This is a genomic window from Geobacillus sp. CAMR5420 (assembly GCF_000691465.1).
GTDB lineage: Bacteria > Bacillota > Bacilli > Bacillales > Anoxybacillaceae > Geobacillus > Geobacillus thermoleovorans.
The window spans coordinates 115222-157042 of sequence record NZ_JHUS01000064.1 but is presented as its reverse complement, the minus strand read 5'-3'; the positions used below and the strand labels follow the sequence as shown (position 1 = coordinate 157042).

The window sequence follows — 41821 nt, the reverse complement described above, 5'->3', positions numbered from 1 at the left end:
CAAAGTCTTGACTGACTCTTTTTTTTCAGGGCATATTTTCATTTTGCCTCTTTTCCAGTAAAATTGAAATACATGTTTTATATTTTTGTAGATAGCAGGTGAAAGTGTGAGGAGAAAACGGAGAAAAGCATTTTCCATCATCGGATGGCTGGCGGTGTTTTGGTTGTCGTTTTCGCTGTTGGCTGTTCAGACGGAAGCGGCCCCGTTCCCAAGTGTGGAGCGGCTTGAACAGCATGCCGCCCAGCTTGAGCGGGCGATGAAAGCGGATCAATGGTCCAAGCCGTACCGTCTCTTCAACCAAGTCAAACGCGATTATGAGGCGGCAAAAAAAGAAGTGGCGCGCGTGCGTCCACAAACGGCAAGGGCGCAGTTGGAAAAACGGATCGCGGCCGGAGAACAGACGATGAAAAAGGCTTCCGCCTATATCAGCGCGGTCGAAAGCGGGGAGCGATTGCGCGCCTTGACGGCCAACGTCGACCGGGCGCTGCGGACGGGGGATGTGGATGTTGTGTACGATTCCTACGGTCCGCTGGAATATCAAATTCGCAAAACAGCGATTCTCATCGGCCGCGTTCCGGGAGCGTCGCTGCGCGAAAAGATGGAAGGATGGTTTCAACGCCCGGCTTTGGCTGTCAAGCTGCGTGCCTATGATCCCATCAATATTATGAAAGCCATGGACAAGCTGCTTGATGCGTATGATGAAGGGGATATCGCGCGGGCGGAGCGGTTGCTGTCGCTTTGCGACCGGTGGCTGCCAAACGTGGTGGATGCGGCGACGCGCAAGCAGCTGGCGGTGTATATCGATGATTTTAAAGCGCCGGTTGTCTTAGATGTCGATATCGAATAAACTGGCGCATGTCGGGAGAGGAGAGACGGATATGAAGGTGATTCAGCGATGGGCGGCGGCTCTTCTATTGCTTGCGGCTTCATTTTCGGTTTGGAGTCCGCCGGCGGAGGCGGCGACGGCTCCGGCGTCAACGAAGGTGCTCGAAGAAGTGCGGGAAATTGTCCGCCAGTATTATGTGGAACCAGTGAGCGATCAAGTGCTGAAGGCGAGCACCCCGCAAGATATTGTCAAACAGCTTGACCCGTATTCTGCCTATATGACAAAGGAAGAATACGAGGAATTTTTGAAGTGGATTGATATGGAGTCTGTCGGCATCGGCGTGATGATTGAGGAAGATGAGGACGGCGTCCACATCATGTCTGTCTTGGACAATGGGCCAGCCGCCCGCGCCGGACTGCAGCCGGGCGATGTGATTCAGGCTGTTGACGGGCAGCCGGTAACGAATGAGACAATGGAAAAAGTATTGAGCTTGATCGCAGGGGAAGAAGGAACGACGGTGGCCGTAACCGTTTGGCGGCCGTCGACCGAGGAAACCGTCAGCGTCACCATCAAGCGGGAAAAAATCGACTGGCCGAACGTGGAGTTCAAACGGCTGGCAGGGAATATCGGCTATATTCAGCTATATAGTTTTGATGAGACAGCGCCTGGTGAGATCGAACGCGCCATTCGCTCGTTAAGCGGGGTGAAAGGGTGGATTTTTGACCTCCGCGACAATCCGGGGGGATATGTGGAAACGGCGCAGCAAATCGCCGGCTTTTTCCCGAATGTGAAACAGGCGTTTCAGTTGCGCGACCGTTCGAATCACCCAGAAGTGTATGCCGCTGTCAAACAGCCGGTGCAAATGGCGGGTCCGATCCGGCTGCTTGTCAACGCGTCGAGCGCGAGCGCGTCGGAAATGTTGGCGGCGGCGGTGAAGGAGCAAAAGGCGGCCGTTTTGTATGGGCAACGGACGTTTGGCAAAGGATCGATGCAGGAAATGTTTGAGCTGTCGGACGGCAGCATGTTGAAGTTGACCGTCGCCCACTTTTTCTCGCCAAAAGGGACGCCGATTCATCACGTTGGGGTGAAGCCGGATGTGCCGACGGTTGTCGGTAAAGAGCTGTATGCCGCTCACCGCGATTTGCTGATTGGCCAGCTGAAAGGGTATCAGTCGCTCGGCAAGCTGCGCAATGCGCCGGTCGATAAGACGTTTGTCGTCCGCTTCTCTCGTCCGCTCGCCAATACCGCGGTAAGCGGAGTAAAATTGTATCAATTAGGTGGACAGGAAGCGGCGGTGACGGCGCAAATCCGCCGGGGGACGGAGCTTTTGATCAAACCGGCAGCGAAGCTGGCCAAAGGGCAGAGCTATTTATTGGTCATTCCGCCGGTGTTAAAAAGCAAAGACGGCGTGGCGATGAAAAAAGGCGCTTACATGGAGATTCAAACCGCTGCTTCTACGAAATAAGGCCCTCCCGTCCAGATGCGTTGGATAGCCGTCTGCTCTTGATGGTGCAAAGTTCGGCTGCTTCGACTAAGGCTCGGCTGACAACGGGAGCGCGGTCGTTTTGAACGGAACGATGCAAAGAAAGCTGGCCTCCATCGGTCGTTTGGCGACCATGGGGGCCAGCTTTTTGCCGATTACGTTTCGCTTGATTGCGTTTCTTGCCTTTCGCTCTGTGCCGGGGAGGATGGGATTGTCACCTTCCAGGACGTCCAATCCGGTTCTGCTTTGTGCAGCAATTCCGGTGGGAAGAGGAACGTCCATGGTTTGCTGGTGTGGGCTTTCACTTCCAGATGGCACGGAAATAATCCGCGGGCGACCATGTCGCCAGCATGATCCCGCACTTCAAGCGGGATTTGTTCAAAATGGATATGTTTGTCGCTGCCGTTGCGAATGAGCAACGTGACGGCTAGTTCACCGGAAGGCAGCTGTTTCGCTTCAATGCCCATGAAGTTCACCTCCCCGGGAGCGGGAGGCGGAACCGAGTCAACGAGGGCTTGCAGCTGTTGGTGCTGCTTGGCCGACAGCGCCTGCTCCCAGCTTTCCTCTAGGTCGAGCCGATGCCGCGGTGTCAGTTCAAAGGCGATCTTCCATCCATCTTGAGGCAACTGATCGACGAGCTTGTCCTCGGCGGCGAACAAAAACCGCCACGGGCGGGCCGTCATCGGCGGCAGCTCGCCGAAAGCGCTCATATCAAACTCTTTGCGGGCGATCGCCGTGCCATCCTCGTCAAGCAGCAACAGGCGGATTCGTTCAAAGCGAACCGGCTTCGGCAGCGTGTTGCGCAAAATGGCGACAGCGACAAACCCATCGTTGTATTCGACCAGCTTGACGCCGGAAATGGAAATTTGGTTTGGCTGAAGCGGCGGCAGCTGTTCGTGGTAAAAGCGATAGACGTACGTTTCCTCTGGAGACAGCTGCCAGTCCGGATGAAACGACAGCGTCGTTTTCGTTCCGCCCTCCGGCTGTTCGACATGCTGCGCCGGCAGCTCGGCCTCCGGTTGTGTGCGTTGTTTTCGTCGGAAAATCATAGGGAACCTCCTTTACGAGGCGGCGTGCTGCGCCGCGGTTATGGTTCGTTCGCGGCGACGGCCGCTTCGTCATCGATGACAAACTGGCTTTTCAAATAGTTCATGGCTGTGGTGCAAATGCCGGCGTCGATCGCTTGCTGCAGCGCGACGAATTCGCGGTAGGCGTCCATTTCAAAGGCACGGTACGGATCCTCTTGGCCGTAGCTGCGCAAATGAATCCCCTCTTTCAATACATTCAGTTGATTTAAGTGGCGAATCCAGTGGGCGTCGATGGTTTCGACCATCACATGCTTAAGCCGCATCGTTTGTTCTTCGTCGCACGGAAGATCGGCGAGCGCCGCTTCAAGCGATTTGTATTCGTCCCAAACAAGTTGGGCGATTTCTTCTTTTTGCTTATGGCGAAGATCCTCAATCGGATAGGCAAATTGGAAAAAGGCACGGCGCAGCTCGTTGTGCAGTCCTTCGATGTCCCACTCTTCAAACAAAACGTCTTCCGGACAATAACGGTCGATCGTTTGCGTGATATAACGCTGAATGTGCCGAAGGAGCTCGGACAGCACCTCTGCTTGCTTCAGCGCCAAGACGCGATCGCGCATATGGTAGATGACTTTGCTTTGTTGGTCAATCACAGTGTCCAGTTTCAATAAATGCAATCGCGCCGAATAATGGGCGTTTTCGATCGTTGTTTGCACTTTTTGGACGAACTTGATCGGGTCGGGCGACACGATGCGCCCGGTTTCATCCGTCTCGACTTTGCTTTTCCATTTTTTCAATTCATCTTGATCATACAAGCGGAATAAATCGTCGTCGAGCGAAATGATAAACTGGGAAGACCCCGGATCCCCTTGGCGTCCTGCCCGGCCGCGCAGCTGCATATCAATGCGATGGCTTTCATGGCGCTCTGTGCCAATGATGTGCAGCCCGCCAAGTTCCTTGACGCCTTCCCCAAGCAAAATATCGGTCCCGCGCCCGGCCATATTGGTGGCGATCATCACTTGCCCTTTTTGCCCGGCGGTCGCGATGATGCGCGCCTCTTCTTCCTCCGTTTTGGCATTGAGCAGGTGGTGAGGGATGCCTGCTTTCGAAAACGCTGCTGACAACCGTTCCGACTGAGCGACCGATGTCGTGCCGATGAGAACAGGGCGGCCGATGGCATTCATTTTTTTCACTTCGTCAATAATTTTCCGTACTTTCGCCTCGTACGTCTGGTAGACGAGGTCGTCCCAGTCGGTGCGTCGGGATGGCCGGTTTGTCGGAATCGTAATCACGCGCAGCCGGTACGTTTGCCAAAATTCTTCTTTCGACGGCGTAGCGCTGCCGGTCATCCCGGCCAGCTTCTCATACATGCGAAAATAGTTTTGGATCGTAATCGTTGCTTGGATGTCGTTTTCTTCGGTGATTTCCACACCTTCTTTCGCTTCAATCGCTTGATGCAGGCCGTCGCTGAACGAGCGTCCTTCCATCACCCGGCCGGTGAACGGGTCAACGATCATCACTTTGCCGTTTTTGACGATGTAATCGACATCCCGCCGCATGATAAACCAAGCGCGCAGCGACTGCATCGCATGATGGAGCAGCACGTGATGCTCCCAGTCGTATAGGTTATCGATGCCAAACGCCCGCTCGATTTTTTGCGCCCCTTCTTCGGTGAGGAAAATTTGTTTCGTCTCCGGAGACCGTTCATACTCTTTTCCTTCTTCGAAGGTGCGGACGATGCGTGCCATAATCGGGAACAATTCGGCTCCGATTCCCGATTTATTGGCGATGATGAGCGGGGTGCGCGCTTCGTCGATTAAAATGCTGTCAATTTCATCGATGATGGCGTAATACAGCGGGCGCTGCACTTTATCTTCGAGGCGGTACACCATGTTGTCGCGCAAATAATCAAAGCCGAACTCGGTGCCGGTGCCGTACGTGATATCGGCCGCGTACGCTTCTTTTTTCTCGCTGGCCGTCATTTGCGACACATTCAGGCCGACGGTTAAGCCGAGAAAGCGGAACACACGGCCCATTTGTTCGCAGTCCCGGCGCGCCAAATATTCGTTGGCTGTAATAATGTGGACGCCTTTTCCAAGGAGGGCGTGCAAGTAGCTTGGCAAAGTGGCTGCCAATGTCTTTCCTTCCCCGGTCTGCATTTCGGCGATGTTTCCTTCATGCATCGCCAATCCGCCCATCAGTTGCACGTCGTAATGGCGCAGCCCGAGCACGCGCCGCGCCGCCTCCCGGACGACGGCAAACGCCTCGGTTTTGATGTCATCGAGCGTCTCACCGCGTTCGAGCCGTTCTTTGAAGGCAACCGTTTTTTGGCGCAGTTGTTCATCGCTCAGCGAAGAAATGGTGGGTTCCCATTCATTGATTTGCGCCGCCAGCTTGGCAAGACGCTGCACGTCTCGCGCGCTTTCGTCAAATAGTTGCTTTACTTTTGTCAACATATTGTCCATTCCTCTCCTAGACAGGCATGATTCACACCAAGTGCTCTAAAACCTAATTATAGCACAAGATGTTTCCTGTGGAGGGAGGATGTAAAATGTGGAATCGTCCGCCGGATTGGCGCTCGGAGCTTCTCGCGGCAAGGGAAAAAGAAATTTTCCATCCTTGGGGACAAAAAAGGGGTGTAAAAAAAGATTGATTTACTCATCGTATATGGTAACATAAAGATGATGTGTGTTTCCGCGATTTTATAAGGCCAAGGTGATTGCATATGAATATGGAAGCATTTGCCGCATGTTTGGCTTCGTTTATCACAGTATTGGTCATCACCCCGTTCGTGATCAAGCTCGCGGTCAAAATTGGCGCGGTCGATCGGCCGAACGGGAGAAAAGTGCATACAAAAGTCATGCCAAGGCTTGGCGGATTGGCCATTTTTATCGGTGTCGCCGTCGGCTATTTTGTCGGCGGGGTGTATAAAGAGCAAGTGACGGGGATGACGGTCGGCGCCATCATCATCGTGCTCGTCGGGATGCTCGACGATTTGTACGAGCTGTCGCCAAAAGTGAAGATGGCCGGCCAGCTGCTGGCGGCGTTCGTCGTTGTTGCTTCCGGGCTGAAGGTCGATCTTTTGACCGTTCCGTTTGTCGGCACGTTTGAGGTGGGGCTGTGGAGCTACCCGATCACGATATTTTGGATTGTCGCGATTACGAACGCCATCAACTTGATCGATGGATTGGATGGATTGTCCGCGGGCATTTCCGCCATTGGGATTGCGGCCATTGCCGTTATGGCGGGCATGGCGGGCAAAATGCTCATTTTCACGCTCTGCTTGATCATCTTAGGCAGCGTCATCGCTTTCTTGTTTTACAATTTCCACCCGGCAAAAATTTTCATGGGGGATACCGGCGCGTTGTTTTTAGGATATGCGATTTCCGTCCTGTCGGTGCTAGGGCTTTACAAAAGCGTGACGCTCTTCAGCTTCGTCGTTCCGGTGATCATTTTGGGTGTGCCGATTTTCGATACGACATTTGCCATTATTCGCCGCATTGTGAATAAAAAGCCGATCTCGGCGCCGGATAAGTCGCATCTTCATCATCGGCTGCTGGCCCTTGGCTTTTCGCATCGCAACACGGTGCTGCTCATTTATGCGTTTGGCTTGATGTTTGCCATCAGCGCGATTTTGTTCTCCGCGTCGACGTTATGGCAGTCCATTCTCATCGTCTTTGCCTTGATCGTCTTCGGGGAACTGCTGGCTGAACTGATCGGCTTGGTCAATGATCAGTACAAGCCGTTTATGACCTTTATTCGCAAGCTGCTTCGGGGAAGCCGAAAAGTATACGGAAATGACCGATAAATAGCAAATGGGCCGTTTGTGTCATGAAAGGGACAAACGGCTTTTTTCAGGAATGGCCCGTCTTTGGAAAATTATACCCTTCTTTTTCGTTGTTTATGCAGCTTCTTCCGTTCCTTCGCTGATTTTTTTGCGGCAAGGCCAAGATTGCCACAAAACTGTCATTATATATTGACGCAAATGTGATAAACTAAACATGTTTATTCTATATATTTTTTGGATTTGGAGGAACTTGCGATGAATGTGCCAATGTTGGATTTAAGCGAACAGTATGAACAATTGAAGCCGGAGATCATGCGCGTATTGGATGAAGTGATGCGCTCCTCCCGCTTTATTTTAGGGGATTATGTCAAAAAGCTAGAAGCAGATATTGCCGCCTACAGCCGGGCTAGACATGGGATCGGCTGCGGCAACGGAAGCGATGCGATACATATTGCTTTGCAAGCGGCCGGCGTCGGGCCGGGCGATGAAGTCATCACGACGGCGTTCACCTTTTTCGCGACGGCAGGATCGATTGCGCGGGCCGGCGCCAAACCGGTGTTTGTCGATATCGATCCGGTGACGTTCAACATCGATCCAGCGAAAATTGAAGCGGCGGTGACGGAGAAGACGAAAGCCATCATCCCGGTGCATTTGTACGGGCAAATGGCGGATATGGAGGCGATTGCCGCGATTGCCAAGCGGCATGGATTGGTTGTCATCGAGGACGCCGCCCAGGCGATCGGCGCGAAATACAACGGGAAATGCGTTGGCGAGCTGGGGACGGCGGCGACGTACAGCTTCTTCCCGACGAAAAACTTGGGCGCCTACGGGGATGGCGGCATGATCATTACGAATGATGACGAACTGGCCGAAAAATGCCGGGTCATCCGCGTTCATGGCAGCAAGCCGAAATATTACCATCATGTACTTGGCTACAACAGCCGCCTCGATGAGATGCAAGCGGCGATTTTAAGCGTCAAATTCCCGCATCTGGATCGGTGGACGGAACAGCGGCGCAAGCATGCGGCGACGTATACGCGCCTGCTCGAGGAGGCGGTCGGCGACCTTGTTGTGACGCCGAAAGAAGTCGACGGGCGCTATCATGTGTTCCATCAATACACGATTCGAGCGCCGAAGCGCGACGAGCTGCAAGCGTTTTTGAAAGAACAGGGGATCGCGACGATGGTGTACTATCCGCTGCCGCTGCATTTGCAGCCGGTGTTTGCTTCGCTCGGATACAAGGAAGGGCAGCTGCCGGAGGCGGAAAAAGCGGCGAAAGAAGCGCTGTCGCTGCCGATGTTCCCAGAGCTGAAAGAGGAGCAGCAACAGTACGTCGTCGAGAAAATCGCAGAGTTTTACCGTCATTTCGCTTGATCGTCCAACCGGCCAAAGGAAACGTCACTTGCGCACAGCAATGGCGTTTTCTTTGGCGTTGGATCATTTGTTTTGTTCACAACACTTTGTTATTTTATGATAAGGGATGGTGGCCGGATTGACGGCGGAAAAACGACCGTTTGTGCTATACGAATATTTGCGCTTTTTTTGGCAGCGAAAATGGTGGTTTCTTGTCGTTCCGCTTGCGACGATCGTGTTGACCGTCATCGCAGGGCGGCTTTTGCTGCAGGGGGAGAAGTATACGGGGAAAGCTGTCATATTTACGGGATCAATTGACGTAAAAGAGTTGACGGATCCGAAAAATATAGAAGCGAAGTTTCCAGATGTGAAAAACTTGGATGTCGTCGTTCCTGAAGAACAGTACGTGCAAATCACGGTCAAAGGCGACGATGAACAAGACGTGAGTCGAGAATTGAAGCTTGTTGTGTCGGAATACAGCCAGGGGCTCAAGCGCCATTCGCAAGAGCGGATTGATGTCACCACGAAATACTTGCATGCGCTGGAAGAACGGGAGCGCGCCTTGCAGCAAAAAGTCGATTATTATAGCGAACAAATACAGTCGGGCCGCTTGAATCCGGAACAGCTCCATGACATCAGCGACTTGTTGGTTGAGTCGGAAAACAACTTGACTGAAGTGATGGAGCGTGTCAATCGCATCCGCGGCAATCTTGTCTTTTACGAAAAACCGGCCGTATTGTCGGAAACGGTGGCGAAATCGAAAACGTATACGGGGCAGCTGATGGCCGTCGGCCTTGTCCTCGGCCTGTTTTTGACGGTCGTTTGGCTCGTGCTTTGGAAGTATATATTGGACGCGAGGAGGTACTATTCTTCATGATCCGTTTTGCCATTGTCGGCATGGGGCATATCGCCAAAAAACATATCGATGCCATTGAAAAGGCGGACGGCGCCGAGCTGGCGGCAGTGTGCGACACGAACCCGGAACGGTTGCGCGACGTGTCGGACGTTCCTGTTTACACTGATATGGAGACGATGTTGAAGGAGAACGAACAGATCGATGTCGTCAACATTTGTGTTCCGTCTGGATTGCACGCGCGGCTGGCCAAGCTGGCGGCTCGCTATCGCCGTCATATCATTGTGGAAAAACCGATGGCGCTCCGTGTGAGCGACGCCGAAGAGATGATCCGCGCGGCGAAAGAAAGCGGCGTGAAGCTCGCGGTCGTTCATCCGAACCGCTTCCGTCCAGCGATTCGGAAGCTGAAAGAGGCGATGGAGCGCGGGATGTTCGGAAAACTGAGCCATGCGAACGCCACGGTGCGCTGGAATCGAAATCAAGCCTATTATGATCAGGCGGCGTGGCGGGGGACGAAAGAGTTTGACGGCGGCGTCTTGATGAATCAAGCCATTCACAATTTGGATTTGCTGCTTTGGCTGATGGGGCCGGTCAAGGCGGTGCAAGCGATGGCGGCGACAAGGCTGCGCAAGATTGAGACGGAAGACGTCGCGGCGGCGGTCGTCGAGTTTGAAAGCGGGGCGCTTGGCGTCATTGAGGCAGCGACGACGATTTATCCGCAAAACTTGGAGGAATCGATCGCCATTTTCGGTGAAACGGCATCGGTGAAAATCGGCGGCCGGACGGCCAACTTTATCGAAACGTGGGAAGCGGAAGGCGTCAGCGAGGAAGAACGGGCAAAGCTCATCGATGAGATCAACGCCGACCCGTTTGGCAAGCCGGGGCACCAATGGATCATTGAAGATATGGTGCAAGCGATTCGCGAAGACCGCGAGCCGATCGTCACGGGTTTGGACGGATTGGCTCCTGTTCGGCTGATCGAAGCGATTTTGCGTTCGGCGGAAACGGGGACAAGAGTGCAACTATCTGAGTAGAAAGGAATGAGAGGAATGAACTACGCGGAACGGCTGTTGCAAAAATTTGAGAAACGCGACGCGGTCATCGGCGTGGTCGGGCTTGGCTACGTCGGGTTGCCGCTGGCAGTCGAAAAAGCAAAAGCAGGGTTTCATGTCATTGGCTTTGACATCCAACAAAGCCGCGTCGATCAAGTGAACAATGGGATCAACTACATCGGCGATGTCGTCGATGAAGATTTGCATGAGATGGTCAAACAAGGGCGGCTTGTGGCGACGACCGATTACGCCCGGATCGCGGAAGTCGATGCCGTGGCGATCGCGGTGCCGACCCCGCTCGATGAGCATCATCAGCCGGATACGTCCTACGTCGAAAACTCGGCGAAGGAAATCGCTAAATACGCCCATGAAGGGATGCTTGTCGTTTTGGAATCGACCACCTATCCAGGCACGACGGAAGAAATCGTGAAACCGGCGCTGGAGAAAAAGGGGCTCGTCGTCGGGGAAACGGTGTTCGTTGCCTATTCGCCGGAGCGGGTTGACCCGGGCAACAAGCAGTTTAAGACGAAAAATACGCCGAAAGTCGTCGGCGGCGTGACAAAGACGTGCACGAAAGTGGCAGCGGCCATGTATCGAGCTGTGCTTGAAGGCGATGTGCACGAAGTGTCGAGTCCGGCGGTGGCGGAAATGGAGAAAATTTTTGAAAACACGTTTCGCCATATCAACATTGCGTTAGCGAACGAAATGGCCATTTTGTGCGAACGGATGGGCATTGATGTCTGGGAAGTCATCGATGCAGCGAAAACGAAGCCGTACGGATTTATGGCGTTTTATCCGGGGCCGGGGCTTGGCGGCCATTGCATTCCAATCGACCCGTTTTATTTGACATGGAAGGCGCGCGAATACAACTACCATACGCGCTTGATCGAGCTGGCCGGAGAAATCAACAACGCCATGCCGGAATATGTCGTCAACCGCGCGATGCTCATTTTGAACGAAGAAGGGAAGGCGCTGCGCGGTTCGAAAGTGACGGTACTCGGCGTCGCCTACAAAAAAGACATTGATGATGTGCGCGAATCGCCAGTGTTGAAAATCGTCGAGCTGCTCGAGCAATACGGAGCGGAATTTGCGGTCGTCGACCCGTATGTTCCGTCGTTCCGGGCGTGCAACCGGGTGATTGAGACGGTCGAGCTGACGCCGGAACTGCTTGCACAGTCAGATCTTGTCTTGATTACGACGGATCATTCCAACATCGACTATGAAATGGTCGCTCGTCACAGCCGGGTCGTGTTTGACACACGCAATGCTATGAAAGATGTGTCGAAACCGGCAAAATACGTCAAATTGTAAGCGAAGGAGACGAAACCATGAACGTTGTCGATCCCTCTGTTGTTTGCGGTGAACGTGTCGAAATGGGCCATTTCACGGTCATCGAGGCGAATGTAAAAATCGGAAACGACGTTAAAATCGGACATCGCGTCACGATTCACGAAGGAACCGTCATCGGCGACGGCGTGACGATCGCCGACGGAGCGGTGCTCGGCAAACCGCCGAAGCCGGCGAAAACGAGCACCGTCAAGCTGTCGGGCGAGCTGCCGCCGCTTGTCATCGGCGACCATTGCACGATCGGCGCCAACGCCGTCATCTATCGAGGCGCGACGATCGGCGCCTACACATTGATCGCTGATTTGGCGAGCGTGCGCGAAAACGTGCACATCGGCCAATATGTGATCGTCGGGCGCGGGGTGTGCGTCGAAAACCACGTCCAAATCGGCGATCGGACGAAAATCCAGTCGAACTCCTACATCACGGCCTACACGACGCTCGAAGACCATGTGTTCATCGCCCCGTGCGTCACGACGACCAATGACAACTACATGGGGCGGACGGAAGAACGGTTCGCCAAAATCAAAGGGGCGACCGTCAAGCGCGGGGCGCGCGTCGGAGGCGGAGCGATTTTGCTGCCGGGCGTGACGGTGGCGGAAGAGACGTTTGTCGCCGCTGGGGCGCTCGTCACAAAAGATACGGAACCGAGGACGGTCGTGAAAGGATTCCCGGCGCGCTTCAGCAAAATGGTCGACGAGCGGGAGTTGTTATAAATTGTTCTCGGCATTCAAGCGTTTAGGAGCGGATTCGCTCCTTTACGCGTTTATGAACGTCGGCACGAAGCTGATTGCCTTTTTGATGCTGCCGATTTATACAAGCTATTTGTCAAAGGCGCAGTACGGGGCGGTCTACTTGATCGACCAATGGACGTCGATGCTGACATTTCTCGTCATTTTCGGTACGGATTCGGCGCTCTCTTTTTACTATTACGACACGGACGACAAAGAGAAGCGCCTTTTGTATGTGCGCAACGTCATGTACTTCCGGCTGTTTGTCGTCGCCATCTTATTTTTGGCTGTCGTTTTGGCCGGTCCGTGGATCGCAGGCGCGCTGTTTCAAGAACCTCGCTATGTCGATTTGCTGTACATCAGTATCGCGACGTTGCTGCTCGATACGATTTTCGTCATGGCGACGACGGTGCTGCGGTTTGAATTTCAGACGAAAAAAGTCGTGATTTGGACGCTCGTGAAAATGCTGCTTGTCTCTGTGCTGTCGTATGCGGCGCTCCGGTGGTTCGCGGCGACGCCGGAAGGGCTGCTCATCGGCCGGCTCGTGAGCAGCGCGCTCGTGTTTTTGTTGATGCTGCATTTGACCGTCAAGTATATGGTGTGGCGCGTGCGCTTTGACGTGTTAAAGGAGCTGCTTGCCTACGCCGCCCCGCTCGTGCCGACTTCGCTCGCCTTTTGGGTGATCGCCAACGTCAGCACGTTTTTCATCCAACGGTTTGCGTCGTTGGAGGAAGTCGGGGTGTTTGGGGTTGCCTTGCGTCTCGCGACCGTGATCACGCTCATCACGAGCGGCGTGCAGATGGCGTGGCGTCCGTATTCGATGTCGATGAAAGACCGGCCGGAAAGCCGTGCGCTGTTTGCGAAAGTGTATATGGCGCTTTTGCTCATTGGAGCGTTTGGGCTGCTTTTGATCGCCACGGCGAGCCCGTGGCTTGTGGAAACCTTTTTCAAACAGGAATATCGCGATGCAGCGTCCTATATCCCGTTTTTATCGGCCGTCACGTTTTTGAACTTTTATTATCTAATTGTTTCCACCGGCTTGTTTTTGACAAAGGAAACCGGCTATATTTCACGGGTGTTCACGCTAGCGGCGCTTCTTCATCTTGCGTTGAACGCCGTTTTGGTGCCGCTTTGGCTCAGCTGGGGGGCGGTCGCGGCCAGCCTCATTACGTATATGGTCGCTGTGGCTTTCATTTTTCGCAAAAGCCAGCAAGTGTATCCTGTGCCAGTGTCATGGAAAAAGATGGCTTTGGTTTTGGTCGGCACATTGCTCGCCCTCATCGTCATCGTCTACGTTCAGCAGGCGCCGCTTGCTGACGGCTGGGTGCTCGCTGGTTGGGGCTTGTTTGCCGCCACGCTCTTTGCCAGCCGGGTTGATCGTGATTTGCGCCGTCCGGTGCGCACGATCGAGGATGAAAATGCGCAAAATACTTGATAACCGCTCATCTGATCTAGGAGGTGTTTCGGATGAAAATCGCCACCGTGTTAGGCGCCAGACCGCAGTTTATCAAGGCTGCCCCCGTCTCGCGCGTCTTGCGAAAACAATATACCGAAGTGCTGATCCATACCGGGCAGCACTATGACCCGAATATGTCGGCCATTTTTTTTGAGGAGTTGAATATTCCGACGCCTGACTACTATCTTGGGGTGGGTTCAGGCAGCCATGGAAAGCAAACGGGCGAAATGCTGATGAAAATTGAAGAAATTGTCATGCAAGAAAAACCGGATTATGTGCTCGTCTATGGCGATACGAACTCGACGCTCGCGGGCGCTCTTGTCGCAGCGAAGCTCCATATTCCCGTCATCCACGTCGAAGCCGGACTGCGCAGCTTCAACAAGCAGATGCCGGAAGAAATCAACCGCATCATGACCGATCATGTCTCCGAGCTCTTATTTTGTCCAACGGAGACGGCCGTGGAAAATTTACGAAAAGAAAATATTACGCGAAACGTCTGGAATGTCGGCGACGTCATGTATGACGCCATTTTGTACAACAAGGAGCTCGCACAGCGCCAATCGACGATTTTGGCTGATTTGTCGCTGGCGGAACAATCCTACTACTTGATTACCATTCACCGAGCGGAAAATACCGATGACCCCGACAAATTGAAAGCCATTTTGGCTGCTTTTGCGGACATCGACGGGACGAAAGTGTGGCCGATTCATCCGCGGACGCGGCATAAGCTTGAAGAGTACGGCTTGGACGCTTCGGCGATTCCAGGGCTTCGGCTGATCGATCCGGTCGGTTATTTGGACATGCTTCGGCTAGAGAGCGGCGCGAAAAAAATCATCACCGATTCAGGCGGCGTGCAAAAGGAGGCGTATTTCTTGCGCGTGCCTTGCGTGACGGTGCGCGAACAAACCGAATGGGTGGAAACGCTCAAAGGCGGGGCGAACATCTTAACCGGCACGGACCGCGAGAAGATCGTCGCGGCGGTCCACAAGGAAGTCGCCCCTGTTTATGCGGACGTCTTTGGCGATGGGCATGCGGCGGAGAAAATCGTGGCGGCGATCGGACAGCGATAAGGGTGCGTCGGCATGTTGGACGTGTTGATCTGGTTGATTGTTCTTGTCGCCTCCACCTTGATGTTTCGCTATGCAGCGGGGACGCTTTCATGGACGGCGCCGAATCTCGTGTCGATTGTGTACTATTACTCGTTCCTTCTGTCGAGCTTCATCGGCGCGCTGCTGATCGCCTTGGGGATGGACGATTACTACATGATTCGCAAGCTGTTTCGGCCTGAGGAATACCGGCAGATTGGATTTGCTGTCGTATGCTTTGTCATGATCGTGTTCCCGCTGTCGATGGTGGTCGTTTCAAGGCTGTGCGGATTTGAAGCGAGGCAGGAGTTTCGCGCCTATTTGCAAAAGCCGCTTTCTCCGTTGGCTGGAGCGACGGGCAGCCAAGTGTTTTATGCGTTTTTGGCGCTGTCGCTGCTCAGTTTTGTCGCCATTGCGTATATGATTTGGAAAACGCCGACGATTCCGGTGTTTGCGCTCTTGACAGGGACGGATGAGAGCTTGGCTGCGTTGCGTGTTGAGGCGTCGCGCCATTTTGCCGGAAACGTGCTCGTTCGCAATATTTTTGCCATTACGCTCACGCCGCTTTTGTCGTTTATCGCTTATTTGTTTGCCGAGCTGACGCACGAGTGGCGGTGGAAGCTGCTGTTTATCTGTCTGTTTGTCGGGGCGGTGTTCGTCAATGTGTATGATTTGGCCAAATCGCCGATTTTCTTTTACGTGATGATGTTTTTGCTGATTCGCATCTACATTGGAAAAACAAGGCTGTCGGCGGCGAAATTGGCGCTGTATGGGGGAGTGGGGGCGGCGGTGCTCGTCGGCATGTACATCGTCATTCAAGGGGTGCAAGATGCCACGACCTTTTTGTCTTACAACAAGGGCCCGATCGGCCGCATGATTTTGGCGCAAATCGCGCCGACGTTTCTTCATTTGAATTTGTTCGGCGAAGCGCTGCCATTTCTTTATGGAAAAAGCTTGCCCTCGATTTTAACAGGGTTGTTTGACGTCGAGAACGTCCGCTCCGCCCGCCTCGTGATGGCGCACGTGTTCCCGGAGCGGATCGAGGATGGAACGGGAGGGGTGCTCAATACGCTCTTTGTCGCTGAGGCGTATGCGAACTTTGGCTACGTTGGAATCGTCATCGGCACGCTGTATGTCGGTGTCGTGACGCAGCTGTTGTACATTGGGTTTCTACGGCTGCCAAAAAATCCTTTGTTTTTAAGTTTGTTCGTTTATTTTTCCATTAACATCCCCCGCACGCTCGTCGGTGGGTTCACCGATTTTTTGTTCAATCCGACCTGGGTGCTGCTCGTGGCGTTGTTTGGCGGAATGGCGTTATGGCTGCGGGTGCAGGGGGATTTACGGGCATGGTTTGCAACGAAAAGGCGAATCACTGATGAGGGATGAATGATGAAAACCGTATTGATTTATTACCCGTTTTCACTCGCCGCGGAACGAAACAGCGGGTCAAAGCTGCGGCCGTATGAAATGCATCAGGCGTTTTTGCGCTGGGGAGCGAAAGAGGGAGTGGACGTTCTTCTGATCGCCGGCACGTCAGCCGAGCGGGAGAAGCAATTTCAAGAGCTCCGCAGCCAAGGCAAGCTCGATGATGTCTGGTTTTGCTATATGGAAAACCAGACGATTCCGCTTTGGCTCACGGACCCAGGACACCGGCCGCAACGTCCGTTCGTCGACCGGGACGTTCTCCGCTACTTGAAAGCCCGCAACGTTCCGATCGGCGTCTTTTACCGCGACGTCTATTGGAAGTTTCCTGATTTGTATCCGCTCCGCGGTTGGAAAAAAGCGGCCATGCAAATGATGTACCGTTGGGAAGAACGGTTTTACGAGCGGTACTGCGATGTCATCTTTTTGCCGAGCCTCGAAATGGGAACATATGTCGCGATCCGCCGCCCGATGGTCGATTTGCCGCCGGGTGGGAAGCAAAAGCCGTTTCAGCGGTTCGGGACGGCGAAACAGCCGCTGAATGCCATTTATGTTGGCGGCATCAACAATGCCGACTATGGGCTTTTGCTCCTGCTTGAGGCGATTCGCTTGGCAAACCGCCGCAAGCCGCTTGTTTCGCTCACCGTCGTCTGCCGAAAAGACGAGTACGAGCGGCAGCCGCTTGCGGTGAAAGAAGAGCTTGCCGCCTTGCAAGTGCGCGTCGAGCACGTCAGCGGCGAAGCGCTCGACCGTTTGTATGCGGAGATGGATTTCGCCTTCATCCCGCGGCGGCGGAGCGAGTACAATGATTTTTCCGTTCCCGTCAAACTGGTCGACTATCTGTCGAGCGGCCTGCCGATTGTCGCCACCGCTTGCTCAGCGCAAAAGCGATTGATTGAAGCGGATGGGTATGGCGTCATTTGCGACGACAACCCGTCGTCGATGGCAGAAGCGATCGCCAAGATGGCGGACATGCTCGAGGAGTGCCGCTTGCGCATTGCGCGGACGTTTATGGCGAAACATTCATGGGAAGCGAGAGTGGAAAAGGTGAAAGAAACGTTGGTGGGGGGCCTCCGATGAAAGTCGCCTTATTGGCTCCAAGCAAATCGATCCATACGCATAAGTGGGCCCGCTTTTACCAAACGCAAGGCATCGATGTGAAAGTCGTGACGTTTAAAGACCATTACGGGCCGGAGCAAGCGAAAGAAGTCGAGACAGTCGTGCTGCCGAAATGGCTGCCGGGGAAGTTGTCGTATTTTTCCACTGTCTTTTCATTAAAGCGGCTGCTCGCTTCGTTTCGACCAGATATTTTGCACGCCCATTATGCCTCCAGCTACGGGTTGATCGGGGCGCTTGCGGGGTATCATCCGTTTTACGTCTCCGTCTGGGGACGCGACGTGTATCAGTTTCCGAATGCCAATCGTTGGAACCGACGGATGCTTGAATATACATTCCAGCGTGCGGATGTCATTTGTTCGACAAGCCATGTGATGGCGAAAGAAACCGGAAAGTATACGGACAAACCGATCGAAGTGACGCCGTTTGGTGTTGATGTCGCCCGCTTCAAACCGTTGCCGAAACAGCCGAAACGGACCGTGACGATCGGCACGGTGAAAGCTCTTTCCGACAAGTACGGGATCGCCGATTTGATTCGGGCGTTTGCCATTGTGCACGAGCGGCATCCGCAAACGGAGCTGTTGATCGTCGGCGACGGGCCGCAGCGGAGCGAATACGAGGAGCTGTGCGCCCGCCTCGGCATCCAATCCGTGACGACGTTTGCCGGCAAAGTTCCGAACGAACAAGTGCCGCTGTATATCAATCAAATGGATATTTTCGCCGTGCCTTCGACTGAAGACAGCGAAAGTTTTGGCGTTGCCGCCGTCGAGGCGATGGCGTGCGGCGTTCCCGTTGTCGTCTCCAACGTCGGCGGGCTGCCGGAAGTCGTTCGTGAGGGAACAACGGGGTTGATCGTGCCGAAAAACAGTCCGGAAAAGCTGGCGGAGGCGTTCGAACGGCTGCTGCTTGATGAGAGGCTGCGGCAACGAATGGGGGAAAACGGCGTCAACCATGTCCATGAACATTACGATTGGACGGAAAATGCGATGCGCATGATCCGATTGTATGAACAAACGTTGAAAGGCGGTGGAGGGAGTTGATGAGGAACAAAGCCGTCATGTCAGCCGCCGCGGTTGGTGCTCGTTTGTTGCCGAAAGCGGAGGCTAAGTCGCGAAGCCGGCGGCTTTCCGTTGGCAAGCTCATGATGACCGTCGGTTCGCGGCAACGATTATCCATCCAAGGACAGCGGGACGATGCCAGGGGGGCGTTTCCCCTTTTCCACGCCTCGTTTGCGCTCGCCTCTTGGCGCTCGAAATGGAACGTTCGTTTGCGATTTTTTGGGAAAGTGGTGTGGAGCGGGCCATGAGGATCATGTACCTATGCCAACACTTCCCGCCGGAAACAGGCGCACCGCAAATTCGTGTGTATGAGGTGAGCAAAGAGCTGATCAAACGGGGGCATCAAGTGGAAGTGCTCACGGCGTTCCCGCATCATCCGCACGGCGTCATCCCCAAGCCATACCGCGGCCTGTTTTATTTGTTCGAACAATGGGACGGCATTCCCGTTCATCGGACATGGATTTATCCGTCGCCAAAGGGGAGCTTTTGGAAACGGCTCGCTTCGTATTTTTCGTTTACGTTCAGCTCGTTTTATTCGCTGCTTGTGAAAGCGAAGCCGACGGATGTGATCATTTGCAATTCCCCGCCGTTGTTTTTAGGGATCACCGGGTACGTGGGTGCGAAGTTGAAACGGGCGAAGTTTGTTTTCAACGTCGCCGACATTTGGCCGGAATCGGCCGTTGAGCTCGGCATTTTGAAAAATCGGCTGTTCATTCGAATGGCGAGATGGCTCGAGCTGTTTTTATACCGGAAGGCGTGGAAAATCGCCGCCGCGACGGAAGGCATTCGCGATTATATGATTGAGCAAGGGAAAGCGCCCGAGGATGTCTTTTTATTGCCGAACGGCGTCAACACGGATGTGTTTCGCCCGTTGCCGAAAAACAAGAAGCTGCTCGCGGAATTAGGGCTCGAAGGAAAAGTGGTGTTTACGTACGCCGGAACGATGGGATACGCCCAAGGGCTCGATTCGGTGCTGCGGGCGGCGGCCATCGTCAAAGCGAAAGATGAACGGGCGCATTTCCTGTTTGTCGGCGACGGCCAAGAGCGGGAAAAGCTGATGGCGTTAAAAGAAGAGCTTGGCCTTGACAATGTGACGTTTTACGGATCCGTTCCGGTTGAGAAGATGCCGGAGATTTTCTCCATCACCGATTACAGCATCGTTTCGCTGCGCAACATCGACTTGTTTAAAGGAGCAAGGCCGTCGAAAATTTTCCCGGCGATCGCCACCGGAACCCCGGTGCTGTATTGCGGCGAAGGGGAGAGCGCAGAGATTTTAGAAACATACCATTGCGGAAAAATCGCTCCTCCAGAAAATCCCGAACAGATCGCCGCGGCGGTTCTCGAGCTGCTTTGCCTTCCGAGAGAGGAATACGAAAAGATGGCGGAAAATGGGCGCAAGTTGGCGGTGGAGCAATACTCATGGATTCGCATTGTCGACGATTTGCTTCACGCCCTTGGCGATGAAACAAAACGTGAATCCGTCAGATGGACAGAAAAATAGAAAAAGAAGAAAGGGCGTTCCGCTCACAAAGAAGGACGCCCTTTTTTGTTCCCGCGTGATGCCGAGGTGGAGAGCAAAATCCCGTATGACATCATGGACTCTGTCGCTAGAACGAGACTTCAGCACCGGGGAAGTAGTGTTCTAAAATTTGCTCCGCCGTCCATCCGCGCTCGGCGAATGCTTTTGCTCCGTATTGGCTCATGCCGACCCGGTGCCCCCAGCCTTTTCCCGTGACGGTGATCGAGCTGACCCCTGACGGCGAGGCGGAAAGCGGCATGATGCCATCCGTTGTTTGTACTTTGATTCCTTCGACGCCGGCGAGCGAAACCGTTCCGTTCTCTGTTTGGACAGAATAAGATGACAAGGAAGAGGCGGCGATGCTGCCGTTCGTCGTTTGAATCGACACGGATGGACCGCTTTTTTGCACTTGAATGTCGAACCAGTTGGACGGCAAGATGCCGTAAAATTGATTGCCGTCTAGCGGGAACAGTTTGCGGATGGTCGTTTCATTGCCTTTCACCGTTTTTTCGCCGGCCGAGGTTTCAATCGTGACGGCCCCCACTTCCCCGTTCGCGCCGGTTTTGGTGATCGAGACGTCGTATAAAACAACCGATGGATCGGTGAGCCCGAACGAACGCAGCAGCACAGACGGGGAGAAGGTGAACGACCAACGGCTGTACGGCGATGATTCATACGGGTCATCGACGCTCGCCAAATATGGGTAGGCGGTTTGCGACGAGTTCCAGACGTCGCTTACGTTGGCGGTTCTGCCGCCGCTTGTCGAGTGGTAATACGTTTCAATGACACTGCCATTATATTTAAGATACAATCCTCTTGTCGCATCCACTGCCTCGTTCGATCGGGGAGATTCTCCATCATATCCTTTATACGTCTGTGTGTTTGGATTGGTCGTCAAACTTGTTTTATGTTTATAGGCATAGTTTCGGGCTGCAATGGCTTGCGCCTTCAGCGCCTCAAGCGGCCAAGAGGCAGGCATCTCGCTCGGCACGACTCCTTTTAAATAATCTTCCATATCTAAAATATTGACAGCATACAAGGCGCTGTTTTGCAGGCGAATGTCGACGCTTCCCCGATACCGCGTTTGGTTCACCTTGACAAGGGACAACGGCGCCGCGCCGATTGTTTCTTGAATAGTAAATCCGGTGCTTGAAAAATCCGTCTTTCCATTGTACGTGACAAACACGGTCGAAGAGGAAGACCGAAATGTCAGATTTGTCCCGCTTGGCAACGGGGTGATCGTCAACGTCTCTTTATTGACGATTTGATAGTTTCCTTCGACGGCGGCTGTCACCGATGCCCCTTTATATAAAAGGACTTGCACGGGATTGTTGTACGTTTTCACCCCAGCGGCGTTCGAGGCGGAAGGAGAGGTGATGAGCCAAAACAGGACGACGGCCAACCACGCTAGTTTTTTCACCGTCTACTTCACCTCACCAAATTCAGCGGCCATCCAACCCCGCCGCCCGTCAGACAGCTGCACGTTGTACCATTTCTCTCCTTTGCTGTTGGTAAACGGCTGGATATAGACCATCTCTGTCCCTTTTGGAACGGTCGCAATAATCGGATAAGAAGTCGTCGCTCCTTTTCGAATATTGACCGCGGCCGTGGCGATGACGTGCTTGGTGCTGTCGCTGCTGACAGCGGATGTCGAGACATCGCCTGAATGGATCCATCCTTTCAGCGATGAAGATAGGACGACGTTGTACCAAAGTCCTTGGGAAGTAAGGTGCGCCCCGACGACTTGCAGTGAAGCCCCTGCCTGTTTATAAGTGATGACGCGGTAGCTCGTTGACGCTCCGCTGCGGACGGCCGCATTGTTTTTCGCTACATAGACGACAGAAGGCAAAGAAGGCGAAGCGGGTTTGCTGGCAAGTTGTTGTTGAAGCTGTTGAATTTGTTGTTGCTGGGCGGCCAGTTGTGCTTTCAGGTTGGCAATGTCGTTTTTCATCGGGTTGAGCTGGGACGTCACCCAGTCGACGCTCGCTAACACGACTTCTTCCGATGCTTTCATCGCCGATGGCGTAAACAAGAGGGCGCCTGCCGTCATTCCGACCGCCAGGCTGGCAGCAACGGCCCATTTGGCTTTTCGTTTCATCATGTTCATCTCCCCCGTTTTTGGATATGGAAAGAAAGGAGAATAATAGCTTTCCTAAAAGGCCGGTGAAACACAACGGATTCGCTTGGTTCATGAGGAATCGCAAGGAATGAAAACGCGATGTTGCCATGTTTCTCCAGCTTGAGAAACACCGTTGCCAAAGCTTTATATCCGTTGCATCATCGGCCTTCTCATGCTATTATTCTCCGAATGTGAACAAACTAGAATTGGCTGAAGTATTCTTCCAGTCCTTCGCGAATGCCGACGGCTGCTTTTTGGCGGAACGCTTTCGTTTTGAGCAGCGCCTCTTCATTCGGATTGGAGATGAAGGCGAGCTCAACAAGAATGCTCGGCAGCTCGTTTTTCCGGTTGACGTAAAAGTCTTGCGTTTTATGGCCGCGGTCATATGTTCCGAGCTGTTGGACAAGATGTTTTTGCACGATGGCGGCCAACTGCTCGCTTTTTGGCCCGTTGAAGTTGCTCGATACGTTGTAGTACGTTGTCGTTCCGCGAGATGTCCGCGAGTACGAGTCGGCGTGAATGCTGATAAAGGCGTCGTAGTCGGAACTGTTGGCGATCCATGTCCGTTCCGACAGCTCCAAAAAGATGTCGGTGCTTCGCGTCAAATTCACGATCGCTCCGGCCCGCTCCAATTCTTCTTTTAGCAATAAGGCGGTGTCCAGCGTAATATCTTTTTCCCGCGTGCCGCCAGGGCCGATCGCCCCGGTATCGTGCGCCCCGTGCCCTGCGTCAATAATGATTTTTTTGCCCTTGAGTCCGGTCTCGAGAATTTTCAGCGCCAATCGGTCGCTGTAATGGCGAAGGGTGAACGTGTACCCCGGTTCAAAGGTGATGAGCAGGCTGCTGCCCGTCCACTCCACCGTTTGGATGCCTGGAATGTCGGTCGACGGGACTTCAGCGTAGGAAAACGAGCCGGTGATTTTCAGGCGATTGCCAGGCAACAACGAATAGGAGACGCGGAAATTAGACGTTTTTTTCCACGTCAAATAGGCATTGTCGTTGATGGTCGAAAACGTCGGTTCCACGAGACTATTTAAGGCGACGGTAGAGGTGCTCGATTCTTCCACCCATCCGCGGACGCCATTGGATGTTTCGACATTCAGCCATCCATGATATTCGTAAAGGACAGCAAGCCGCTCATTCGCTGCCAGCGTCTTCAACGATTGATAGTTTGAAGAGGCGCCTCGGCGCAGCGGAGTGCCCGCCTGTTTGACGTATACGTAGGATGGGGCGTTGACTTCAAACGCCGGCATCCATCCCGTTTTCCCCGATGCAGAGGTGACTTGCACCCAGTCGAACGGAGATGCTTCTGTCGTCTTCAAAACCGTGACCGTTCGGTTTTTCGCAATCCGCTCGATGACGGCGGCGCTCAACGAAGGTTCGGCAAACAGCGCCGCATTAGCGGTTGTCACCTGCTTTTGCTTCCCCTGGCTGGCTGGTGGGGAAAGGTAGGATTTGGTTACGACCGTCTCGTGCACCCAGCCGAGCGTTTTTCCATTGAGGGACACTTTGTACCAAAGCGCTCCCGACGCATCTTTGGCGCTTGACAGGCTGTTCAGTTTGGTTCCTTTTTTCAGTTGGGTGACGACTTTTGCTTTTAAAGATGGAGCTTGCCGCACATTGGCGACCGACACGCTGACCGTCAGCGGCTGGCCTGAGATGCTGGACGTATCCGAGACACCGCTTGGAACCGAAATGGTTGATGACATCGTCAACACTTTTTCCGACACCCATCCCCGGACATGTCCGAGATCAACGCGGTACCAAAGTTCCTGACCATTTGTGACGAACAAATCGATCACTTTGACAGATTGACCGCGTGACACTGTGGCGACGGCGCGGTAATGGACGCTCGCCCCGCGGCGAACCGGGGAGGACTGCACAACGTTCATGAATGTCGGCAAAAGTGTCGGAAGCTGTTTGGGTATGTAGATCTGTTCCGTTTTCACCCATCCTTTGACTCCCGCCCACTCCACACGCACATACTGTTCCCCGAGCGAATTGGTGAACTCGGCCATGATGGAGACGACATCGCCGTTAGACAGTGTTTTTACGACCGGATAGTAAGGGGATGCCCCCTTGCGCATCGCGATGTCGTTGGCGGCGATGACCGCACGCTTTCCGACGAGCATGGAAGGTGGTTGGTTGGAAAAGCTGTCCGCACGCGCCCAGCCGGTGACGCCTCCGTACTCGATGCGGTACCACGTTTCACCATAGGCGTTTTGAAACTCGTCTATGACGTTCACTTGTTGGCCAGCGGGAATCGAACCAACGGCCCGATATGAATCGGTTGCCCCTCTTTTCAGCAACGAGTCTTGCTTGGCGAACATCACGTTAGGGAAGGCGGAAGAGACATGCGCTTCAGAAAAGTCATCTGCCCGCGCCCAGCCCGTGATGCCCTTGTATTCGATGCGATACCACGTTTCGCCAGTAGCATTTTGGAACTTGTCGATGACCTTTACTTGTTGGCCAGCGGAAATGGATTCGACGATTTGATAGGAATCCGTCGCTCCTCTCCTCAGCAAAGCGTTATGCTCCGCGACCATGAGTGTCGGTGAGGATGAGGAAGGACTTCCATCGGCGGCCAAGGCGGCTGACGGCCATAGCGGGCAAGTCGCCAACAAGACGGAAAGAAGCGTTTTTTTCAAGGATTCGATCCCCCCTTTTTCTCAAGTTTGTGTTTTCTATACTATCATAGCGAATTTTGCCGTTTTATCCAACCCGAATTCAGTCCTATTATGAGAAAAAATGAAAAGTTTTGTTGAAAAAGAGAGAAAAAAGCAGAGGACATGAAAGGTTGTGCTCTTTCATCATCATTGCGGCATGATACGCTGTAAATGGAAAAAGGCGCCCCATTGCGTTTGGGAGCACCTTCTTTGTGATCGTTAATTTTGGCTTTGTGTGGATGGTGAATCGCTGCGCGTGAGGGAGGCGTTGGACGTCTCGAGCGCTTGCCGCAGCGTTTCATTGATTGAGCTGACCGATTGCTCGTCCGGGATGTAGTAGTACACGCCGTTGATCGTTTCGTCGTATCCTTTCAAATGCAAATTTTCTACATCCGCGTTTTTCATTTTTTGATAGACGTAGATGAATGACAACAACTCGGACGGAGGGATGTTCGTCCGCACGTGATCCCCTAAATCGGCGATGACGTCATCCAGCTTCGGCAGCGAGGTGATGGACGTGCTTTTGTCAATAATGGCGCGAATGACTTGCTTTTGCCGCTCGTTTCGGCCAAAATCGCCGCGGGGGTCCGATTTTCTCATGCGCACATAGGCGAGCGCTTCATTGCCATTCAACTCTTGTTTGCCTTTATGGAACGTATGCCATTTGAGCGAACCTGTCAGCTGAGCTTTGAATGTGAACGGAACATCCACCGTGACGCCGCCTAGGGAATCGACAATTTTTTCGAACCCTTCAAAATCCGTCGTCACGTAATAGTCGATCGGAACATTGATCAGCTCATTGACGGCTGCAATGGTCGATTGAATGCCGCCATGACTGTAAGAATGGGTGATTTTGTCTTTCCGCCCTTCGCTCGGGATGTAAACGCGCGTATCGCGGGGAATGCTCAACAAATACACTTTGTTCGTCTTCGGATTGACGGTCAACAACATGACGACATCAGACCGCCCCTCCTCGTCGTGGTACTGGTTTTCCACTCCGACTAACAGAACGGTAAATGGGTCTTTGCGCATCTCAATGTTTCTTGCCGGCTTGCTTGATGGATCAAGCGCTTGATAAATTTTGCTTGACGCCTGTTTCGCCTCGGAGTAAATATTGTAGCCAAAGGCGCCGACACCCCCGAGCAACAGAAGAAACACGAGCAAAAAGAATCGGCGGAGCCGCTTTTTTTTCTTTCGCTTTTTCACCGTTTTTCTTGTATGATTCATCGTTTAACCCTTCTTTCCTTTACGGTGTCGTTTTAGGAAGACGAAAGCAGCCGCTCGGCATACTCCATTGCTCCCGCCTGAATGTCCGCCCTTCCGTTTGTCAGTTCGGTCATCCACTCGCCGAACGAAGACTGGCCGTCCTCGGGAACGAGAACGTCAAATGTGACGCGGTCGGCATATTGGATATTTTTAATAGTATATACGGAAGAGCGCAGCTCATTTTCCACCTTCCCAAGCCACGGGTAGTCGATCGTAACATGCATGACGCGCATGAGCCGACGCTCGACGATGCCGGCGGCGTTCAGCCCCTCGGAGACGGCGCGGCTGTAAGCGCGCACCAACCCGCCCGCGCCGAGCTTGATGCCGCCAAAGTAGCGGGTGACAACGGCGACGGTGTCTTTCACCCCTTTTTTCTTCAGCACCTCAAGCATCGGCACCCCTGCGGTGCCGCTCGGCTCGCCGTCATCGTTCGCTTTTTGGATTTGGTCATGCTCGCCGATCAAATAGGCGGAGCAGTTGTGGGTGGCATCCCAATGCTTCTTCTTGATTTGTTGAATAAAGGCGACGGCCTCTTCCTCGGTTTCAGCGCGATTGATATAGCAGATGAACCGTGATTTTTCGATCACGATCTCGCGTTCGCCGTATCCTTTGACCGTGTAATATGTTTGCAACAAAGCAAAACACCTCAACATACAAAAAACGCGAAAACGGTTTAATTTTGTTCATTTTTTTGCATGAATGGCTAGCGCTCTACTCTCATTATGGTAAACTGAAAATAAAAGAGCAATAGATAGGGCATGCTTTTATTATTATAAATCGACAACTTTTTTCCTTCAAACAAATTTTGCTGGCGCCCATGCGCACCGCTTGGCAGCGCTGTTGGAGGTTGGCAAATGGCTGAGGCAAAACAGTGGGACGTGAAGCAGTTGGATCGGATTGTCGAAAAAATGATCGACACCGTTCAACACAGCAAAGACGAAATTTTCCGCATCGGGGAGCAGTCGCGTCAAGAGCACGACCATTTGCTTCGCGAACTCGAGGAGGTGAAGCGGCTGACCGTGCAGGCGATCGAAGAAGCGGATCAGCTGGAAATGAAGGCGCGTCAGGCGCGCCGCCGCCTGTCGGAAGTGAGTCAAAACTTTTCCACCCACTCGGAGCAAGATATTCGCGAGGCGTATGAAGCGGCGCATGAGTTGCATATGAAGCTGACGATGGTGCGCGAGCGGGAGAAACAGCTGCGGTTGCGCCGCGACGAGCTCGAGCGGAGATTGGCGAGCCTTGCGCAAATTATCGAACGCACCGATTATTTAGTTGGACAAATTACGGTCGTGCTCCACTACTTAAACAGCGATTTCCGCCAGGTCGGCGAGCTTATTGAAGGAGCGAAGCAAAAGCAGGAATTTGGGCTGAAAATCATCGAAGCCCAGGAAGAAGAGCGGCGGCGGCTGTCTCGGGAAATCCATGACGGCCCGGCACAGCTGCTCGCTCACGTCCTTCTTCGGTCTGATTTGGTCGAAAAGGTGATCAAAGAGCGAGGGACAGAGGCGGCGATCGCCGAAATTCGCGATTTTCGCAAAATGGTGCGTTCGGCTTTGTCCGAAGTGCGCCGCATCATTTACGATTTGCGGCCGATGGCTCTTGATGATTTAGGATTGGTTCCGACGCTAAAAAAATATTTGCAAACGACCGAAGAATATAACAAGGGAGTCCACATTTCCTTTGTACATATCGGCGAAGAAATTCGGCTGCCGTCGCGGATGGAGGCGGCCGTGTTTCGGCTTGTCCAAGAATCGGTGCAAAACGCCTTGAAGCATGCCGAAGCGCGCCATATCGACGTCAAAATGGAAGTGACGTGCCACCATCTGCTTGTCAGTGTCAAAGACGATGGCAAAGGATTTGATCCGTCGGTCAAAAAAGAAAATGCGTTCGGCTTGATTGGAATGCGGGAGCGGGTGGAGCTGCTCGGCGGCACGCTCGACATCCGCTCAAAGATTGGCAGCGGAACGACCGTGTTCATTCGCGTTCCGCTCGACCGTTCGACTGACAAAACGAACAAGGAGGAAAGGAAACGATGAAAACACGCATCGCGATTATCGACGATCACCAGCTGTTTCGCGAGGGCATCAAGCGCATTTTGGAATTTGAGGGCGATTTTGAAGTCGTGGCGGAAGGAAGCGACGGAAGCGAAGCGCTTTCGATCGTCGAAACATACCGCCCCGATTTGGTGCTGATGGACATCAACATGCCGGACATCAACGGCGTTGAGGCGACGAAACAGCTGATTGAAGCTTACCCTGATACGAAAGTCGTCGTGCTGTCGATTCATGACGATGAAAACTATGTCATGCGCGCCCTGCAGACGGGAGCGACCGGGTATTTGTTAAAGGAGATGGATGCCGATACGCTCATTGAGGCGGTGAGAATCGTCGCCGAAGGCGGTTCGTACTTGCATCCGAAAGTGACGCACAACTTGATTCGCGAATACCGCCGCTTGACGACAGAAAAAGGCGGCGCAGTGGTTAAGCAGGAGGTGCGCCGTCCGCTTCATTTGCTGACGCGGCGCGAGTGCGAAGTGCTGCAGCTGTTGGCCGACGGCAAAAGCAACCGCGCCATCGGCGAAGCGCTTTACATTAGCGAAAAAACGGTGAAAAACCATGTCAGCAGCATCTTGCAAAAATTAAACGTCAATGACCGGACGCAAGCCGTTGTGGTCGCGATCAAAAACGGCTGGGTGGAAGTGCGCTAATGGCAATGCCCCCTTCGTTTCCGCCTATTGTCAGCGGATTGGATGGGCGTCTGGCGGCTGGTGTTGAGGGGATCGAGGCAGCGATGCTTCGTTGTTGGTGTGTCCGTGGTGAGGACAAGCTGTTTTGTAGTTGGCGGCAAGCGGCTTTGTTTAGGTCCTTGCGGTGCGCTATCCCCCATTTGGATTCGTAGTGGTGGGCGGTTTGTCTTTTTGGTATAATGGAAGAAAATTTGAAATCAGGAAGGAATGGCGTTCGTGAAAACGGCAATTGTCACCGACAGCACGGCCTACTTGCCGAAAGAGGTGCGCGAGAGGTTGGGCATTCGCCTGATTCCGCTCAGCGTCATTTTCGGGAATGAGACGTACCGCGAAGAGATTGATATGACGGCCGATGAATTTTTTGCCAAAATCAAGCAGAATCCTAAGCTGCCGACGACATCGCAGCCCTCAGTCAGCGAATTTGTCGACTTGTTCACTGCCATTCGTGAGGAAGGGTACGACGCTGCCATCAGCATCCACCTTTCAAGCGGCATCAGCGGCACGTACCAAGGGGCGGTCACGGCAGGGACGATGGTGGACGGATTGCGTGTTTACGCATACGACTCGGAAATCAGCTGCATGGCACAAGGGTTTTATGCGATCGAAGCGGCGGAAATGGCGCAGGCGGGGAGGTCTCCTGAGGATATCATCGCTCGCTTGGATGAAATGAAACAAACGCTGCGCGCCTACTTTATGGTCGATGACTTGGCCCATCTGCAGCGGGGCGGACGGCTGACCGGGGCGCAGGCGTTCATCGGCGGCCTCTTGCAAATCAAGCCGCTTCTTCGCTTTGAAAACAAAGTGATCGTGCCGTTTGAAAAAATCCGCACGCGCAAAAAAGCGATCCACCGCATCGAAGAGCTGTTCGCCGAAGATGCGGAAAAGGGTGTGCCGCTCAAAGCCGCCATCATCCACGCCAACCAGCCCGATGAAGCGCACCGCTGGCGCGATGAGCTGTCCGCCCGCTATCCGCACGTCGAATTTTCGATCAGCTATTTTGGCCCCGTCATCGCCACGCACGTCGGCGAAGGCGCGCTCGGGTTGACGTGGTATCAGCCTTAAGCCGAGGCCGCAAAGCGCCGTCTCGAGGCTCCACAGCCAAGCGCAAGGCGGAACGGTGCGCTCCGCCTTGCACGGCGGCGGATTCTCGTTTCCGCTGTATGGTCGATCAAGATGTTTCCGTCTTCCCGTTTGGCGTTCATGGGACGAAATGATCCGAATGAGTTTTGGGCCATGTTGATGCTATTCATAGTGGATGCTATTTCATATAATGTTTTTATCGATTTCCTCATCCAACTTCAATGCGCTTGCCATTCTCCTTCGGCGGTATTCTCTATAACTGCCCGCAGTTGACGAATTCATCCGTGACAAACATAAGAGCGAGAAAGCCTATTCCCTTTAGGTGTGGGGAATGTCAAATTCGTCAGCTGCATCGTCTTCCTCTCCTCTCTCCACTTTATGAAACGGGCGGAGATGTGGGGCTGGCCAAACTTGTCGAACCGTTTTCCTTTCCTGAAAAATTTGTCGCTATTTCCCTGGGAATGTTGTCGAAACACGTTATTGATCGGCTCCATGACTCTCCTGTGAATCTTCGCTGGCGTCATGTTTCGCCGCATCCATTTCTTTCGAAGGCCGATATGTCGTGAAAAAGACGGTCAAACCACATCCTTATTCCATTTGGAAAGGCCTTTTCATCTCCACTTTCTTTTCTAGCGGAATGTTGCTGTTTTGCGCATGACGCCCATTTTTCACCATCTTTCTAACTTTTTACGAAAAAGAACGCCGTCGATCGCTCTTCCTGTACCTTTATGCGCTTCAAGCCTCTCAACTTGGGGAGAGAGGGTTTTTGCCGCGTCATCTGCTCTTCTTGCCTCTCAGCTGGGGAACGTGCTTTTCATACGTTCAAAAGGAGTGATGCTTCTTGTGCATCCAACAACCATCTTGTGTTCCACACCTCGTTTCATGGTTGAACGGCCAGCGCCTCCCACGCGAACAACTGCCGTTTTCTGATGAAGAAATCAAAGCCGCGGTGCAAGCCGGTTGGGTTCACGAACATCCCGGCCTCATCAAAACATCAAGCGGCTGGCGCTGTGTGCGCTGCGGGAATGAAGACGCGCGTCTTTTTGCATCGTTTCCATGCGCCCGCTGCGGATCGGATTGCGCGTATTGCCGCAAGTGTCTTGTGATGGGGCGCATCAGCTCCTGCACTCACCTTGTGCACGTGACGATGCCGCTTCCGTCCGAGCGGCACGAGGCGCCGCTTGTTTGGGATGGGACGCTGTCCGCCGCTCAGGAGGATGCCGCTATGGCTGTCAAACAGGCCGTGCTCGATCGAAGCGAACTGCTCGTTTGGGCCGTATGCGGCGCAGGGAAAACCGAGATTTTGTTTCCCGCCATCGCCGCCGCGCTCGAGAAGGGCTGGCGCGTTGGCCTCGCCACGCCACGGACCGATGTCGTCCGCGAGCTTGCTCCCCGCTTTCGCCAAGCGTTCCCGCGCGTTCCGCTCGCTGTTTGGCACGGCGGAAGCGAAGAGCGCGGGCGGATCGCTTCCTTGGTCCTCTCAACCACCCACCAGTTGCTGCGGGCTTACCGCGTCTTTGACGTTATGATCGTGGATGAAGTCGATGCCTTTCCATATTCTGCTGAGCCGATGCTCCAATACGCCGTCAGTCAAGCGCGGAAAGAACAGTCGAGCCTCATTTATTTAACCGCCACCCCGTCCCGCGCTTGGCAGCTTGACATCACAAGAGGCAAACGGAAAGCTGTCGTCATCCCCGCCCGCTACCACGGCTTTCCTCTCCCTGTCCCGTCCTTCGAATGGTGCGGCAATTGGCGCAAACGGTTAGAGCGCGGCCGCTTGCCCGAAAACGTCCTTGCGTGGGTTCTCCATCGTTTGGCGCAGGGAAAACAAGCGTTTTTGTTCGTTCCCCATATCGATGAGCTTGAAGCTGTCACCCGCCTCTTGCAGCGCGTCGATCCCCGCATCGTCGGCGTTCATGCCGAAGCCCCAGACAGAGCCGAGCACGTTCAGGCATTTCGCGATGGGCGCGTGCCGCTGCTCGTCACAACGACGATCCTTGAACGGGGAGTGACGGTGCCGAACATCGATGTCGCCGTTCTCGGCGCCGAAGACCGCATCTTCACGGAAAGCGCTCTCGTGCAAATCGCCGGCCGTGTGGGCCGCCACGCCGTATTTCCGGATGGCGATGTCCGCTTTTTCCATCACGGGAAAACGAACGAGATGGTGCGGGCGCGCCGCCACATTGTACGCATGAATGAGACAGCAAAGAAAAGGGGGTTGCTGCATCGATGAACTGCCTCCTTTGCCATTCTCCGTACAACCCGATCGCGAGCTGGCGCCAGCTTCTTTTCCTCGAAGACCTTGACGTCCTTTGCCCACGCTGCCGCGGGTCGTTCAAACTCATTGACGGCCGCCTTTGCGAGATGTGCGGCCGCCCGCTCGAGGAGTCAGCGCCATCCGTGTGCGCCGACTGCCTTCGGTGGCAGGAAGATGAACAATGGGGGAGGGCGCTCGTGAAAAACCGATCCGTGTATATATACAACGACTGGATGAAAGACGTCGTCACCTTATGGAAATTCCGCGGCGACTATGTCATCGTCGAGGCATTCCGCCGTCCGTTTTCCCAAGCGTTTCGCCGACATTTCGGCCGCGATTGGCACATCGTCCCAATCCCGCTGAGCCCCGAACGGCTGTATGAGCGCGGCTTCAACCAAGCCGAAGCGCTCGCCCGCCTGCTTCCGTTTCCGTGTTTCCCTTGGCTTTCTCGCAAGCATTCCGAAAAACAATCGAAAAAATCGCGCCGTGAGCGGCTCGAGACCGACAACCCATTTTTCCTTGCCGATCATCCCCCGCTTGACGGAAAACGAATCGTTCTCATCGATGACATTTACACGACGGGCATCACCGTCCGCCACGCGGCCCTTGTTTTGCTTGAAGCGGGGGCGGCAGAGGTGGGTGCGTTGACGCTCATTCGCGCGTAACAGTGTAAACATTGGAAGCCTACGTGCCGATATAAACAGTAGCAACCCAATGGAGCGGAAGGTGAACGGGGATGGAAATTCGCAACATGTTGATCAGACAAACGACGGCAGGCGCAGATCAACCGTTGTTGCTTCAAAAAGGCCAAATATACGAGGTAACGGTCAAAGAAGTGAGAGACAATGAAGCGGTCGTGCATATCAAAGGCACAGACGTGAGGGTGCGGACGGAAGGAGAATGGCCGCAGGAAGGGCGAGTGGCCATCACGACCGTCGGGGAACAAGACGGCGTCCCGGTGGCGCGAATCGTTCCCCGTCCTCCTCAAGAGACGGACAAACAAGCGGTTCATTTTTCTGCTTCTGAACCGTTATTGTCTGAGCTGAGACAGGTCGGGGATTGGCTGCAAAAACATGGACAATCGCTCACAAAAGAGATCGTTTCCACCTTGCGGACGTTTTTCACCGAAGCCCCAGGCACCGTAGAGCAAAAACTCGATACCGTCCGCGCGGTCATCAATAAGCATTTAGAACTGACGAACGTTCATCTTGCGGCCGTCCATGAGGCGCTGCATGGGAAGCCGTTAGGGGAGCAGTTCGCGGAGATTGCCAACAAACTCGATCCAGCCTTTACACTGGCTCAACGAGAAGAACAAAGCGCGATGAAAGAAACGCCGCACAATTTGGCCGTTGCGGTCGATCAGTTCGAGCGCCAAGCGTGGCGGACGGGAAGGGCGCCATCCAACGAAACAGCCCATCTCCTCGAGCGAGTGCGCGAGCAAATCGCACGCGAAAGGAATTTATCAAAAGGAGTGGAGGATGTCCGCCGCGAAGTCGTGCGCGCGCCGAGTGTGGACCGGGATGTGGCGGAACAAGTGGAACGCGCGATGCGTGAAGTGGTTCAACTGCAGCGGCAAGGGCGCGAGGGGGAAGCGCGGGCGCGGCTGAATGAAGCATTGGCGAAGGCGGAACAAGTAATTCGCGCGTCGAAAGCGGCTGCCCGGTTCGCGATTGATGTCTCTCAACCGTCTTCAGAGCTAGTGCGGCAAATTCGAAACATCCGAACGGAAGCCGCTCGCACTCCAAATTTGTCGAATACCTTGTTCCAAGTTCAAAAGTTGCTCGCTGAACGCAGCGAGTGGCCAAGAGATGTCCGACAAAAACTAGAGGCGGTGTTCAACGAGACAGCGTGGTTGCAACAAGCTGGCCACCATGCGGCAGCAAGAGCCCACCTTGTCCGTCAACTGGGCCAAATCGAGTTGAGCGTAAGCACAGCTAATGAACAGCCGTCAGTTGTCCAGCCACCGTCCCCTATTGGCAATGAGGCGTCATCTTCATTCCATATAACGGTCGTTGATGACATGTCGATTTCATCGGGAGCGACAGCAGCGTCAGGGCAGGAAGGAACTTTACAGCGTCCCGTTGCTGCAAAGTTATCGGATGATATCGATGCGCTTGGAGATGGGGTTCGGTACGCCGCCTCCTCGGCCAATAGCTTAAACGAAACGGCAGATGGTGCGGCGAACGACAGCCCGCCGACCAAACAGCTGCGTGAGGCCATTCGCCAGGCGATCAAGCTACTGCAACAAGAGCCCCTGTTGGAGAAAGCGTTGGATGCCGTTGAGGTGAAAGTCGCGGAAGCGTTTCGCGTCCATCCTCACTGGCAGCAAGCATGGGCTCATTCGTTTGTCAGTGCGCGAAATCTGATGGAAAAAGGGCGGGAGCTCGCCGCAAGGCAGACCGTGTTGAAAACGCTGCGTGAGATTGAGGCGTCGATCCCGTCCGCGCCAACCGATCGCCCGCTGGATGGTGACAGCCTATTTGATGGGGCATGGCAAGCGGCCTTGTCGCTCGAATCCAAGCAGTTTCTTGTGCAAACGGTCACGAAAAAAATGGCGCAGGCTGGCCTTGATTTCAAAACCGTGAAGCGCGATGTGATGCGCCGGCTAGAGACGGTGGCGCAGTTGACGGAACACAACAGCCCCGCCACCCGCTTGCAGGCTGTCTCGATGTTGGAAATGGCGATCAAACAATTAGACAACACCATTTTAAAAAGCGACATCATGCTGTTTACGGATATGGGGACGGAAAAGCAGTTGATGAAAGCCAGCTCCGAGCTCGCTGAGGCAAAAAAACGGCTTCGCCAAGGCGATGCGGTTGGAGCGCGAAAAATTGTCAATGAAGTGAAGGACATGTTAGCCCATACCGTGTTCAAACCGGCTGAGGCGAAGGTGAAACATTTTGTGAGGATGCAAGACGACACAAAGGCTGATTCGTCCAACGTGTTCCTTGACCAAGTGAATCAAGTGATGCAGCCGCCAGTCGATGGGCCATCAGCGCGGCACGTGTTTGACACGATTCGCCGTCTCGGTTTGATGCACGAGTATGAAGCCGCTGAACGGCTCGTATTGAAGGGAAACCAAGAGGAATCAGCGCCGCCAAACATAAAGGAAGTGCTTTTGCGGCTGGCGCAAAGCGGAAATGAATCGGTTGCGCGGCAAGCGGAACAAGCGTTGACGAACTTGACCGGCCAGCAGCTGTTAAACAAGTGGGATGGCATGATGGGGTGGCAAAGCTTTTTCTTCACACTGCCGCTGTTATGGCAACATGAGGTGCGCAACGTCAACGTCTATGTCAACGCCCGTCAAGACGGCGAGCGAATCGATTGGGAAAACTGTCAGCTCTATTTCTTGTTGGAGACAAAAAAATTGGGAGACCTCGGCATTTTGCTTCAGGCGAATGAGCGAAACTTATTGATTACCCTTCGCAACGACCGCGATGATTTTGCCGAAAAAGCCGCGCCGTTCATCGATGTGGTGAAAGAGCGATTGGAGGAGATCGGCTACCACGTCAAAGCGGTCAACATCACAAGGCTGATGAATGAAACGAAGCGGCAGGAAGAAGAAAAACGGGCGCCATCCATTCGCCCGTATGGATCGTTTACGGAAAGAGGGTACGATTTCACGATATGATGGCGAACTATTTCAACCAAAAAAAGCAGAGACACATGAATGGCCCGATGGCAGCTGTCATCCGCTATGATGAATCATCGGGTCGGTCGCCGACTGTCGTCGCTCAAGGAAGCGGACATGTGGCGCAGAAAATCATTGAACTGGCGAAACAGCATCACATCCCGATTCAAGAAGACCCATTGCTCGTGCAAAACTTGCTGCAGCTGGATCTGGGCGACCGCATCCCGCCGCAGTTGTACGCGGTGATTGCCGAAATTTTGATTTTGATTGAAGAAATTGAAAAAAATGATTAAACATTGTCGACTCATCGCCGATATAAAAGGCAGAGGGCAAATGGGGGTGCACGGCGTTGGACTTTTTAACTGAGGAATGGATTTACCAAAAAAACTCGCAACAGCTGACGGCATTGCTATATGAAGGATTGATGGAATGTTTGGAAGAGGCCATCGCGGCCCTTGAACAAAAAGACTATTGGAAAGCAAATAAACAGCTGCAAAAAGGAAACGACATCCTCCGCCGCCTCGGCGCGGGATTGCGCTATGACGCGGGCATCATCGCCCATCAGTTGGATGCGCTCTACAACTATATGGCTGAGCGCCTCATCGAGGCGAATATGAAAAAAGACGTGAAGATTGTTCAGGAAGTGTGGCAATTAACGACTACGATCGCCACCGCGTGGAACGAGGCGCTCAAAAGCGGCGCCTCCTCTTCGCAAACGGCGCGAAAGTCCAAAACAGCAGCGTATGAGCAGTTCATCGCCTATGAGCAATCTTAAGAAAAGGAGTCGGTTTTGATGCGAATCAACCATAACATTCAAGCGCTCAACGCCTACCGCAACTTGGCGGCCAATCAATCGAGCATTTCGAAAAACTTAGAGCGCCTCTCCTCCGGCTTGCGCATCAATCGGGCGGCTGACGACGCAGCAGGGCTTGCCATTTCGGAAAAAATGCGCTCGCAAATTCGCGGCTTGCAAATGGCGGAACGGAACGCGCTCGATGCGATTTCGATGATCCAAACGGCGGAAGGGGCGTTAAACGAAGTCCACAGCATCCTGCAGCGGATGCGCGAGCTGGCTGTGCAGGCGGCGAATGATACGAATACGTCTGAAGACCGAGAAGCGATTCAAAAGGAAATCAATCAGTTGACATCTGAAATTAACCGGATTGCCAACTCCACCGAATACAATACGAAAAAATTGCTCAATGAGTCCGTTTCCAGCCAAGCGAGAAGTGTGCAAATTGCTCAAGGTAGCTTTTCAGCAGGCGGCACAACAATCGATGGAGCGAGCCTGAAGCTGGACCCGGAAAGCACGATGGTGGCTGGAAATTATAAAGTGAAAATCGAAGATGTTGCTACGAAGTCAATACAAAGCACAGGACCAGCTGCCGGCGGGGTGCAACAAATCACACTGGATGCAACATCAAACTTGACGGTCGGTAATACATACGGGGTGAAAATCGAACAGCAAGATGTGAAAGTTATTACAAACAATCCGGGATCGTCGCCGGCCATTGATACGGTATCGATCGCGCCGAACTCCCCGTTAAGCGATGGAACAGTGAATCTCGTGATCCGTCGCACGAATGCTGTGAACAACTTCCAATCAGGTGGCACGGGTCTGACAGGAGTGCAAGTTTCGGCCTCTGCAGATCTAGATCCAAATGATACGTTTGTGATAGAAACAAAGTCCCAAGCTTCTGGTGTGCAAAACGGGACGGCCAATGGTCTATATATTACGAATGTCAATATTGACTCTAGCAAATTTTCACTAAAAGGTGAAGATTTCCGGCTCGTCTATACAGAAACGTCACCAGGATCCGGCCAGTTCACGGTAACTTTGCAAGATAAAAACGGGAATGATTTATCCCAAGCGGTCATCTTAGATAATAACCAACAAAACTACGAGTTTTATGATTTATCTGGCAACAAACTTGGTGTTTCCTTTACGACGATTTCCGGTATTAACGGAACACTAGCGGCAGCAAGTGAAAACGGAAAATACAATGAATTTGATATTGATATTGCGCTGTCTTTAAAGAAAAATGGCACGCAAATCGGAACGGCTGTCATCACTCCGACAGATGGGACGGCTGGCAATGTGACCATTAACGGTTCGGATGGGATTAGCTACACAATCAATCATAACGGATATGCCAGCACGAACATCAATCGAACAGCAACGTTCGGCATACAGAGTATGCTTTCATACTCGACCGATGGAGCGACGTTCACGACGTTTAATGCAGGTGACAATCTGACCTTAAATGGCGGCATTTTCGTTGATACAGCCGACAATATCACTGATTATACGACAGGGGATACGACCGTGCAGATTGACGTTGGCACGACGTCATCGTATACAGCCACGCTGGTTGATGACGTGGGAAACGCACTGTCCGGCGTACCGATGCTCGTCGTTGACAATAACGGCGTGTATTCGTTTGGCAGCGGCACAGGCGTTTCGTTTACGACTGACACATTGTCAGCAGGAACACGGACGTTTACAGTAGGGGCAACCATTGCGACAAAAGCAACGTTAAGCACGAACGGCGTTGAGGTTGAGACGTTGAACAATATCGCCCCGAATACGACATTGCGTTTCCAAAACGGCGATCTGACGATGAATATCGGTGCGCTAACGAATGGTGAAGCTTCCTTTACGATCACAGGAGGGACGAACGACCAGTCGCTGAAAATTCAAATCGGCGCGAATGAAGGACAAATGCTCAGTGTTGGTATTGACGATATGCGTGCGCTCGCGTTAAAACTTTCCGGCAACAGCGCCGGTGGAACGGTTTCATTTACAAACCATTTAGGGGAGACCGTCACCGCCTACTATACGAACACGGCTGGCGTCAACAATGACGGCGTGACCGAATATGCCCTCGACGTCACGACGCATGAAAAAGCGACATCGGCCGTAAAAGTCTACGATTACGCAATCTCTCGGGTATCAGAGCAACGTTCGAGCTTAGGTGCCGTCCAAAATCGCCTTGAGCACACGATCAATAACTTGAAAACAGCGGAAGAAAACTTGACCTCATCTGAATCCCGCATCCGCGATACGGATATGGCGATGGAGATGGCGGAGTTTACGAAAAACAACATCTTGACGCAGGCGGCGCAGGCGATGCTCGCGCAGTCGAACCAGCTGCCGCAAGGGATTTTGCAGCTTTTGAAAAGCTAATCGGACCGCATCGGGCGGGGCATAAACGCCTCGCCCTTTTGCTATGGTTGTGCGATAATGGGGGTAGCGAGAGGTGATGGCGATGGAAGTGCAAAAAGTGACGCGCACAGGGCTGGCGAATGTGGGCCGTAAGAATGACGTTCCGACGGAATCGGTGTCGTTCACCGAAGTCATGGCGAAAACGCGCCGCGATGTTGTATGGGAGCGAATCAACGAACAAGTCCGGCAAATCGAGGAGCAAGGGAAAAAGCTCGCCGAGTCGCGGACGGTGGAAGATTTGCGCAAATACAAGCAGCTCGTCAAGTCGTTTTTGGACGATGCGGTGAAAAACGGCCTCCAGCTCGAGGAACAACGCGGCTTCAGCCGCGGCGGGCGCGCGCGCATTTATAAGCTCGTGAAGGAAGTCGATCAAAAGCTCGTTGAACTGACGAATGAAGTGTTGCAAAAAGAACAGCGTGGACTTGAGATTTTGCGGCTTGTCGGCGAGATTCAAGGGCTGATCATCAACATCTATACATGACCCATCGGCAGGCTGAAACGCCTCCATTGGCCATAGTGAGTCCAACATGCTACTGTGCGGCTGCATGAAAAAGCAGGAGAGCTTATATGATCAGACCAAGCCGTTTGATGTCGACAATCGGGAGAGGAAGACGATGGCGGAGTTGGCCAATTGCGCGAAGTGCGGGCGGTTGTTTGTCAAACACTCTGTCCGCGACGTATGCGAGTCGTGCTATCAAGAAGAAGAACGGCAATTTGAACGCGTTTACGCGTTTTTGCGCAGACGGGAAAACCGCACGGCGACGATGGCGCAAGTGGTGGAGGCGACAGGGGTGGAGGAGAAGCTGATCATCAAATGGATTCGCGCGGGGCGGCTGCAGCTCGTCCATTTTCCGAATCTCGGCTATCCGTGCGACTCGTGCGGCGCGATGATCCGTGAAGGGCGGTTGTGCGCCAAGTGCCTCGGCCAGCTGCAAGCCGACTTGCGCCGGGCGGAGGGAAAAAAGAAAAAAGAAGATCGTCCCCGCCATGCCACTTATTACACCCAAGACTATCAAGAACGCTAAACATTTCCGTCAACGTTCCGATATAAACAATAGCCAAATGCAAACAAGCGCCGGTCAAGCGAGGTGAATGTGATGAAAATCCACCATATTGGACCGATGGGCGTCAACCCGTACCAGCGTCAGCTCGCCAAAACGGAGCGGTTGGCGGCGGGGAAGACGAAGGGCGATCAAGTGGAAATTTCCAAAGAAGCGAAAGAGTTGCAAGAAGCGACAAGCTGGGAACGGGCGCGGCAGGCGAAGCTGGAGGAGCTGCGCCAACAAATTGAGACCGGCGCCTACCAAGTCGACCCGCGGGCGGTCGCCAAACGGATGATCGACTATTACCGAAATCACCGATAAAGGAAGCGGATCGTGATGGCATTTGCCCCACTCATTCATCTATTGCGGGCGCACAGTGAGCTTTATGAAAGCTTGCTGGCGCTGTCGAGGAGGAAGACGGAAGCGTTGAAGAAAAACGACATCGAGGCGCTGTCGGCTTTGCTTGCGGATGAACAGAAGCATATTTTGGCCATCCGCCAGCTCGAGGAACGGCGGCAGCGATGGCTGAAGGAGACGCTCGGCGATGAGGCGGCGACCCTCTCCCGATGCATGGATCTGGCAAAAGGCAAGGAGCGCGAGGAGCTGAGGGAATGCCAAGCGCGGCTTCAGACCGCTGTGAACGCGGTGGCCGAGGCGAATGAATTAAACCGCCAGCTCATTGAGCAGTCGCTCCAGTTTGTCACCGCCATGATCGAGACGTTCACCCCAACGCCGTCCACTTACAGCCGCACGCAAGGGTACGCGCCATCGCCAGACCGCCCGCTGTTTGAATCGAAAGCGTAAGGGGGAGAACGATGCTCTCGACATTCCACGGATTAGAAGCCGCTCGGCGCGCCATGATGGCCCAGCAAGCGGCGTTGTATACGACAGGACATAACATCGCCAACGCCAATACGGAAGGGTATACACGGCAGCGCGTCCAACTCAAGGCGACGCCGCCGTTTCCGACGCCCGGCCTCAACCGCCCGAACATCCCGGGACAGATGGGGACAGGGGTGGAAGCGTCGTCGGTCGAACGGGTGCGCGAATATTTCCTCGACATCCAATACCGCGGCGAAAACAGCAAGCTCGGGTACTGGGAAGCGCGCGCGGATGCGGTGTCGAAGATGGAAGACATTATGAACGAGCCGTCCGACAGCGGGTTGGCGAAAACGATGGACCAGTTTTGGCAGGCGCTGCAAGATTTGAGCACCCACCCGGAGAACGAAGGAGCGCGCTCCGTCGTTCGCCAGCGCGGGTTAGCGGTCGTCGAGACGTTCCATTACTTGTCAAATTCCTTGGCGCAAATCCGCACGGATCTTGGCACGCAAATCGGTACGACGGTGACGGAAATCAATTCCCTTCTCAACCAAATCAGCGCATTGAATGAACGGATCGCCGAAATCGAGCCGAACGGCTATTTGCCCAACGACTTGTACGATGAGCGCGATCGGTTGATCGACCAGCTGTCGCAATATATGGAGATCGGTGTGGAAAAGCATCCAACTGGCGGAAACGCCTTGCCCATGGCGGAAGGAACGTACGATGTTTACGTGATGAACGGGAGCGCGAAAGTGTATCTCGTTCAAGGCCGAACGGCGTCTGCCGTATCGTTTCCCGACGGCAGCGATGTCGACGGCGACGGGGTGAAGGAGATGCCTCCCGATCTAGGCATCA

37 protein-coding genes (1 of these 37 cut by a window edge) are annotated in these 41821 nt (G+C 53.7%); 29 read left to right on the top strand and 8 right to left on the bottom strand.

What is annotated here, in order from left to right:
- Nucleotides 1-106: 106 nt before the first annotated feature.
- A complete protein-coding gene (locus DI44_RS01205) occupies nt 107-847 on the top strand; it encodes a hypothetical protein (RefSeq protein WP_033026359.1) in 741 nt (246 codons plus the stop codon).
- Between the two features lie 31 nt (nt 848-878).
- Complete coding sequence (locus tag DI44_RS01210; RefSeq protein ID WP_013146465.1) at nt 879-2291, top strand: S41 family peptidase; 1413 nt, start codon at nt 879-881, stop codon at nt 2289-2291.
- Between the two features lie 173 nt (nt 2292-2464).
- Here the strand turns inward: DI44_RS01210 and DI44_RS01215 are convergent, their stop codons facing one another.
- On the bottom strand, nt 2465-3358 hold the full coding sequence (locus DI44_RS01215; protein ID WP_013146464.1) for an accessory Sec system S-layer assembly protein: 894 nt from the start codon (nt 3356-3358) through the stop codon (nt 2465-2467).
- 38 nt (nt 3359-3396) lie between these two features.
- Complete coding sequence (secA2, locus tag DI44_RS01220; protein WP_033026356.1) at nt 3397-5790, bottom strand: accessory Sec system translocase SecA2; 2394 nt, start codon at nt 5788-5790, stop codon at nt 3397-3399.
- 269 nt (nt 5791-6059) lie between these two features.
- Here secA2 and DI44_RS01225 point away from each other — a divergent pair, with 269 nt between their 5' ends.
- The 13 genes from DI44_RS01225 to DI44_RS01285 all read left to right on the top strand — a co-directional run bounded on the left by DI44_RS01225 (nt 6060) and on the right by DI44_RS01285 (nt 20092).
- Nucleotides 6060-7142 (top strand): MraY family glycosyltransferase, encoded by a 1083-nt coding sequence (locus tag DI44_RS01225; protein ID WP_033026354.1) that lies wholly within the window; start codon nt 6060-6062, stop codon nt 7140-7142.
- A 234-nt stretch (nt 7143-7376) separates the two neighbouring features.
- Nucleotides 7377-8495 (top strand): DegT/DnrJ/EryC1/StrS family aminotransferase, encoded by a 1119-nt coding sequence (locus DI44_RS01230; RefSeq protein ID WP_033026352.1) that lies wholly within the window; start codon nt 7377-7379, stop codon nt 8493-8495.
- 118 nt (nt 8496-8613) lie between these two features.
- Nucleotides 8614-9351: an LPS biosynthesis protein gene (locus DI44_RS01235; RefSeq protein WP_033026371.1), complete on the top strand. Its 738-nt coding sequence runs from the start codon at nt 8614-8616 to the stop codon at nt 9349-9351.
- Nucleotides 9348-10361 carry a Gfo/Idh/MocA family oxidoreductase gene (locus tag DI44_RS01240; RefSeq protein ID WP_015375874.1) on the top strand — a complete coding sequence of 338 codons (1014 nt, stop codon included), beginning with the start codon at nt 9348-9350 and terminating at the stop codon, nt 10359-10361. Before DI44_RS01235 ends, DI44_RS01240 begins: the two co-directional genes overlap by 4 nt.
- Before the next feature lie 15 nt (nt 10362-10376).
- Nucleotides 10377-11690 carry a nucleotide sugar dehydrogenase gene (locus DI44_RS01245; protein ID WP_015375873.1) on the top strand — a complete coding sequence of 438 codons (1314 nt, stop codon included), beginning with the start codon at nt 10377-10379 and terminating at the stop codon, nt 11688-11690.
- A 17-nt stretch (nt 11691-11707) separates the two neighbouring features.
- Entirely contained in the window at nt 11708-12439 is a 732-nt protein-coding gene (locus tag DI44_RS01250; RefSeq protein WP_011232634.1) for an N-acetyltransferase, read from the top strand.
- 1 nt (nt 12440) lies between these two features.
- Entirely contained in the window at nt 12441-13889 is a 1449-nt protein-coding gene (locus DI44_RS01255; protein WP_033026346.1) for an oligosaccharide flippase family protein, read from the top strand.
- A gap of 32 nt (nt 13890-13921) precedes the next feature.
- Complete coding sequence (gene wecB, locus DI44_RS01260; RefSeq protein WP_033026344.1) at nt 13922-14980, top strand: UDP-N-acetylglucosamine 2-epimerase (non-hydrolyzing); 1059 nt, start codon at nt 13922-13924, stop codon at nt 14978-14980.
- Between the two features lie 12 nt (nt 14981-14992).
- On the top strand, nt 14993-16381 hold the full coding sequence (locus tag DI44_RS01265; protein WP_033026343.1) for an O-antigen polymerase: 1389 nt from the start codon (nt 14993-14995) through the stop codon (nt 16379-16381).
- On the top strand, nt 16382-17497 hold the full coding sequence (locus tag DI44_RS01270) for a glycosyltransferase (protein WP_033026341.1): 1116 nt from the start codon (nt 16382-16384) through the stop codon (nt 17495-17497).
- Complete coding sequence (locus tag DI44_RS01275) at nt 17494-18573, top strand: glycosyltransferase (protein ID WP_033026339.1); 1080 nt, start codon at nt 17494-17496, stop codon at nt 18571-18573. The genes DI44_RS01270 and DI44_RS01275 overlap by 4 nt, the downstream gene beginning before the upstream one ends.
- Nucleotides 18573-18839, top strand: coding sequence for a hypothetical protein (locus tag DI44_RS01280; protein ID WP_015375868.1), 267 nt, complete (start codon nt 18573-18575; stop codon nt 18837-18839). The genes DI44_RS01275 and DI44_RS01280 overlap by 1 nt, the downstream gene beginning before the upstream one ends.
- A complete protein-coding gene (locus tag DI44_RS01285) occupies nt 18836-20092 on the top strand; it encodes a glycosyltransferase family 4 protein (RefSeq protein WP_015375867.1) in 1257 nt (418 codons plus the stop codon). The genes DI44_RS01280 and DI44_RS01285 overlap by 4 nt, the downstream gene beginning before the upstream one ends.
- A gap of 106 nt (nt 20093-20198) precedes the next feature.
- On the opposite strand, the gene DI44_RS01290 is transcribed toward DI44_RS01285, so the two are convergent.
- The 5 genes from DI44_RS01290 to DI44_RS01310 all read right to left on the bottom strand — a co-directional run bounded on the left by DI44_RS01290 (nt 20199) and on the right by DI44_RS01310 (nt 26796).
- Nucleotides 20199-21530, bottom strand: a complete 1332-nt coding sequence (locus DI44_RS01290) for a SpoIID/LytB domain-containing protein (RefSeq protein WP_015375866.1) — start codon at nt 21528-21530, stop codon at nt 20199-20201.
- A 3-nt stretch (nt 21531-21533) separates the two neighbouring features.
- Complete coding sequence (locus DI44_RS01295; RefSeq protein WP_013146448.1) at nt 21534-22211, bottom strand: SH3 domain-containing protein; 678 nt, start codon at nt 22209-22211, stop codon at nt 21534-21536.
- Nucleotides 22212-22429: 218 nt separating this feature from the next.
- Nucleotides 22430-24877, bottom strand: a complete 2448-nt coding sequence (locus tag DI44_RS01300; RefSeq protein WP_033026337.1) for an SH3 domain-containing protein — start codon at nt 24875-24877, stop codon at nt 22430-22432.
- Between the two features lie 237 nt (nt 24878-25114).
- The gene (locus tag DI44_RS01305) at nt 25115-26122 is read right to left on the bottom strand and encodes an LCP family protein (RefSeq protein WP_015375865.1); all 1008 of its coding nucleotides are present in this window, start codon (nt 26120-26122) and stop codon (nt 25115-25117) included.
- 32 nt (nt 26123-26154) lie between these two features.
- Nucleotides 26155-26796, bottom strand: coding sequence for a YigZ family protein (locus DI44_RS01310; protein WP_015375864.1), 642 nt, complete (start codon nt 26794-26796; stop codon nt 26155-26157).
- Between the two features lie 219 nt (nt 26797-27015).
- Between DI44_RS01310 and DI44_RS01315 the strand changes: the two genes are divergently transcribed.
- The 3 genes from DI44_RS01315 (at nt 27016) to DI44_RS01325 (ending at nt 29969) form a co-directional block, all read left to right on the top strand.
- Nucleotides 27016-28197, top strand: coding sequence for a sensor histidine kinase (locus tag DI44_RS01315; RefSeq protein WP_033026334.1), 1182 nt, complete (start codon nt 27016-27018; stop codon nt 28195-28197).
- Complete coding sequence (locus DI44_RS01320) at nt 28194-28868, top strand: response regulator transcription factor (RefSeq protein ID WP_020278885.1); 675 nt, start codon at nt 28194-28196, stop codon at nt 28866-28868. The genes DI44_RS01315 and DI44_RS01320 overlap by 4 nt, the downstream gene beginning before the upstream one ends.
- A 255-nt stretch (nt 28869-29123) precedes the next feature.
- Nucleotides 29124-29969: a DegV family protein gene (locus tag DI44_RS01325; protein WP_033026332.1), complete on the top strand. Its 846-nt coding sequence runs from the start codon at nt 29124-29126 to the stop codon at nt 29967-29969.
- Here the strand turns inward: DI44_RS01325 and DI44_RS19030 are convergent.
- The gene (locus DI44_RS19030; protein WP_157832561.1) at nt 29966-30109 is read right to left on the bottom strand and encodes a hypothetical protein; all 144 of its coding nucleotides are present in this window, start codon (nt 30107-30109) and stop codon (nt 29966-29968) included. The two genes, DI44_RS01325 and DI44_RS19030, sit on opposite strands and share 4 nt — an antisense overlap.
- Before the next feature lie 719 nt (nt 30110-30828).
- Between DI44_RS19030 and DI44_RS01335 the strand changes: the two genes are divergently transcribed.
- The 11 genes from DI44_RS01335 to flgK form a co-directional block, all read left to right on the top strand.
- Nucleotides 30829-32220, top strand: a complete 1392-nt coding sequence (locus DI44_RS01335) for a DEAD/DEAH box helicase (RefSeq protein ID WP_033026327.1) — start codon at nt 30829-30831, stop codon at nt 32218-32220.
- A complete protein-coding gene (locus DI44_RS01340) occupies nt 32217-32909 on the top strand; it encodes a ComF family protein (RefSeq protein WP_033026321.1) in 693 nt (230 codons plus the stop codon). Before DI44_RS01335 ends, DI44_RS01340 begins: the two co-directional genes overlap by 4 nt.
- Nucleotides 32910-32980: 71 nt before the next feature.
- Nucleotides 32981-35875 (top strand): hypothetical protein, encoded by a 2895-nt coding sequence (locus DI44_RS17620; protein WP_021321673.1) that lies wholly within the window; start codon nt 32981-32983, stop codon nt 35873-35875.
- Entirely contained in the window at nt 35872-36168 is a 297-nt protein-coding gene (locus DI44_RS01345; RefSeq protein WP_033026318.1) for an EscU/YscU/HrcU family type III secretion system export apparatus switch protein, read from the top strand. The genes DI44_RS17620 and DI44_RS01345 overlap by 4 nt, the downstream gene beginning before the upstream one ends.
- A gap of 56 nt (nt 36169-36224) precedes the next feature.
- Nucleotides 36225-36650, top strand: a complete 426-nt coding sequence (gene fliS, locus DI44_RS01350; RefSeq protein WP_021321671.1) for a flagellar export chaperone FliS — start codon at nt 36225-36227, stop codon at nt 36648-36650.
- Nucleotides 36651-36668: 18 nt separating this feature from the next.
- Nucleotides 36669-39062, top strand: a complete 2394-nt coding sequence (locus DI44_RS01355; protein ID WP_033026315.1) for a flagellin — start codon at nt 36669-36671, stop codon at nt 39060-39062.
- A gap of 82 nt (nt 39063-39144) precedes the next feature.
- Entirely contained in the window at nt 39145-39582 is a 438-nt protein-coding gene (locus tag DI44_RS01360) for a YaaR family protein (RefSeq protein ID WP_025949800.1), read from the top strand.
- A 133-nt stretch (nt 39583-39715) separates the two neighbouring features.
- A complete protein-coding gene (locus tag DI44_RS01365; RefSeq protein WP_033026368.1) occupies nt 39716-40126 on the top strand; it encodes a TIGR03826 family flagellar region protein in 411 nt (136 codons plus the stop codon).
- A gap of 72 nt (nt 40127-40198) precedes the next feature.
- Nucleotides 40199-40465: a flagellar biosynthesis anti-sigma factor FlgM gene (flgM, locus tag DI44_RS01370; protein WP_033026313.1), complete on the top strand. Its 267-nt coding sequence runs from the start codon at nt 40199-40201 to the stop codon at nt 40463-40465.
- 15 nt (nt 40466-40480) lie between these two features.
- Nucleotides 40481-40948, top strand: coding sequence for a flagellar protein FlgN (locus DI44_RS01375; RefSeq protein ID WP_033026311.1), 468 nt, complete (start codon nt 40481-40483; stop codon nt 40946-40948).
- A gap of 11 nt (nt 40949-40959) precedes the next feature.
- Nucleotides 40960-41821, top strand: the 5' portion of a protein-coding gene (gene flgK, locus DI44_RS01380; protein ID WP_033026309.1) for a flagellar hook-associated protein FlgK. It continues 734 nt past the right edge of the window; the window shows 862 of its 1596 coding nt (coding positions 1-862); its start codon is at nt 40960-40962; the stop codon falls past the right edge of the window.

What these genes read in the sequence shown, in the direction of transcription:
- DI44_RS01320 (WP_020278885.1), top strand. Translation starts at nt 28,194, where the DNA reads ATGAAAACACGCATCGCGATTATCGACGATCACCAGCTGTTTCGCGAG.
- DI44_RS01275 (WP_033026339.1), top strand. Translation starts at nt 17,494, where the DNA reads ATGAAAGTCGCCTTATTGGCTCCAAGCAAATCGATCCATACGCATAAG.
- DI44_RS01230 (WP_033026352.1), top strand. Translation starts at nt 7,377, where the DNA reads ATGAATGTGCCAATGTTGGATTTAAGCGAACAGTATGAACAATTGAAG.
- DI44_RS01280 (WP_015375868.1), top strand. Translation starts at nt 18,573, where the DNA reads ATGAGGAACAAAGCCGTCATGTCAGCCGCCGCGGTTGGTGCTCGTTTG.
- DI44_RS01315 (WP_033026334.1), top strand. Translation starts at nt 27,016, where the DNA reads ATGGCTGAGGCAAAACAGTGGGACGTGAAGCAGTTGGATCGGATTGTC.
- DI44_RS19030 (WP_157832561.1), bottom strand. Translation starts at nt 30,109, where the DNA reads ATGAACGCCAAACGGGAAGACGGAAACATCTTGATCGACCATACAGCG.
- DI44_RS01250 (WP_011232634.1), top strand. Translation starts at nt 11,708, where the DNA reads ATGAACGTTGTCGATCCCTCTGTTGTTTGCGGTGAACGTGTCGAAATG.
- DI44_RS01375 (WP_033026311.1), top strand. Translation starts at nt 40,481, where the DNA reads ATGGCATTTGCCCCACTCATTCATCTATTGCGGGCGCACAGTGAGCTT.
- DI44_RS01285 (WP_015375867.1), top strand. Translation starts at nt 18,836, where the DNA reads ATGAGGATCATGTACCTATGCCAACACTTCCCGCCGGAAACAGGCGCA.
- DI44_RS17620 (WP_021321673.1), top strand. Translation starts at nt 32,981, where the DNA reads ATGGAAATTCGCAACATGTTGATCAGACAAACGACGGCAGGCGCAGAT.
- DI44_RS01215 (WP_013146464.1), bottom strand. Translation starts at nt 3,358, where the DNA reads ATGATTTTCCGACGAAAACAACGCACACAACCGGAGGCCGAGCTGCCG.
- DI44_RS01210 (WP_013146465.1), top strand. Translation starts at nt 879, where the DNA reads ATGAAGGTGATTCAGCGATGGGCGGCGGCTCTTCTATTGCTTGCGGCT.
- DI44_RS01265 (WP_033026343.1), top strand. Translation starts at nt 14,993, where the DNA reads ATGTTGGACGTGTTGATCTGGTTGATTGTTCTTGTCGCCTCCACCTTG.
- DI44_RS01240 (WP_015375874.1), top strand. Translation starts at nt 9,348, where the DNA reads ATGATCCGTTTTGCCATTGTCGGCATGGGGCATATCGCCAAAAAACAT.
- DI44_RS01305 (WP_015375865.1), bottom strand. Translation starts at nt 26,122, where the DNA reads ATGAATCATACAAGAAAAACGGTGAAAAAGCGAAAGAAAAAAAAGCGG.
- DI44_RS01245 (WP_015375873.1), top strand. Translation starts at nt 10,377, where the DNA reads ATGAACTACGCGGAACGGCTGTTGCAAAAATTTGAGAAACGCGACGCG.
- flgM (WP_033026313.1), top strand. Translation starts at nt 40,199, where the DNA reads ATGAAAATCCACCATATTGGACCGATGGGCGTCAACCCGTACCAGCGT.
- DI44_RS01225 (WP_033026354.1), top strand. Translation starts at nt 6,060, where the DNA reads ATGAATATGGAAGCATTTGCCGCATGTTTGGCTTCGTTTATCACAGTA.
- DI44_RS01270 (WP_033026341.1), top strand. Translation starts at nt 16,382, where the DNA reads ATGATGAAAACCGTATTGATTTATTACCCGTTTTCACTCGCCGCGGAA.
- DI44_RS01295 (WP_013146448.1), bottom strand. Translation starts at nt 22,211, where the DNA reads ATGATGAAACGAAAAGCCAAATGGGCCGTTGCTGCCAGCCTGGCGGTC.
- wecB (WP_033026344.1), top strand. Translation starts at nt 13,922, where the DNA reads ATGAAAATCGCCACCGTGTTAGGCGCCAGACCGCAGTTTATCAAGGCT.
- DI44_RS01340 (WP_033026321.1), top strand. Translation starts at nt 32,217, where the DNA reads ATGAACTGCCTCCTTTGCCATTCTCCGTACAACCCGATCGCGAGCTGG.
- DI44_RS01345 (WP_033026318.1), top strand. Translation starts at nt 35,872, where the DNA reads ATGATGGCGAACTATTTCAACCAAAAAAAGCAGAGACACATGAATGGC.
- DI44_RS01355 (WP_033026315.1), top strand. Translation starts at nt 36,669, where the DNA reads ATGCGAATCAACCATAACATTCAAGCGCTCAACGCCTACCGCAACTTG.
- DI44_RS01360 (WP_025949800.1), top strand. Translation starts at nt 39,145, where the DNA reads ATGGAAGTGCAAAAAGTGACGCGCACAGGGCTGGCGAATGTGGGCCGT.
- DI44_RS01365 (WP_033026368.1), top strand. Translation starts at nt 39,716, where the DNA reads ATGGCGGAGTTGGCCAATTGCGCGAAGTGCGGGCGGTTGTTTGTCAAA.
- secA2 (WP_033026356.1), bottom strand. Translation starts at nt 5,790, where the DNA reads ATGTTGACAAAAGTAAAGCAACTATTTGACGAAAGCGCGCGAGACGTG.